This is a genomic window from Actinoplanes campanulatus (assembly GCF_014647795.1).
GTDB classification, from domain to species: domain Bacteria; phylum Actinomycetota; class Actinomycetes; order Mycobacteriales; family Micromonosporaceae; genus Actinoplanes; species Actinoplanes campanulatus.
Window position 1 is genome coordinate 57,672 of sequence record NZ_BMPW01000020.1, and the last position, 48,763, is coordinate 106,434.

Sequence of the window (48,763 nt, forward strand, 5' to 3'; positions counted from 1 at the left end):
CGCCGACCAGGCGGCCGTCGGGCAGGTTCACGATCGGCTGGTAGAGCAGGTGGAACTCGCCCGCGGCCAGGCCCCGGCGCAGGTCGGCGGCGACGGTTGCCCGGCGGCTGAGCTGCCGTTCCAGGGTGGCGTCGTAGCGGACCACCCGGCCGCCGGCGCCGGCCATCGCCTCGCGCAGCGCGAGTTCGGCCCGCCGGTACGAGTCGGCCGCGTCGCCGGTGTCGCCGTCCGTGACCCCGATGGAGACTTCGACGAGCAGTTCGTGACCGGCGGCGGACAGCGGTTCGGCGCCGGACGCGAGCAGCCGGTCGACGGTGTCGGGTGCGGCGGTCAGCAGCAGGCCGAATTCGTCGCCGCCGAGCCGGGCGACCACGGCGTGGCGGCCGGCCAGGGCGGTGAGACGTTCGGCGTACGCGGTGAGCAGCGCGTCCCCGGCGGCCGGCCCGAGGCCGTCGTTGATCGCCCGGAACTCCTTGAGGTCGATCAGCACCACGGTGTGCGGTCCGGTGGTGGACGCTACGGCCGCGGTGAAGTAGCGGCGGCTGAACAGGCCGGTCAGCTCGTCCTGCATGGCCTGCCGGGCGACCGTGTCGAGCAGGCTGTTGTTCTCGGCGAGCGCGATCGCCTGCCGGGCCACCACGAGCAGCAGCAGCATGGTGGTTCCGGCCACCTGGACCGTGGTCAGGTGGCCGGTGCGCAGGAAGACGATGGCGACCAGGAGGCTGACCAGGCCGGTGGCGACCAGTGGCACGGCGCTGCCGCGCCGCCCGGCCGACGGGGGTGCGATCCAGGGGGAGCCACCACCGGCGGCCAGCCGGCGGTGCTGCGCGTGTGCGGCGAGCACGCCGAACAGGCCGACGAACGGTAGTACGGCGGCGCTGCCGTTGAGGTGCGGCCAGGGCCGCAACGCGGTCATCAGCAGGGTGGACAGCGGTCCGGCGAGCCCGATCGGGGCCAGCCACCAGAGCGAGGCCCGGGGGATCGGGCTGCGCCGGGCCGTCATGATCTTGACCACGACCACGGCGCCGGCCACCGCGATCGCGATCATCGCGATGTTCAGCCACCAGGCCGATTCGCTGACCCCGAACCGGTTCATGAACCAGCCGATGTACTGGGACGTGGCGATGCCGCCGGTCACCGCCACCACGGCGACGTCGAGCACCGCGGTGAGCAGTTGACGCCAGGTGCGCCCGCCGCCCGGCAACCGCAGCAGCGCCGTGATCGCCAGGACGGTGCCCGCCACGTACAGGCAGAGGGTGCGCGCGCCGATCGGTGGCATTCCGGACCAGGGCAGGGTGACGACGTCGATGGTCTGGCTGATCCCGGCCAGCAGCACGAAGCCCATGGCGACGGCCACCCGCCGCCAGAAGGCGCGCAGGTCGCCGCCGGTACGGACCGCGGCGCCACGGAAGGCGGTGACCGCGGCCGCGAGCCCGGCCACGGCCGGGACCCAGACCAGCAGCACCGGGTACGCGGTTCGGGTTCCGGCCACGATGAGCACGACCTCGGAGACCGCCATCAGTACGGCGAACCTCGTCAACCATCCCGGTCGAGCCACATGACCTCCCCTCAGCTCTGTTGTGTCCGACGTATCCGCACGATCGGCGCACACCGGCGAGAGTTGAGGGTCGGGGAACTCATCGTGTGAGCAGATCCCGCAGTGTCTGCTCCAGCTCGGTGGTGCAGCGCACCCGGCGATCGCCGCACGGCCGCAGAATGCCGCGGTTGTCGGCGTCGTACAGGGCGGCCAGCTCGGAGGCCAGTTCCGGGGGCAGTCCGGCATCGGCCAGCGCGCCGCGCCACGCGGGCTGCGGGACGGTGACCACGGTGAGCTCCCGGCCGAGCAGTTTGCCCAGGATCTCGGCGACCTGCCGCTCGGTGTAGGCGGGCGCCTCCAGGTCGACGACCTCACTCGCCGCGGGCGGGGTGAGCAGCGCCCGTGCGGCGGCCGCGCCCACGTCGACGGTCGCGGCCATCGGCAACGGCACGTCCGCCGAGTCGGCGAAGACCGGGTAGACGCCGGACTCGACGGCCCCGGTCTCCAGGGCCTTCTCCTGAAAATGCGGCGAGCGGATCGCGGTGAGCCGGGCGCCGGTCGCGTGCAGCGCCTGCTCCAGGTGGTGCAGCCAGCGGATCGGGCCGGTGCCGTCGGGCAGGTCGGCGCCGGTCGACGACAGCATCACCACGTGCGACACGCCACTGTCGGCCACCGCCGCGGCGATCGCCTCGATCATGGTGGGCTCGGCGCCGCCGGTGAACGGCAGCATGACGAACACCCCACGGCACCCGGAGAACGCGGTGCTCAGACCCGTACGATCAGAAAGGTCGGAAACCGCGACCTCTCCGCCGGGGTGGGCCGACGCGGGGTTGCGGACGACGGCTCGGACCGGCGCGCCCGCGGCGAGAAGCGCCTGCGCGGCCGCGCCGCCGACACGGCCGGTGATCCCGGTGACAGCGAACATGTGTGCCTCCCTCGATTGGTGATTACAGTCTTTCGGCGAGGGGTGAGACGATCCATGTTCGCTGGGCTCGTTCGCATGTCTGAGCGTCTACGCTGCGACCTCATGGATCCGCTGGGAGATCTCCTCTACGGGGTACGGGCGCACACCGCCGCCTTCTGCCAGGCCACCCTCGACCCGCCGTGGGGGCTGCGGATCGTCGACCGGGCGCCGCTGGCCCTGGCCGCCCCGCTGCGCGGACAGGCGTGGGTCGTGCCGGACGAGGGCGAACCGACGCTGCTGCGGACCGGGGACGTGGCGATCGTGCAGGGCCCGGAGCCGTACACGGTGGCCGACGATCCCGGCACGCGACCGGAAATCCTCGTCCACCCGGAAAACCGCCTGACGACCGCCGACGGCCTCGACATCACCGCGGACACCAGGACGCGCACCAGGGCGGCCCGGCTCGGCGGCCCCGACGACGGCGCGACGCTGCTGGCCAGCGGCACCTACCAGGTCTCCGGCTCGGTCAGCGGCCGCCTGCTGGCCGCGCTGCCGCGGGTCGTGCACGTGGAGCGCGAGCACGTCCAGTCGTCGATCATGGACCTGCTCTCCGCCGAGGTGGAACGGGACGAACCGGGTCAGCAGGTGGTGCTCGACCGGCTGCTCGACCTGGCGCTGGTCGCCGCGCTGCGGGGCTGGTTCGCGCGCCCGGCCGCCGACCCGCCCGGCTGGTACCGCGCGCACGGCGATCCGCTGGTCGGCGCGGCGCTGCGGATCATGCACGACGATCCGGCCCGGTCGTGGACGGTCGCGTCGCTGGCGGCCGCCACCGGCGCGTCCCGGGCGGCGTTCGCGCGCCGGTTCACCACGCTGGTCGGGCAGCCGCCGATGACCTATCTGACGCAGTGGCGGCTGGATGTGGCGGCCGGGGCGCTGCGGGACACCGACGCGACGATCGCCTCGATCGCCCGGCAGGTGGGGTACGCCAACGCGTTCGCCCTGACCGTCGCGTTCAAGCGGGAGCGCGGTTCTACGCCGCAGCAGTTCCGGCGGTAGCCCGCGGCGCGGCCAGCGTCTCCCGCATCAGCGCCCGCAGGTCGCCCGGCTCGGCATCGGCGACCCACCGCTCGAACGCCACCCGCAGCACCAGCCCGGCCGCCCACATGCCGGCGCCCGGCCCCGCGAGCGGGTATCGGCACGCGCTCGGCCCTCCGTGTGCGGGCGCCGGGGTGGTGGGGTGGTGGGGTCGCGCGGTGGTGCGTTTGTGTGCGCTTGCTGGTCGTGGGGTGGGTGGGTGCAAACGGCCCGCGGTTCGTGGGCGGGCACCCAGGTGGTCGGCCGTTCCGGCGGGCACGGTCGGGCGACCGTGTGCGTCCACTCGCCCTGGCCCGGCAGCGCCGGACGGGTGGATCGAGTGGCCGTTCCGGCCGCCGGGTGCGCCCGCGGGATGATCGAGTCGTGCCGGGGCTACATCGATCCGCTGCCACTGCTCGAGGTGCTGAACGCGACGTAGCCGGTGCCGCCGGCAAACGGCACCGGCCCGCCGGGTCAGTGGGCGACCGGGCAACCGCCGGTCAGCTTGCTCAGGAACTGGTTCGGGTCGTAGTAGTGCTCGACCTCCAGCAGCTTGAGGTCGTCGTTGACCTTGGCGACGCTCAGGCCGTACATCTCGATGGTCTTGCCGTTGGGCTGGTGGCCGTGGTACTCGCCGTCGAACGAGCCCCAGTGCCGCCACTTGAAGGTGACCACCGGCGGCGGGCTGAGGACCTCGAGGACCTCCCAGTAGAAGCCGTTCGGGAACGCGCCGTGGAAGACGTCGTGCTGACCGTCGAACGACTCCGGCTTGTAGAACGGGCTGTCACCGACCAGCACGTTGTAGCTGCCGGTGTCGGCGATGTCCTGTGCGGACGCCCAGGGGCCGCCGTTCACATTCGTGCGGAAGTGCTCGGTCACCATCGAGACCCAGGTGGACGGGTCCGTCTTGTGCGAGACCTCCATCTCGAAGACCTGCACGATGGACTCGACGATCGCCTCCAGGGAGCCGGGGGCGTGCTCGGTGGTCCGCTGGCCGGGCATCACGGTGTGCGACAGGTGGTAGTCCGGGGTGCCGTGGCGCCACTCGGCCTGGTCGGCGGCCTCGATCACGGCGGTGCGGCCCTGCAGCCACAACGGGGTCTCAGACAACGTCTGGTGTCCTTCCAGAATGAGGGCAGGGGGGCTTCGATGTGTCGTGTTTTGATTACCCCCCGTAATTCAAAGCGTTGATCACGATATCTACGTAGGACCGGCGGCAAAAGACCTCATTGGTTAACACCTATTTGCAAAACGACTCATCTATTAACGAACGACAAAGCGTCGATTCAATTGTCAATAATCGCCGGGCGGCTCGCCGGGGGAAAGCCTACTAAGTCAATGGGAGATGTGGTTAGCTGGGAGCAGGTCAGACCCCATCGGGAGGACGTGTTCATGACCAGCACCGTCATCCGCCGAACGGGCGCGGCGAGCGAACCGGCCACCCATGCCGGCACCGTCGTGATCATCGGTGGCGGCGCCAGCGGCGTGCTCGCCGCCTGCGCCCTGATTCGATGTCCCGACTACCGCATCGTCCTGATCGAGCCCGGAGCCACCCCGGGACCCGGTGTCGCCTACGGCACCGCCCGGCCCTGGCACCTGCTCAACTCCCGCGCCGCCGCGATGAGCGCCGACCCCGGCGACCCCCAGCACCTGCTCCGCTGGAGCCACGCCCGCGGCCTGCCCCTGGACCCGGCGGACTTCCTGCCCCGCGCCCACTACGGCGCCTACCTCGCCGACCGGTTCACCCACGCCCTCGGCAGCGGGCGGCTCGACCACCGGAGAGCCACCGCCACCGCGGTACGCCCCTACGGCGACGGGCACCTCGTCCTCGACGACACCGGCGCCGCCACCTACGCCGACCACGTCGTGCTCGCCCTCGGCAACCCGCCGCCGCACCGGCCCGTGGGCATCAGCGACGCCGCGTCCGACAGCGGCGCCTACATCGGCGACCCGTGGGCGCCCGGAGCGCTCGACTCCGTACCCCGCGACCAGCCCGTTCTGCTGCTCGGCGCCGGCCTCACCGCGATCGACGTCGCACTCACCCTGACCGAGCGCGAGCGTTCATCCGAGTTCGAGCGCGCATCCGAACGCGAGCGCGGACGGCGTACCCCGCTGGATCTGATCTCTCGCCGCGGCCTGCTGCCGCTCGCCCACCCGGACCGGCCGCCCGCCCCGATCGACCTGGACCTGCCCGCCTCGCGCGACCTGGCCCCGCTGCTGCGGGCCGTGCGCGCGGCCGTCGCCGCGGGCGCCGACTGGACCGCCGTCGTCGACGCCGTCCGCTGCCGCGCCGACGACCTCTGGACCGGCCTCGACCACGCCGCCCAGGACCGCTTCCTGCGCCACTGCCAGCGCCTCTGGGAGATCCACCGGCATCGCATGGCGCCCGCGGTAGCCGCCCGCGTCGACCGGCTGCGCCGCGCCGGCGACCTGCGCGTCCGCGCCGGCCGGATCAGCTCCGTCGACCCCCATCCCGCCGGCGGCCTCACCGTCACGATCAACGGCGAGACCCCACGGTGGTACGCGACGGTGATCGCCTGCACCGGCCCCGCCCCGGCGCCCGTCACGCCCGGACCCCTGCTCGGCGCCCTGCTCGACGAGGGGCTGTTACGTCCCGGCCCGCACCGGCGCGGCCTCGACATCGACGCGGACGGCCGCGCCGGGCCCGGCCTGTGGCTGATCGGCCCACTGAGCCGCGGGCACCTCTGGGAGACCACCGCGATCCCGGAGATCCGCCGTCAGGCCGAGCGACTGGCCACCGCGGTAAATACGTCGCGGGCCCGTTCGGCGCCCACTACGGTCTGACCGACCGATCCGCCGACGAGGGAGGCCATCATGTACCGCGACGACGAGACCGACTTCTCCTTTTGAGCCGACCAGCAAGCGCCGCCGGGGGTTCCCTCTAGCGAGTCGCAGGTCAAACGGGGGCTGCGAGTCGTGGGGAAGGACACCGAGCTGATCGAGAAGCTCGGTGGCAACGACCCCTGCCCGTGCGGCACCGGGCGGCGGTTTCCGTCGCTGCTGCCGTCGGGGCGGGCGCTTCGACGACAGCAACGGCCACTACTACTGCCGTGACTGACGTCCATCGGTGGAGGCCGGAAAGGGGTCCGCGTTCCCCTTCCGGCCTCCTTCTTGTACGCGTGCGCGCGCACGGAAGGCCACCCGTGTGCGGCTGCCAAGGTCACATGCCGGGTGGGCGACCACGACACGGCGACCGTGCGCATCCACCCGCCGAGACAGCGGCCGGATCCGCGGGACCACCGATCTCAGCCTGGCGGGCGTGGCAAAGGAACCAGTAGGGCGTCGCGTTCGGTTTCGAGCTTGCGGAGGCGGTCGCGGACCTCGGCGGTGCGGGCGGTCAGCGCGGCCCGGATCTCCCGCACCCGCAGGAACGCCTCAACGATCTCCTTCTGGCCGCGGTTGATCCGGCTGCGCACCGCCAGGTCGGTGAAGATGTTGTCGAACATGACGTCGAGGAACTTCGTGGTCCCGTTGATGTCCAGCGAGATCGGCGCCGCCTCCCGGTCGTCACCGAGTTCGTGGCGCATGACGTCGACCTGGTGCTGAGCGGCGGCCACGTAGTCGTCGGCGCTCTCGATGCGCTGGTGCTTGAGGTGGCTGCCGAACCTCCCGCCGCCCATGAACGTGTCGTAGGCCGACCACTTCCCGGCCGATCCGAGCAGTTCGTCGGCGCGCCGGAAGCCCTCGGCGGCCTTGCCTGCGGCGATCTCGGCGCGCTGGAGCCGGGCCAGTTCGGCGACCAGGTCGCCGCGGAGCCCGGCCAGTTCGGAGAGGCGTTCACCGGTGGGGTGGCCGGTGTCGCGCAGGTGCTTCTCCTTGGCGGCGAGCGCGGCGGCGTACGCCGAAGGGGTTGATCGTGCCTCGTCGAGGCGTGCGCTGAGATCATCGAGCTGCGCGCGCAGCGCGGCGAGTTCCTCCCGGGCCGCCGGAAGCCGGACGCCCGCGGCGGCGGCCTCGGCCCGCCCGCCGCGCAGCGACGCGAGCAGCCGCGCCGGACCGGTGGCACGGTCGGCCAGCCGGGTCAGGCTCGCCAGCTCGGCGTCGGCCTTGGTGATGGCGGCCCGGAGGGCGGTCCGCCGCGGCATGAGCTGTTCGCGCTCGGTGAGCAGGGTGGCGAGGCGGGCGATCTCCCGGTCGAGATCGTCGAGCGACGGCATGTTCAACGAGGAACCTCCTGATCATTCGCCGGTGAAGACGGGGGCCCGCCGCTGGAGGCTGGCCAGGATACCCTCGGCGCTGTCCCGGGTCGCCCAATGGATCTTCTGTTCGGCGAGTTCGTGGTCGAGCGCCTTGCGGACGCGTTCGGCCAGGTCGCCGCGGAGGGTGGCGCGAATCGACCGGACCGCGAGCGGCGCCGACGCGGCGATCTCGGCGGCGAGCCGGTGCGCGGTCTCGCGCAGCCGGCCGGGTGCGGCGAGCCGGTCGGCGAGACCGAGCCGGAAGGCCTCCTCGCCGCCGACGCGTCGGCCGGTGAGCAGCATGTCGGTGGCGGCCTGCCGGCCGATCAGCTCGGGCAGCGTGACGCTGACGCCGAAGCCCTGGTGGAAGCCGAGCCGGGCGAAGTTGGCGACGAACCGGGTGTCGGCGTCCGCTACGCGGAAATCGGCGGCGCACGCCAGGCCGAGACCTCCGCCCACCGCCGTGCCCTGCACGGCCGCGACGATGGGGGTACGGACGTCGAACAGTTCCACCGCACGCCGGTAGAGGCGTTCCGCCGCGTCCACGTGGTCCCGGGCGAACTCGCCGCCGCCGAAGTCCGCGCCGGCGCAGAAGTGGCGGCCCTCGGAGGCGAGCACGATGACCCGGCAGCCGGGGGTGTGGTCGAGTTCGAGGGCGGCCTCGACGATCCGCCCGATGAGCGCCTCGTCGAAGTGGTTGGCCGGTGGGCGGCGCATCTCGATCAGGGCGATCCCGTCGTCGACGGTGACGGACAGATCGGTGCTCACCACATGCCTCCCGGTGCGGAACCTTAACGAGCCCTCATGGTCGCACGGCTCTTTTCGCCGGGGCGTGGCCGTCCCCGGTGATCGCCCGCTTCGTCGCAAACGCGACGAGGCACGGAAGAAGTAAACCGGAAATCACAGACGCCGACATCAACTGACCTAGATTGAGGGCTCAGGTCAAGGAGGACCGGCATGCTCTCATCCGCACAGACTCAGGTGTTGCGGCTGCTCTGCGACACCATCGTCCCCTCCCTTCCGCATCCCGGCGACACCGACGGGTTCTGGGCGCGCAGCGCCACCGACGTCGGCGCCGATCAGGGCGTGCTCGCGATGCTCGCGACCATGCCCGACGAGCAGCAGGCGGCCATCGGCGGCCTGCTCGACATCCTCGCGCTCCAGGGCTTCGGCACCGCCTCACCGGAGTCCCGCGAGCAGATCCTCACCACACTCTCGCTGGCCTCCGCCCCGGCGGCGGCCGGCATCGGCTCGCTGACCAGCGTCATTCTGCTGATCACCTACGGCGCGGTCGGCCCGGACGGCCGCAATCCGAACTGGACCCGCCTCGGCTACCCCGGCCCGGTCGCCGCGGCGCCGGCCGACGGGCCGGCCATCACCCCGGTCCGGCCGGACGGCGGCGACCTGGAACTGGACGCCGACGTCGTGGTGGTCGGCTCCGGCGCGGGCGGCGGCCTGATCGCCGGCCGGCTCGCCGCCGCCGGCCGCCGCGTGGTGGTGCTGGAGGCCGGCCGCTACCGCACCGAGGCCGACTTCCACCAGCTCGAACTCGCCGCCTACCAGAACTCGTACTGGCGTGGCGGCCCGCAGCCGACCGGCGACCTCAACGTCACCCTGATGGCCGGGGCCGGCCTGGGCGGCGGCACGGTGATCAATTGGACGAACTGCCTCAAGACCAAGGATTGGGTACGGCGTCAGTGGGCCGACGAGCACGGCCTGACCGACGTGGCGACCGACGCCTTCGACCGGCACCTGGACCGGGTGTGGCGGGAGCTCTCGGTCACCGATCAGTGTTCGGAGCTGAACCGGGTGCACGAGGCCATGCACCGCGGCGCCGAGGCGCTGGGCTGGTCGTTCGCCACCATCTACCGCAACTGGGACGAGAAACGCCACGACGCCGCGATCGCCGGCCACCTCGGTTTCGGCGATCCGTCCGGCGCCAAACGGTCCACGTTGAAGGTCTACCTGGAACCGGCCGTCGCCGAGCACGGCGCCCGGGTCGTGGACGGCTGCCGCGCCGAGCGGGTGCTGGTCGAGCAGGGCCGGGCGGCCGGCGTGGTCGGCCGCTGGAGCAGCGAGGACGGCGCCGGCACCGCGACCGTCACGGTGCGCGCGCCGGTCGTCGTGGTGGCGGCCGGAGCCCTGGAGACGCCGGGTGTGCTGCTGCGGTCCGGGATCGGCGGCCCGGCGGCCGGCGACTACCTGCGGCTGCACCCGTGCACGGTGACCATGGGCGACTACGGCACGGACATGCAGGCGTGGTGGGGCGCGCCGCAGGCCGGGCTGGTCAACGAGTTCGCGAACGTCGAGGACGGCTACGGCTTTCTGATGGAGAGCGTGCAGTACACCACCGGGCTGGGCGCGTCGGCGCTGCCGTTCACCACGGCCGCCGAGCACAAGCAGGCGATGGCCGACTACCGCAACAACGGGTCGTTCATCGGGCTGATCCGGGATCGCGGGCACGGCCGGGTCACCCTCGATCCGGCCGGGAACACGGTGGCCTGGTACTCGCTCACCGACGACCTCGACGTGCGCAACATGCGGCGGGCCGTGGAGGCGGAGATCCGGCTGCACCACGCGGCCGGGGCGCGCGGCATCCGGGTGCTGGGCCGGGGCATGCCGGGCTGGCGGTTCGGCGACGACCTGGAGGCCTACATCGACCGGGCGCGGCGGCTGCCGTTGCGGGCCGGCGGGGCGACCCTCTTCTCCGCGCACCAGATGGGCAGCTGCCGGATGGGCGCCGACCCGGCGACCAGTGTGGCCGACCCGCGCGGCGAACTGCACGACACCGAGGGGGTGTGGATCGGTGACGCGTCGGCGTTCCCGACCCCGTCCGGCACCAACCCGATGATCACCATCATGGCCCTGGCCTCGCGGACCGCCGCGAACATCGAGGAGGTGGCGCGATGAACACTGACGAGTTCGGGCACCGGGCGGTCCGGGTGGCCCGGCGGCTGCGGACCGGGCAGGTCGAGATCAACGGGGCGGCGTTCAACCCGCTCGCCCCGTTCGGCGGCTACAAGCAGTCGGGCCACGGCCGGGAGCTGGGCCCGTACGGCATCCTCGAGTTCACCCGGACCAAGGCGATTCAGCTCTGAGTTCCACCCGCCGGTTCTCGGCGCGGTGGGCCGGGGTGTCGTCGGGTGCGGCGGGGCGGGTCTCGCCGTACCCGGCGACGGTCAGCCGCCCGGCGGCGATCCCGTAGCCGTACAGAGCCTCGCGGACCGCACCGGCCCGCTCCAGGCTGAGGGCCAGGTTGGCGTCCCGGGCGCCGGCCGCGTCGGTGTGCCCCTCGATCCGCAGCCGGGCGCTCGGGTTGGCCGCCAGCACCGTGGCCACCCGGCCCAGCACCGCGCGGGATCCGCCGCTCAGCTCGGCGCCGCCGGCCGGGAAGGTCAGCGCCGGCAGGACATCGAGCCGGTCCTGCGGGTCGGCGACGGTGAGCCGGTCCAGGACGATGGCACCGGTGTCGCGGGCCATCGTGGTGAGCGCGGTACGGGCGGTCTCGTCGCGCGCCGTGCCGGTGAGCGTGAGGGTGCCGTGGCCGAAGCGCATCGACGCGTCCGGCGGCAGCGCCCGGACCAGGGCGGGCAGCCGGTCGAGCATCGGGTCGGCGGAAACCCTGGCGGCCACCGTGATCCGGTCGTCGACGGTCCCGAACGTGCCGGCGGCGGCGTCGTGCAGGGCGGTCCGGGTGGCGGCGGCCGCGACCCGCCCGCTGAGGTGGGCCCGGCCGTCCACCGCGACCAGCAGGAACGCCGGCTCGATCGGGACCGCGGCCGCCACCACCTCGGTGCGCACCGCACGCACCCCGGCCACCGTGGCGAGCACCTCGCGGGCGTGGTCGGCCTGGCCCTGCGATCCGGTCACGACGGTCGCGTCCCGGCCGGAGAACGACACCCGTACGCCGGTGTGCCCGGCCATGGTCAGCGCGGCTTGCGAGCGGGTGGCCAGGTCGTGCTCGATCCGGTGCCGGTTCGGCCCGAGCTGGAATCCGGCGAGCGCGGTCAGCCCGAACAGCAGCGCCAGGCCCGCGAACCAGCGCCGGGTCGCGGCGTCGGTGAACGCCCCGCTGATGGCGCCGGTCACCGGGCCGCCGTCTCGGCGTCGCGGTCGGCGATCAGCCGCGCCTGCCGGCTCCAGGTGGACAGGCTGGGGACGAACCCGAGCCCCGCGGCCCGCATCGCCTCGCGCATGGCGTCGTCATCACTATCAGCCAGCTGTGCGATGGTGCGGATCCCGGCGGTGCGCAGCGCGGCTGCCATGGCCGGATCGATCCCCTCGATCCGCTGCAGTTCGTCGCGGTCGCTTTCCGGCGCATTATCGGTGTGCTGACGAGCATCGGACGACACATTTCCGAAACGTGCGGAGAACCTGCCGACAACGACGCCCAGAATGAACGCGAGCACGATGACGACGAGCGACTGGCCGACGAACCAGGCCACTGTGACCTCCGGAAACAGCTGTCCTGCGATGCGGCACACAGTAGCTGTCCTCGCGCCATTTGCAAAATGGACCGTGACGCCTGTCAGTGAGTGACCACGTGCTCATCGAATGTCATTTCGCACGTTTGCTCACTGTCCACACAGGGCGTGCGTGATTTCCAGGCACACGGTAGGGATTGATGCGGTCGTCCGGCTGGGCAATGATACGGACCGTCGGGCAAGCGGCGGAGGGCGGGGCGTCACGGCTTCTGTCGCGGTGACCCGTGCCACGATCGAAATCGGTCACTTGCGATGGGTGTGCCGGTATGGACTTGAATGACCCGTCATGTTTCGCTGAGGCATACGGCACCTTCCAGGGGAGAGCGATGGACTCGAGTCGGATCGGCGCGGCTCTCCTGCCCCTGATTCCCGTCAAGACCGCCCAGCCACGGGTGGCCCGCGCCGGCGTCAACCGGCAGCGGCTGTTCGACCTGCTCGACACGGCCATGGACACGCCGGTCACGCTGATCAGCGCGGGCGCCGGCTGGGGCAAGACGATGCTCGTCTCGGCCTGGGCGCGGGCCGGTCGCACGCCGGTCGCCTGGCTCAACCTGGATCGCCACGACAACGACCCGCAGACCTTCTGGGCGTACGTGGTGGCCGCCCTGCGCAGCGCCGACCTGCTCACCGACGGCAACCCGCTCACCGCGCTCACCTCCGTCCCGGCCGACCCGCGGGAGCGCATGCGGGTCATCGCCGACGGCCTCGGCCGTCTGCCGGACCGGTCCGTGCTGATCATCGACGATTTCCACGAGATCGACGACACGCGCGTGCTGGCCGAGATGAGCGACCTGCTGCGGTACCCGCCCGAGCCGGTTCGGCTGTTTCTGATCAGCCGGGCCCGGCCCGCCCTCAACCTGCACCGGCTGCGTGCCGCGGGCCTGATCACCGAGATCCGGGCCAGCCACCTGGCGTTCACCGAGCCGGAGGCCGCCGACCTGGTGACCGGGCACGGGGTCACCCTCACCGCCCCGGACCTCGCCACCCTCCTGGACCGGACCGAGGGCTGGGCCATCGGTCTGCATCTCGGCGCCGGCTTCCTGGCCGGGCACCACAGCCGGTCGGTCGCCGAGTTCGCCGGTGACGGCCGCGGCATCGACGAGTACCTCACCGAGGAGGTGCTGGCCAACCGCGCCCGGCGGCAGCGCCGGTTCCTGCTCCAGACCAGCATCTGCGAGCGGATCTGCGCCGGCCTGGCCAACGCCATCACGGCCGGCCGGGACGGCCAGCGCATGCTGGAACGGTTCGAGCACGAGAACGACTTCGTGGTCCGGCTCGGCGACCGGCCGCTGTGGTTCCGCTACCACCACCTGCTCCGCGACGCCCTCGGCCACCGCCTCCAGGTGGAGAGCCCGGCCATGGTCGCCGAACTGCACCGGCGGGCCGCCCGCTGGCACGCCGCCAACGACTCGGTCATGGAAGCGCTCACCCACGCCGTCTCGGCGGGCGACTGGACCTACATCGGACGGCTGGTCACCGGCCAGGCCGCCCCACTCGTGCTCTCCGCACACCGGTCCGCGCTGGTGCGGCTGCTGCGGCAGGTGCCCGCCGACCGGCTCGACTCCACCGCCGAGCTGATGGTCTGCGCCGCCGTGCTGCTCTTCCACGACGGCGACTACGAGGCCATCCCGGCCCGCCTCGACCACGCCCGCCGGCTGCTGCGCCGCCGCCCCGGCGACGAGCACCGTCCGGTCGAGCTGATGCGCCTCACCCTGCGACTGGCCGCCGACCGTGCGGTCGGCGACCTGCCGGCGGTCCGGGCCGGCTGCGACGAGCTGCTCGATCTGCTGGCCACCGACGTCGCCGCGGGCGGAGCCGCCGTCACCCAGCAGCGCGCGATCGCGCTCAACAACCGGGGTCTGGCCAACCTGTGGTCCGGCGACCTGGACGCCGCCGTTCGCGACCTGTGGGCGTCGGCCGGCGCCTCCCGCGCCGCCGGGCTGGAACTCGCCGAGATCAACGCCGACGGCCACCTCGGTCTGCTCGAGGTGATGTGCGGTTCGGTCGCCGCCGCCCGGCAGATCGCCGGCGACGCCCGCGAACGGGCCATCAAGCGCGGCTGGCAGCACACCGTGCAGTCGGTGGCCGCGCATCTCGCCATGGTCCTGGTCCACCTGGAACGCGGCGAGTTCGCCGACGCCGAACAGGCCCTCCAGGACGGGATGCGGGCCCACCACAGCGAGCCGGAGGCCGCGCAGCGCGTCGTCATGCTCGGCGCGCAGGCCAGATTGGCCGCGACCCGCGGTGAGCCGGCCAAGGCACGGGTCTTCCTGGAAGCCGCCCGCGCCGACCGGAGCCCGCGCACCCGGATCCCGTGGCTCGACCGCTGGCTCACCATGATCGAGATCGAGGCCGACCTGGCCGCCGGGGACATCGGCGCGCCCCCGACCGGAATCACGGTGGCCGACGGCGATCTGGCCCAACAGGTCACCCAGGCGCGGCTCGCCTTCGCCCACAAGGACTTCCGGCGGGCCGGGCGCCTGCTCGACCCCCGGCCGACGGTGCTGCCCTACACCGCGGCCACCGTGGAGGCCGGCCTGATCATCGCCCTGATCGCGGACATCCGCGGCCTGGCCGGTCAGGCTGTCGACCTGCTCAGCGACACCCTCCACCTGGCCGAACGCGAACAGATCCGCCGCCCGTTCCTGGTCCACGCCGGCGGGCGTCTCGACGACCTCCTGCACCGCCTCCAGCTCCTGCGCCCCGGCGACGGCCACGTGACCTTCCTCGAGGAGGTGCGCTCCGCGATTCGCGCCACCCGCAGGACCGCGGCCACCGAGGTGCTCAGCGAACGCGAAGCCGAGGTGCTGCTCTTCCTGCCGACCATGCTCAGCTCCGCCGAGATCGCCCGGGAACTCGGCATCTCGGTCAACACCGTCAAGGCGCACATCCGTGCGATCTATCGCAAGCTGGGCGCCGCTAAACGCAGCGAGGCGGTCGCCCGGGCCCGCGACCTCGGCCTCCTTTAACCCCTTTCCGGTACGCCGTTCGCGTACCCCGGGTGGAATTTCGCCGAGGCGCTGCGGCCTCCAGGCCGCTGTGCCCGCGCCGGGCGTGAGTGGTCCGTCGCCCTCGGTGCCCTACGCGCCCCGGTCCCATGTGGCCAGGATCCGGGCTACCGCATCGGAGGCCCCGACCGGATCGGCGGTGCGGTCCAGGTCGCCACGGTCGCGGCCGGCCACCAGGTAGCGGTCGCCGACCGGCCGGATCCAGGCGACCGCCCGGTTCGGGGTGTCCGCGACGCCCGGCCGGAGACCGAAGTCCCAGTGGCTGGTGAACGGGTACAGCGCCCGCAGCCGGGGCTCCTCCGCGGCCGCCCGCAGAAACCCGTCCAGCTCCCGGCCGTGCGGCACCGGCTCCTCGCCGTCCAGGTAACGCCCCCACCGGAACGCGATCGCCTCCGCCTCGCCCCGCTCGAACGCCTCGGCGAACCCGCCGTAGGTCACGAACGCGTGGGTGGCGCTCAGTTCGGCCACCTTCGCACCGGACAGGAACGTGCCGGTCCCGGCGGCGACCTCCCCGAGATCGGCCGTGCGGCCCCGGGCCATCCGGACGCCGCGCATCCAGAACTCGAGCAGGAAGGCGCGGTCGTCGACGGCCATCAGCACGGTCACCTGCCGGTCGCCCGTCTCGATCCGGGCGCCCACCCGGATCCAGCCGGGCGACGACGGGACCTCGGCACGCAACGGCACACCGGACTCCTCGAACCGCGCCTGGAGGGCGGTCCGGAGATCCCCGGCGGCGACGATGTCGGAATAGTGCAGCGGATCGGGCGCGGCGCTCACCGGATCGAGGGTACTGACTGTGGCGCCCCCACGGGGGGACGGATCACCTGTCCGGTATCAATTCGCCGCACCGAACCAACGGGACAGGTGCTCGGCCAGGTCCGCCCGGTCGTCGCCGGCCCACGCCACGTGCCCGTCCGGCCGCAGCAGCACGGCCGGCACGTCCAGTTCCTCGCTCACGTCGACCACATGATCGACACGATCCGTCCAGCCGGTCACGTCCAGCCGGCCGGTCTGGTCCAGCAGCAGGCCACGACCGCCGCGGGTCAGCTCGTACAGCCGGCCGTGCTTCAACCGCACGTCCCGCAGCCGGCGGCCCAGCAGGTCGTGGCCGGGGCCGAAGTCGTAGCGCACGTTCAGCGCGGTGATCTTCTCGATCAGGTGGCGGTTCACCTCCTCGAAGCCGATCAGTTCGGCCAGCAGCCGCCGGACCGCCTGCGGGCCCGGCTCGGTCGACATCAGCTCCATCTGCGCGCGGGTGTTGTTCAGGACGTCGGCGGCGACCGGGTGCCGCTCACTCTGATAGGTGTCGAGCAGGCCGTCCGGAGCCCAGCCCCGCACCGTGGCGGCGAGCTTCCAGCCCAGATTGAAAGCGTCCTGCACGCCCAGGTTCAGCCCCTGCCCACCGGTCGGCGGGTGGACGTGCGCGGCGTCGCCGGCCAGGAACACCCGGCCGTCCCGGTACCGCTCGGCCAGCCGGGTGGCGTCACCGAACCGCGACAGCCAGCGCGGCGAGTGCACCCCGAAATCGGTGCCCGCCACCTCCTGCAACTGCTGCCGCACCTCGTCGAGAGTGGTCGGGGCGGTGCGGTCCTCGGCGACCCCGGCGGCCGGGACCACCACCCGGTACACCCCGTCACCGAGAGGCCCCAGCCCGAACCTCTTCTGGGTACGCCGAACCTCGGCGACCACCTCCGCCACCGTCTCCGGCGACGCGGTCACCCGGACCTCGCCGAGCAGCGTCTCCACCCGCGCCGGCTCACCGGGAAAGCCGATGCCGAGCAGTCTGCGCACGGTGCTGCGGCCGCCGTCGCATCCGGCCAGGTACCGAGCCCTCAGCCGGGCGCCGTCCGCCAGCTCGACGGTCACCCCGTCGCCGTCCTGGCTCAGGCCGGTCAGCTCGGCGCCGCGGCGGATGTCGGCGCCCACCGCGGCGGCGTGCTCGGCCAACAGCCGGTCGGTGATGGTCTGCGGGATGCCGAGCACGTAGCCGTGCGCGGTGTCGAGGCGCTCCGGCGCGGGCGCCTCGATGCCGGCGAAGAAGCCCGCCAGCGGATGTCTGCGCCCGTGCGCGAGGAAACGGTCCAGCAGGCCGCGCTGATCCATGATCTCGATACTGCGCACGTGCAGACCCATCGAGCGTACGAACGGCGGCGGCTCCGGCTCCCGTTCCAGCACGACCACGTGCACCCCGTGCAGCCGAAGCTCGGCCGCCAGCATCATGCCGGTCGGCCCGCCCCCGGCGACGATCACATCGATCATTCTCTGCCCCGTTCTGGATGTGGACCGCGATTCTCGCCCCGTTCCGCCGTCTTGCCGCAAGTCCCCCAGTGCGATATAGGTTGGAAGTGGAAGGCTTTCGCTTCGGGCTTTTTGCCGGCCGGAAGTCGTAGGACACGGCCGTCGATTCCGGACCGTAGGTAGAGGGCCGGATGTGCCGAACAGCGAAGGCTGAGCGGCATGACTACGGCTCAAGACTCGCCGGCCGCGATCGCCCCGTCATCAGGGGACGGACGGATCGCCGCCCTGGACGTGCTCCGCGGATTCGCCCTCGGCGGCATCCTTCTCGCCAACGTGAAGCCGATCGGACACACCGGGGGACCCGCTCGGCCCGGCGGACGGATCGTCTTCCACCGTTCTGCACATGCTGGTCGACCAGCGGTTCTTCCCGATCTTCTCGCTCCTGTTCGGGATCGGGTTCGCGCTGCTCATGGAGAAGGCGCGAGCGCGTACGGCGTACCCGAGACTGATTCTCCTCCGCCGGATGGCGGTGCTTCTGGCGATCGGCCTGCTGCACCTGATGGTCCTGTGGCGCGGCGATGTGCTGACCGCCTACGCCCTGGTGGGCCTGGCGGTGCTGATGCCGTCGACGTGGCTGCCCCGGCGGGTGGTCGCGGTGTCCAGTGGGGTTCTGATCGTCGTGTCGGTGACGCTGCTCGGCGGCTGGTACTCACTGATCCCCGGGCTCTTACTCCTGGGGTCGGCCCTCACCCGCTACGGCGTGACGGCGGGAATCGACCGGTACGGACGTGGTCCCGCCATCCTGGGCGCCCTCTTCGTGGCCGGCGCCGTCCCCGCCGCGGTGGTGCAGTGGCAGGCCGCGGCATCGGACCCGGACGGCCGGGCGTTCCGCATCGCCTACCCGGTGGCCGGGCTGCTGACCGCCGGCGCCTACGTGTGCGCCGTCCTGCTGCTGATGCGGACACCGCTGCGGCGTGCGCTCACCACGGTGTTCACGCCGCTCGGCCGGATGGCGCTGACCAACTACCTGTCCGCCACGCTGCTCGTCCTGGCGGTCGCGCGACTCGCCGGCGGATCGGATCGCTGGAACACCGGGACGGTCGTCCTCATCACGGTGGCCGTCCTGTCCCTCCAATGGATCTGGTCGGTGCTGTGGCTGCGCCGCTTCCGCCAGGGGCCGGCCGAGTGGCTGTGGCGCCGGTTGACCTGGGGCCGCCACGCCCGATCGTCGACCGCTTAGGCTCGATCGGGCCCGCGCCGGCGGTGTCCGGCGCCGGGGTCTGCTCCGTTGTGGCCGTGCCCTTCCGGGGCTCCTTCATCCGGTCGGCGGCATTCCAACCGGCAGTCTTCCAGTCGGCAGCCTTCGGGCTGGTGTCTTCGGGCTGGTGGCCTTCCGGTCGGCGGCCTTCCAACTGGCGGCCCTTTGACTGGCGGCCTTCCGGCTGGCGGCCCGAATTCGGTTGCGCCGCACGGCTGCCGGGTCCGAGGGTGGCCGGATGCAGTTGCGTGCGCTCGACCCGCATGGTCCCGAAACCGGCCCGTGGTTCACGGCGTTTCACGCCGGCAACGTTGCCGGCCGCGACCATCCGACCGTGGCCGGCGCCGACTCCACGCTGACCTCGCTGCGCACCACCGCGAGCAACGCCCACCTCGAACGCCTGGCCTACGGGGCCTGGGACGGCGGCGAGTGCCTCGGCGGGATCATCGTGAACCTGCCGAGGGTGGCGAATTCGCACACCGTCGACGTGGAACTCGCCGTGGCACCACGGCATCGGCGGCGCGGCGCCGGCGCCGCCCTGTTCGAGACGGCGATCACGCTCGCCGGCGAGCGGGGACGCCGCATCGTCTCCACCGAGGTCAACGTGCCGCTGACGGACACCCTCACGGAGCACGCCGGTGGCCGGTTCGCGCTGGCACGCGGCTTCGAGAGCAAACTCACCGAGCGCCGCTACCTGGTCGGCCTACCGGCCCCGGTCGTGCCAGCCGAGCCTCCGGCGGGATACCGGCCGTACACCTGGACCGGCCCGGTGCCGCCCGCGACGGCGGCCGACTTCGCGGCGATGCGCACCCTGATGGAACAGGACGTGCCGGTCGGCGACCGCGACCACGAGCCGGCCACCTTCGCCGCGGCCGACGTGCTGCACGGCGACGAGCGGCTGGCCGCCGCCGGCTGGGGCATCGTCACCACGCTGCTGCGTGCCCCGGACGGCACTCCAGCGGGGTACACGCGGATCTTCGTCAACTCCGACGGCCAGCACGCTCAGCAGGACGACACGTTCGTGCTGCGCGCTGACCGCGGCCGCCGCCTCGGTGCGGCCCTGAAGGCGGCGAACCTGGCCGAACTGGCCGCGCGCTTCCCCGGCGTGGGCCATCTGCACTCGTGGACCGCCGACGGGAACGCCGCCATGATCGCCACGAACCGGCGATTCGGGTTCCGGCCGGTGGAGAGCATGCACGTCATGGAAGCGCTGGTGCGGCCTTCGCCACCGGCGTGATCCGCGGTGCTCTCCGCTTCCCTGTCGTAGGTGGGCCTTTCGTCCCGAGACCTGCGGTGTCCGGGTCGTTCGTCCCTGGGACCTCCGGACTTCGGCCGCCGCCACCGGCGGGCCCGGTGCCCGGAGCCCGATCAACCGATATAGGCGATGGCGAATCCGGTGGTCGGCACCGCGAACAGCACCGACAACGCCGCGAGGCGGGGAATCGTCGGCCGCCGGGTCAGCGCCGCATAACCCGCCACCAGCATCGGCGCGACGATCAGTTGCGGCACCAGGGTCGACCGGGGCACGACCACGTCGAGACTCGCGCAGATCAGCGCCACGGCCATGGCGAGAATCCAGAGAACCACCCCGATCCGGTATGCCGTACGCGCCCCGAAACGAGTCGCGAACGTCTTGTAGCCGGCCGTTGCGTCGGCGGCCAGATCGGTGACCGTCGTCGGCACGTAGAAGGCGGCCGCGAACAGCACCCCGATCAGCGCGAACTGCCACGGGAACGCCCACGGCTCCCGGGTGATCGCCCAGCCGGCACCCGGCGCCACGGCACCCACCACGAGCGCGTTGACCGCCACGTCCCAGCCGGGCCGGGTCTTCAGCCGCAGCGGCGGCACGCTGTACGCCCATCCCAGCCCGAGCACCGCCGCCACACCGATCACGAACAGCGGCCCGACGATCAGCGCGAACCCGAGCGCCGCCACCACGAAGCCTCGGTACCACCAGCGCAACCGCCCGGCGGTGACCACGCCGGTGACCAGCGGCGCGTCCGCCTTGCGCGGGTTGGCCCGGTCACTGTCCAGGTCGTACAGGTCGTTCTGGGCCAGGACCGCACCCCACACCAGCGGCCCGAGGATCAGCAACGCCACCGCCGCGCGTGGCGGGTCAGCGGGCATCCACGCGTTCCCGGCCAGGACTGTGCCGAGATAGGCGGGCACCCAGGAGACCGGCCAGAACCACGGCCGGGACACGGCGACCAGGACGACAGCGGATCGTTCCGACAGGCGAACCATCCCCGCATCCTCGGCCCCCGCCGCTGTGCCCGCCCTGAGAGGTCCATCTTCACAGGAATCGGGCTTTCACCGAGTCGGGGCATTGCCGCCGGTCGACGCGTGCGGGGTGGCAGAGAGTTGTGCCAAGGTGTCGCGATGGTGCGATACGTCTTGAACGACCGGTATGAACTGCGGTCGATGCTGGGAAGCGGGGGAATGGCCGCGGTCTGGCAGGCAACCGACCGGTGGCTCGGGCGCAAGGTGGCGGTCAAGGTGCTGCACGAAAGGGTGCTGGACGACCCGACCGTCGCGGGCCGGTTCGAGCGGGAAGCCCGGATGGTGGCCGGACTCGCGCACCCGAACATCGTGGCGCTGCACGACGTCGGTGTCGACGGCGGCATCCCCTATCTGGTGATGGAACTGGTGCCGGGGCGCAGCCTCGCGGCACTACTGTCGACCGGCCCTCTCGACATCGCCGCCGCGGTCGGGATCGCGGCCCAGGTGTGCGCCGCACTCGAGGCTGCGTCCGAGGCCGGCATCGTGCACCGTGACATCAAACCGGCCAACATTCTGATCACCGACGACGGCCGGGCCAAGGTCTGCGACTTCGGCATCGCTCGCGCGGCCGGGGCCACGCGAAGCGAACTGACCGGTTCGGCGCAGATGCTCGGAACGAGCACCTACATGGCGCCCGAACAGGTCGTCGGCGGGGCGGTCGACGTCCGCACCGACCTGTACGGGCTCGGCTGCGTCCTGTACGCCATGCTGACCGGAAACCCGCCCTTCACCGGCGACAGCCCGATGCGGATCGCCTGGGACCACGTCGAACGCGTCCCCGTTCCCGCCTCCACTCACCGTCCCGTGCCGGACGAACTCGACCTCCTGCTCCAGTCCATGCTGGCGAAATACCCCGCCGACCGGCCGTCGGACCCGGCAACCGTGCGCGCCGCCCTGGAGAAGCTGAGCCCGGATCCGAAGATGGCTGACCGGGAGGTGCCCGGCCGCTCCGGGCGCGACCGTCGTGGACTACTTCTCACCGGGCTCGGCACTGTCGTCGGTGCCGGGGTGCTCGCGATGATCGCGGCCACCGGGGACGGTAGTCCGGGCCCGCAGACGGCACCCGCGCGAAGCGGCCCACCGAGCACCGCCGCGACCTCGCCGCCCGCCGCCACACCGGACGGTGTGGCGGCGCCTGAGGAGACCGCGCCGGCCGGGGTTGCCGGCTTCGACGAGAAGGCGGCCCGCGACCTCATCAAAAAGCTCGAGAAGGAGAACGGTGGCAAGACCACGAGAGGCAACTCCGAGGCGCGGCGACGGCTCAACGAACTACGCCGGGCCGGGAAGCTTAACGAGTCCGCTTACCGGGCCGTCCTCGCTGAACTCGACCCGCCGGCGATGTGATCAGACGCCACCATCCACGGTGATGACCTGGCCGGTGATGCCGGTGTTGGCCGTCGAGGCGAGGAACACCACCGGGGCGGCGATCTCTTCGGCCGTCAGCAGCCTGACCAATGGGATGGTGTCCAGGTAGGCCTCTGGCAGCGTGTCGGTGATGTGCGTGTTGTTGCGGGTCCGGGTGAGGCCGGGTGACACCACATTCGTCAGGATGTCGCCGGAGCGGCCCAGCGAGAAGGCCGCCGATCGGTTGAAGCCGTGAAGACCCGCCTTAGCTGTGCGTGACATCAGGGATTCAGGGTTCCGCAGTCGTACAGGCACATCATTTGCCTGCTGACCAGCGGAGTTGCCACCTATCGCCCGGGTAGATGGCCGAGCCGCCATCGGGGTCGATCACCCAGAAGACGGGCACACCGTCCGGGATGTCGTGGGTGGCCCGTTCCTCCGCGGTCGGCATCCGCGTGGTCACGGTCGCGCCGGCGGCCGGTATCAGGTCTTGGCGTTCGGGTTGTTCACGCACCACTACACCATGGCCCCGCTGCACGGCGACGAGGCCTTCTTGGCGTAACAGGGCGACGGCTCGGCGGGCGGATTCGCGGCTGATGCCGTACTCCTGCTGCAGTGTGAGTTCCGACGGCAGGCGTTGGCCGGGTTTGAGCCGGGCGGCGAGGATGTCTGCGCGTAGCCGGGCGGCGAGTTGCTCGTAGATGGTGGCGCCGGGCTGCGGGCTGATCACTCGGTGACCATATGGCCCGCGTTGATCTAGTCCGCCCGCCCGGATGTCCGGATGTCCGGACGTGTCTTGCGACTAGTCTTCCTTGGGGTCGATGCCGAGAACGCTGGCCGCCACCCTGGCGCCTCGGGCAAGCCCGTCCGCGTAGCCCGGAACCGCTTCGACGGCGGTTTCGAGCGCATGGAGCCGCTTCTCAATGCCGGTGAGGGTGATGATGGCTTCGGCAACGAGTTTGGTGTTCTCCATGATGGCGGCCCGGTTGGCGTCAATGGCGGCCCGGTTGGCGTCACCGAGGTCGGCGTTGGTGTCGGCGCGGGCCATGGCACGGCGGATGAGGGTGCGGGTTTGCCGTCCTTGGCGTTCGAGTAGCCCGACGGTGAGTAGGGCGGTGGCGGTGAAGCCTGTCAATAGGACGGCGAGGAGGATGAGTTGCCGGTGGGTGGGGTTGTTCCAGATGGCGTTTTCGGGGAGTGCCATGAGGGTGAGGATGGCGAGGGCGTCGGCGGTGATGAGGGTGATGCCGGTTCGCCGGTAGAGGGCGCCGTTGCGGCGGAGTTGTTGTTCGCGTTCGCTGTGGGGGAGTTGGTGGGTGGTCTCGGTGGGGTGGGGGATGCCGAGGTCGTGGAGATCGCTGGTGGTTTCCCCGAATTCGTACATGTTGTGAGTGCCTCCCCTTGGATCGATTCACTCACTCTTTGACGTATGTAACCGATGATCTATCAGAGGGTTACGGGCTGTGTGCCGGTGTGGGCTGATCGCATCTGGACAGTTGTGGTGTGTCGATCCATGCGGCTCGAAGATCGCGCCCGTTCGTTGGTTGCGGTCGATACGTCACCCGCACTCATGTACATATTCGGACGCTGCGATGCCTGGGCCGGGGGATGATCGCAGGACTGTGCCGTGGTGCCCGGCGCGCCGGGCCGAGTGAAGGCTAGCCTAAATTTCGGTCAGCGTCTGTGGCAGGTTCCTTCAAGAACGCTTCGATGCGGTCCAGGTGTTCGGGCTGTAGCCCACGATCGGATGCGGGCGTGACCAGCAGTGCCCGGCCGAGGCGTTCGGCCCGCGCGATCGCCGGGGACAGCCGTCTGGCTGCGGCGGCTTCTTCGTCGTCGACCCAGACGAGCGGTCGGTCTTCGTCGAGGACGGTGAGTGCGGCTTCGAGCTTGAGGTCGCCCCACGTCTTGCTCACAGGCCGGTCCCCGAACGCCGACGGCAGGTCGAGTTCGAGCAGCCGGCCGAGGCGGGCGAGTTGCTTGGGGTAGCCGCACCAGGTGGTGCACCAGCGGGCTGCACGCGGACCTTGGCTGCGGTGAAGATCGGTTTGCGTTGGAGGACGAAGAACAGCAGCAGGTCGTGGACCTGCTCGCCGCTGTCGGGGTTGTTGTAGTCGTCGTGGGTGTCCCAGTCCCAGCGGATGAGCAGGTTCTGGTCGCGGTCACCGTCGTAGAAGGCGCTGTCGGTGAAGTCGGCCCAGGAGGTGAATCGCGGGTTGCCTTGGTGCTCGCACCAGCGGGATGTCTCGCAGTAGTGGGGGTGCTCGATCTCCCACAGCCGGTAGGGCGTGATCGTGGCGTTCATGCGGCGGCCGTCTCGTCGACGAACGTGATCGTCATGCTGGTGTCGTCGACGACGACAGCGACCGCGTACTCGCCGGCGCCAAGCTGCTGCTTCTCAGCAAACTCCTCAGCTTCCGCGTCGCCGTGGTTTTCGGCCCAGCAATGCCCGGTCCGGACCGCCCAGTAGTCGTCGGCGGCCTGTTCGTCGAAGCGGCGGTGTTCCTGGCCGTGAGCGTAGGGGCTGACGTCGTAGAGCGTGTCGTCTTGGCCGGTGTTGCCGGGGCATTCGGCGATCTTGCATTCGGTCCATTCGGCGCAGTTGTCGGTGACGCCGTGGCAGGTGATGTCGGCGGTGGGCCCGAACTCGGGGTCCGGATCGCGGGTGACGGTGAGCGTGTGGTGTGGGGCGTCGGTCATGGCGGGTCCTTTCGGTCAGGCGGTTCCGTTGCCGCAGCGCGAGCAGCGATCGAGGATCAGATCCCCGGTGTGGATGGCTTCCCAGCCCTCTTCGGCGAGACGCGCCCGCAGCGATTCGGCCCCGTGTGTGCTGCTGTCGGCTGCCCAGTCGGGGCATGCCTGGAGTCCAGGCGGCCCGTCACAGCGGATCTCGGTGAGGTTGGTGGTTGCGGTCATGGCTGGTCCTTTAGCGGTTGATGTTGGGTCAGCCGTAGGACGGAAAGACCAGCCAGCACGGGCCTTCCTGGAACGGGGTGACGCCGAGCGCGGTCAGAGCCTCGGCAAGGTCCGTGTTCCAGTCGGCAACTGAAGGTCGTCCGTCCATCTCGTTGAGGTCGAGCGTCATAACTTCGTCCCAGTCGACTGAGCGTTGCGAGTCATCAACGATGAGCACCAGGCCGTAGCTGCCTTCGGATCCGGAGGTGCGCGCTACGACCCCAGCGGCCGGGAATTGCCTGTCGACGTGTTCGAGGAAGGACCAAACTGAGGGGTAGGGCGCCAGTCCGGGCAGGTTCGGGCTGCCGTCCTCGGTGCGTTCAGCGGCCTTGAAGTCATCCGGGCTGCCGAGGTCATAGCCGTAGGCGAGGTGCGCGCGGGGCGTCGATCCCATAGTGGGGTCCTTTCGGGTCAGCGGTATTCGATGTCGCCGTCGGTGTTCCACCAGGTGCCGTCACCATCGGTGTGCGCGTAGTCGTCCGGGTCGGCGTGTGGGTCGTGGGCGTCCTCGAGGACGCAGTCGACCTGGTACGGCTCGTCGACACCGTGGGGCATGTCGACGGTGGTGGTGGCCTCGCAGCGCTGGTCCGGGTCGCACCGGGGCTCGGTCGACTTGAACAGGTTCGGGCTGGCGCCGCCGGCCATCTGGTCGAGTTGGTCGGCGGTGAGCGCGAACCCGTGACGTTGCAGGTGGTCCTTGACCCGCGCCAGGCGGGCGTGGACGTCGCGGTTCGAAGCAGTCACAGCTACTCCTTCGTGTCGGCGTCGTTAACCACACGGGCCGCGTCGATCAGCGTGAGGACGTGTTCGGACGGCGGGTCCCACTCCGAGCGGGCGCGGCAGTGGCAGGCCCGATGCCGGTAGGTGATCCCGGTCGCGTGGGTGTTGTCGGTCCAGTCGCCGACCTGGTGGCCGAGGCTTTCGCATCCGGCCTTGTCGGCGCAGTGAGTGCACAGCATGGTGTCGCCGACGATCAGCCATGAGTCCTTGACGTAGTCGAGGGCTTCTTGTCGGCTGTCGAAGTGGGGGATTCCGTCGTCCCAGTAGTCGGTGTCGCAGCGGTCGCAGTGCAGCGACCAGCAGGTGTGCTCGCGGAGGGCCATCAGTTGGCGTCCGGGCTGTCGAGGATGGTGGCGACGGTGGTCACGTCGGTGGGCGGCATGCCGGCGAGCGCTGTTGTCAGGTAGTTCTCGACGGCTCGCGCCCAGAATGGCTGCCGTAGATGCTCGGGCAGGTGTTCGGCGATCTCCCCGTTGCTGATTCCGGGGTTCGCGGCCTTGGTGGGGGTGAGGATGCTGTCGATCTCGATGTAGACGGCGTCCTTGTGTTCGGGCAGTGGGTTGCAGTCGTAGCAGTTCGCCGTGCCGGTCTCACCGGCCAGGTCGTCGACGAAGCCCACGTCGGAGCAGGTGGGGCAGGCGGGTGGGATGTCGGTCATGGCTGGTTCCCTTTCAGCGGTAGAGCTCACCGTGGCAGGCGGCCACGTCGGCGGAGTCTTCGGCGGCAGCCGCCCAAATCTCGACTTCGGTGGGGTCGATGATGATCCGGTTGAGGGGCAGCAGGACGGGTTCGGAGTAGCGAAACCGCTGGTCAGTGCCGCCGATGATGTCTCCGAGGACATGGGTGGGCTGGCGCTGCGGGTCCGGGTTCGGGTCGGTGATGCGGATGCGGACGGTGCCGTGGCTGGTGGTCATGGTGGCGGTAGCGCCGATCGCGGGCAGGGTCATGGCGGGTCCTTTCAAGATCGCATCGAGAGTCAGTCACCGAACAGAACGGGCCCGTGCTCGGAGTGCACGTCCAGCACGATGACGGCGATGTCGGCGAGGTTGCCGGTGATCTGGTCGGTTTGGCCGTCGAATTCGATGTTGGGTTGGGTGGCGAGCCGGTCGGCGACCAGGTTGAGGAACTGCTCCTCGGTGATGAACTCGCTCATGAACTGGGCTCCCGGTGGTCGACGATGCGCTGGGCGAGCGTGGTGGCATCGCCGGCGCCGCGGTAGTAGCCGCCCTTGAGGCGGTCACCGACGTAGCCGGCCTGCCCGCTGCCGTGGGTTTCGATGCGGCCGAGGACGTTGCCGTCACGGAGGACGTAGGTGGTGGCAAGGCCAAGGACTTCGGCGGTGATCAGGGTGCACCCGGGCGGCGTGGTGGAGTCGACGCCCTGCCAGAAGATGCGCTCGTGGCGGAGGATGTCGGGGATCTCGGTGGTCATCGCGGGTCCTTTCGTCAGAGCGGTTCGCTGTAGTCGCGGTTCGGTGCCCGCGAATCGGTCAGGTGATGGCGGGTGCCGCCTTTACGGAAGCCGTTGCCGTATTCGTCGAGGCCATCGGTGTGGCTTGACCGGGTCTGGCCGACATAGCCGCCGTCGCGGTTACCGACCCGGTGCCGGTCGTTGGCCTCAGGTAGTTCGCACTCGTTCCAGCCGCACACCTTGGAGCCGTCCGTCTTCGGCTGGAAGACGTGCGCGTTGGGATGCAGCGGCTTGATCGGACCGGTGTCGGGCATGGCGTCGGCGCGGGCAACGAGCAACGCCAGGCCGACCCTTTGAAGATGGGGGTTTCCGGATGCGGTCAGCCGGGATGGTTGTGCGGTGCTGCGGTCCTTGGCGGTGTTCACGGCGAGCGTGGTGAGGGCTTCGAAGTTCTCATCGACGAGACGGAGTGCTGCGTCGAGGTGCCGGCGGATCTCGGCTGGGTTCCAGTTGGGGCGGATGGCCCGGATCTGGTCGGTGAGGTTTTGAAGTTGGGTTTCTGGCGAAGCATCAATCTCCTCCGCCTCCTCCACGATTTCGGCGTCGATCACGACGTGGTCGGTGCCGAACAACGAGGGGGTAGGGGGAGGTGAGGAGTTAGAACTTTGAGGAGAGAAGTTCTTTGAGGAGAAGGGTCCCTGAAAATCAGGGGCCTTCGGGCCGTCAGCACCCTGATTTTCAGGGACCTTAGGCCCCTGATTTTCAGGGACTTTGCAGGCGTCAAGTCCCTGAATTTTGGGGACCTTCCGTTCGCCGTGCCGGGCCACCAACTCATCCCGAGTCGGGAACCGGTACCGCGTCTGAATCTTCGGCATGGCGTACAGCGCGTTGCCGTTCTTGTCCTTGCCGACCTCGACGCGGATCTCGAACCACTTCGCGGCGATCGATGCCAGATGCTCCCCAGCGCGCTTCTTGCTCGGAATGTCGCATGCGGCGAGGATCCAGCCCATGCCGGGGTATGCCACGCGGGTGTCGTCGTTGGCGTTGTCGGCGAGCTCAAGAAGCAGAACCCGTTCGGAGGCGGTGAGAGCTCCGGCCCAGAGCAAGTCGCGCACTTCTCGGCGCAGCTTGTAACCCATCAGCGCGCCGCCGGGGCGGGCGTGACGGTGCTCGACGACGCCGGGGCGTCGTACTCTGGGGCCACGAGGTTGCGCCTTTCGAGGGTGTCGGCGCCGGGGTCTGCAAACCCCGGCGTTCGTCGTTTCAGGCGGCGATGGCCCGGTCGTAGATGGCACCTTGGGCCTGGAGTTGGGCGAGGATGCCGGCCCAACGGACAGCGGTCTTCGACCAGGGTTTGCGGTTGCCGGCTTCGAGGCGGCTCATGGCGGAGGCGCTGACACCGACGAGTACAGCCATCTCTGCCTGAGTGAGATCGGCGTCTTCACGGATCTGTCGCGGGTTGCAGGTGGCGAGCATGCGGCGGGCCATGAGGACCTGCAGTGGGCTCGGAGAAGTCATGGACCCATCCTCACTGACACTTGCGTGACAGTCAAGACTCACACGTAACAGTACTCGAACGTGAAGATCCGCCCTATGGGCTTCGGTATGCGACGGTGTCACGTCAGACTGATACGGTGCTACAGATTCGCAGCCAGGAGCCGATATGACCATGACCGCCGATGGGCTGGCCGCGCTGTACCGCGAGCGCATCCACGCCGAACAGTTGAAACCCGGAGACAGGCTCCCGTCGCTGGCCGAACTGCAGCAACTGCACGGCGTCGGCGCCGGCGCTGCGGGCCGGGCGATCGGCAAGCTGCGGTCGGAGGGCCTCATCGAGTCGCAGCACGGCCGCGGGAACTTCGTCAAAGCGCCACCGCCGAAGGTGAACGTCACCGACAACTGGGCTGACGCCGTCCAGCGCGGCACCGACCCTGACCGGATTGCCACGGTGCTGCGTGTGGCGAAGGTGCTGCCGCCGCCGCCCGTGCAGGAGATCCTCGGCGTCGCCGCCGATGAGCAGGTGGTGGAGCGGCATGCTCGCGTCGACTTCCGCGGCGCGCCGGGGCATCTGGAGTGGACCTACTATCCGGCCGACCTGGCGTTCGGTACCGACATCCTCCTGCATGACGTGGGGGAGGGCGGCGTGTACGAGCGGCTGGCGGAGCGGGGGGCTCGGGTGGACCGGTTCGTCGAGGAGATTGTCGCCCGGCTTCCGTCGCCGGCGGAGGCGGAGTTGCTCGCGGTTCGGCAGGAGGTTCCGGTGCTGGAGGTGACCAGGACGACGTGGGCGGGCCGACGGGCGGTGGAGGCGGGTCGGGCGATCCTGAACGCGGAGTTGTATCAGGTCACGCACGAGACGGTGCTGCGGAAGAAGGCCGCGAAAGGCTGACTGTCACGTAAGACTATTGCCTCTTACGTGACAGTCTGGCAAAGTGGTGGGTGCGACAAGCCCCGCCGGGTTCTCCGTATCGGCGGAATCCGGCGGGGCTTTCTCCATCCCAGACCACGAACGGAGCCCGCCGCGATGCGCCTCAAGACCGCCACCACCCGCCAGCTCAAGCCCGGCATGGTCATCCGCAGCCAGTTCGCCCTCGGCGGCGCCCCGTTCCGGCAGGTCGCCACCATCACCAAGCCGACGCCGTGGGCCGAGCGGCTCATCACCTTCACCGACGGCACCGAATACCTCGCCTCGGTCCTCAGCAGCTTCGACATCGCCACCAGCAAGCACGCCCGCCACACCGCGATCCGTTGCGCCACCTACCGGCCGACCGCGTTCGACGTGCTCACCGCGATGTTCCGGGCGTACGCCGCCGCCTAGCAGAACGGCCCCGCCTCCGCGCCAACGGAGAACGGGGCCAGAGCAGGGCTGCGCCAACAGCCCCACCCGACCGACCACCTGAACCACCAGGGAGCCGATCCACATGCAGGTTACCGACCAGACCGGCCAGCAGTTCGGGGCACTCATCATCACCACCTGGACCGACCACCAGGGCATCAGCATCCAGGTGTTCGCCGGCCCCACCCGCCAGTCCGCGCTGTCCGCCACCTACCCGCACGCCCAACGCGCCGAGGCGATCGCCTGGTACCGGACCATCCGCGACGCCGCCCTCGCCCGCACCCCGATCTGGCAGATCGAAGCCCAGGTGGCTTGCCTCATCGCCGCCGCGCAGGCCGCCGGGGGAGCGGACGCCGAGCTGGCAGCCGACATCAACGCCGTCCTCGACCAGGCCACCGCCACCATGCGCGCCGAGCTCGCCGCCGACCAGGCCGCGGTCGCCGACATCATGGCCGACAGCAAGCGCACGGGCGGCTGGACCGGTGCCCGCACCAACGCGAAGAACGCCGCCCTGCACCCCGAGCGCCGGATCCGGCCCACCCGCACTAACGTGCACGTCAAGCCGCTCACCCCCGCGATGCTCGACCTGATCTGCCACCACCGCAACGGCGTCGTCACCACCCGCCCCGGCCAGTCGTGGACCGTGTTGCGTGGCATCTACGAGCGTGTCGGCGGCACCCCCACCTACCGGCCCGGCACCCGCATCATCGCCAGCCTCCGGCTCAACGAGCGTGGCCTGAGCGCTGCCGACCAAGGGCCGGTGGCGGCGTGATCTGGAAGAACCCTCCCGCCGATCAGCTCACCACCTACGAGCGGCAGCACAACGCCTGGATCGTCTCCGGCGACGAAGTCCAAACCGGAGACGTTCTGGTCCTCCTCGGCCGCTGCTTCCGCATCGACCGGTTCACCCCCTACGAGGGCACCGTTCTCGACGACCCAGAAGCGCGGGACGCCTGGACCGAGGGCTACGTACTGCTCCCCGTGCAGCCCGGCCAGCGCTATCGAATCCTGCCCCGCCCCGACAACACCAAGGACACGCCATGACCGACAAGCCGACCGAGCACCTCGAACACGCCATCGCCGAGCAGCAGGTCCGCACCGTCATGGCCGAATACCCGCACCTGCCGATCGTCGCCGAGTTCTACCGCGGCAGGGGCAACGACCGCGACGTGGCCTACACCGCGAACGCCGGCTCCTGGTTCGTGCTGGTGCTGCCGAGCAGCCTGTACGTGGCGGTTTCCGCGCAAGGCCCGACACCGCTCGGCACCGACATCATCGGCAGGGCCGTGTCGGTGGACTACCCGCGGCGTGCCGACCAGCCCACCCAAGTCGATTTGGAGGCGCTCGGTGCTTCGCGGTTCTACGTGGAGTTGGTGGCGGCGATTCGGGAGAAGGCCGCCGTGGTCGAGGCTGCGGGGACGGCGGCATGAGCGCCGCCTTGTGGCAGGTAGTCGGCACCGGCCTGGACGGGGTCACCCGCCACGGCACCTACCCCACCCAGCGTGAAGCCGAAGACGCCGCCGCCGAGCTCGCGAACCTGCTCGACGACAACGACCTGACCGAGTACTACGCCGAACCCGCCGAGGAGACGCTGTGACCGCCACCCGCGACTACGCGATCCGCCGGCTCGGCGCCGACATCCTCACCATCGACGGCGATCGGCCGCGACCACGCACGCACACACTGATTCGCGACCCGAAGGAGCGCGCCATGCACCGTGACCGCAGCAAGGACACCAACTACCGGCCGGAACCGTGTCAGCCGTGTGCCCCCATGTTCGGAGAGGATGCCGCACATGCAGACCTGGAATACCCCGCACCGGACCCGACCCCGGAACAGTTGGCCGCCGACGGGCAAGCCGTACTCGACCGCATTCGCTCCATCGCCGCCAACTGACCGCCTGCCGGGCGGCTCCGGTCGCCCGGCCCCACCCGAGGAGAACCCGCATGAACGACAACCCGCAGCTGCTCATCTCCGACGAAACCCTCGCCGAAGTCGCCGCCATGGAAGAACGCGACCGCCTCGCCGGCGGCCCACCGTGGGAGATCGCCGACCATCCCGACAACTTCCAGCCCGGCGGCTGGCACCGCGGCCAACTGTGGGGGATGAGCATCGACGAGGAGATTCCCTGATGCGCGTCGACCGCTCAGACGATCCCAGCCTGGACCTGTGGGAGCAGCACTACGCCGCCGAGGACGACTCGGTCACCTGTACCAACCAGCGCTGCGGGCACCCCGTGTGGCGGCACTACGGCAGCGTGCCCGGACTGGACCGGGTGTGCTCGTGCGGTTGTACCGCGTGGGGCAAGACGCCCGACGCCGTTCTTGCCTGGATCGAGGGTAAGAACGGCGAGGAGAACGTCTGATGGGCTACCTGCCGCTGAGGGACACGTTCGACCTGGAGCATGCCGCCGCCGACATCGACGCCCTGGTCGAGCGGATGGCCGTCGAGTACCGGGCCGGGATCCACGAGGACCAGTGCGCGTGTCCCGGCTATCCGGTCACCTGCAAGATCGGTGCCGGGATGGAGCCGGAGAACGACTTCGTGATCGGCTGGCTGCTGCGGGAAGGCTGGATCAGCCTCGACCAGATCCGCAGCGCGACAGCGTAGGTGCCCGCCCCGGCACGGGGAACGGGGCGGACCACACCAGCATCGAGCCACCCAGCCCGCCGTGACGCGTAGGCACACGGCGGGTTTCTGCTGCCCGAACGGCCCCGATCGGCGGTTCGATCGGGTGGCGGTAATCCCCGGAACGGCGTTGTTACCCGACGGGATCCTCCGACCGGCCACACCACATCACCCAGAATGATCGATCGCGGTCAGAAAGGCCCATGGAGGCACCCCTTACGCGGGCGTAACGTTCCGTCCCACCACGATCACCTGACGCTACAGGAGGCAACGATGCCGACATCAGCCGAGGTCATCCAGATGGCAGTCACTGCCGTCACCGAATCCGCCGCACGCTACGGCGTCACCGACACCACCGTCGCCGAACTCCGCAACCGCATCCACGGCAAACCCGGCTACGCCGAAGGCTATTTGAACGGCAACCTCACCGCGCTGCTGGTCCGGATCGCCGACGACCACCACACCGACTGCGACGAGCCGATCTGCCGCACCTGCGACAACCTACGAGACGCCCTCACCATCCGGCTCGCCGACATGACCACCGACCCCCGCATGCGTCGGCCCCGCCCTGCACGATGGCCGCTCCAGGGCTGACCTAACTCAGCCGCCGGCCCGTGACGGGGACACGCATGCCCGCCCACAGGTCGGCAGGCGGCGGTAACGGTTCCACACGCTCCCACAGGGCGTTGCCCGCCGCTGGCGGCGGCCCGGCATCGACGGGCGACGCCGGAATCTGGATCGGCGGGCGGGTGTCACCGACAGCAAGGGTGGCCGTTTTCGGCCGGACAGCCCTACCGCGCCCGGCCGCCCGCACGTCGATCTGGCTGTCGCGGAGGCGGCCGCCGCCGTCACGGAGTCCGTGCCAGCGGCGGCCGGTCACCTCGAGGACGACTTCGGCGCCCGTCCAAGCGCGAGTGGGGATGAGGACGGCGCCTTTCTGTCGGGCCCGCGCCGACAGAGCCTTCATGACCGTGTCGCTGGTGCCGGGCGGAGGTTGAACGGCGACCAGGTCGATGCCGTCGAGCAGGGAGGCGACGATGGTCGGCCAGTCCGGGCCGGGCTCCGGCACGAGGGCGAGCCGGTCGAGGGGCACGCCGGCCTCTGCGGCGGCGAGGCACCCGAACTCGGGTTTCCCGACAACCGCAGCCCAACTGCCGGTGTCGCGCATGGCGGCGGCGAGCAGGGTGATGAGCAGGCTGGTCGAACCGACCGCCGCGATCGTGGTGCCGCGGCGCAGGCCGGTCCACGGCAGCAGCGGCAGGATCTGCGGATCGCACGGCAGCAGTTGGGTGGTGGCGGGGGTGATGTCGTCGCCGGTGGTGACCGGCTGGGTCAGCAGGGCGGTGGTGCCGCGAGTCTGGGCCTGCTGGTTGACGCGTGCGAGAGCGGCGTGGACGTCGTCTACGTCGCCGATGAGACCGCCGTTCCATGGCGCCATGCTGTGCTCCCCGTGCCAGTGCTGGCCGCCGGGGAAGAGGCGACACGTCGTTGACCAGCCGGTTCGCGGGCCGACTCGAACGGATGTTCTAGACGTGACTGTAGCGCATGATCATGGAATGGGCAGCAGAGAGCCCCGGACCGAAACCCAGGGCCTACTGCGCTCAGGCCAGCTTCGCCGCCAGCTCGGCCACCATCTCCGGCGGAAGGCGCCGCTTCAAGGTCTCAGCCACCTGTTCCGCCGAGTCCGCACGGACCGTAAATGTTGGTGGGCGGAAGCCGGCCTGAACCATGGCAGCATGCGCTGTCATCTTCTTTTGCACCACCTGCTGATACAACTCCGGCGCGTCGCGCTCAAGGCGATTCAAGGCGTATCGGCGACTGGTGCCGCGGTGCACAGTCACTCATCACCACCGAGAATTGCGGCCAACCGCTTGATGTCGTCCGGATCCATGGTGCGGCGCAGCGCCTCAGCCACCCGCTCAGGGGAAGACACGACGATGCGTGGGCGACGCCAACCCAACTGATGCGCGGCGGCATTGGCGGTCAATTCGCCCGAGATTACGCGAGCGGCCATCTCAGGAGCGGATGACTTGAGTCTGGAAAGAATGTGATCAGCTGTTTCTCGTTTCAAAACAGTGGCACTGTTTTGAAGGTAGTCAGAGCGTCGATCTCCTCCCCTGGACGAGGCAATGGGAATCTCCGACAGGAGCAACGTCTTCACCTGATCTCGCATTGCAGCTATGCGGTAGGCAACCTTTGGAACCGCCTCGTGGGGATGACGCAGGCCAAGGACCTTCGGCAGCTGGTCCGGATCGAAGCCCAGACCAAACGGCTTTCGCGCTTCAACGAAGTCCCGGAACCGGCCCGCGAACGACACCCCCTTCGCGTCACACATCCGCTCCCACGTGCGGTCTTCGACAATCGCCGCAAGGAGATCCAGCGCCCCGGCCGGCGACGCTCCATCGCGATGCAGCGCCTCCCCTGCCCGGTGCACCCGGCGCTGCTCATCGGTCAGTTCAGGCATCGACACCTCACGCATACCGGTCACACGATCGCCTCCTCAGGCAGCGAGCGGGCCGTGTTCAACCTCTTCAACGCCTGCTCAACGGTCCACACGTCATCGGCATAGCAGCCCGCCGCCGCGTTCACGGACGCCGTCACCCGCTTCACGTTCGCCCGGAACTGCGGGTGCTTCGGGTCCATGCCCCGCCGCGCCAGATACGACGTGATGGCCTTACTGGTCTCCCGGTTGATTGCCTTGATCTGCTCCTGCTCGGTCAGTGGTGCCGCCGTCGACACCGGCAGAGCCTGTTCAGGAACATCGGCGCGTGTGGCGGCCATCTCCGACAGTCGCAGCCCCAACTTCTCGGCGAACTCCTTCAGCTTCGTCACGTCCTCCACCGAGTCGATGTCGTGCTTGATCGCCCGAATCAGCATCAACTCATCGGCGTCCACCTCCGAATCGTTACCGACAGCCCTGACCTGGGTAGCGTGCGCCGACTCGACCCAGCCGAGTTCGTCCTCTCGGGTGCGGCTTGCGCCCGCTTCCCGGTCCGCGTCGGCCTCACGGCGCGCACGCTCCCGCAGCCCCTGCTCCGACTCGCCACGCATGAACTCGATGAACCTCGTCATCTCAGGGTCGTCGGGGCAGATCACACGACACGACTGGCCCCGCCGTTCGGCGCCCTTCCACATGCGCAACCCTCGGCCCACCAACTGCGACAAGTGCCCCCAGTCGCGGTAGTTGGTGAGCACCCCCACCACCGTGATCTCGGGGCAGTCATAGCCGATGAACGCCTTACGGACCGTGACCAGCACGTCGGCGGCCTGGGACTTGAAGTTGCGCAGCGACCGTTCGGCCTCCTCGCCATCACCGGAAACGGAGATCATCACCTTGAGGTCTGGGTACTGGCGACGCAGGTACGCCTCCACCGCCTTGGCCTCGCTCTGCTGCATGCACGAGATCAGACCGCGATACGAGCGGTGCAAGCGCTGCTTCTCCCGCACCGCGGCAACAACCTCGTCCGCGATCGGCTTCCACACGTCGGGCTTACACATGACTTCCCGCAGGTCTGCGCCACTGAGAGACAGGTCGTACTCGTTGACGGTGTTGTCGACGTACTTGTACCGCACCCGGGCGTCGATCATCGTCGCTTCGAAGCGCCGCAGATAGCCCTCCGCGATGCCCGTGGCATAGCCGGCCTCGGCATGGTGAACGAGTTTGCGTTTCCCTTCCTCGTCCTCCGGTTCGTAGTCGGCGAGGATCAGCGGCTGGCCGTCGGAACGGTACGGCGTTCCGGTCAGCAGCAGCGTGTGGGCGGCGTACTCGTGCATCTCCCGCATCCACCGGCCGGCCGCGGTTCCACCGGTCTCGTCGTCGTCGCCGGACGTTCCACAGAACTGGGCTTCGTCGGCGACCAGCAGGAACCGGCCTTTGTTCTTGGCGGCCCAATGGTCGATGTAGATGTCGGGAGACTTCACCAACGCCGAATAGGTGGTGACCATGCCGACGCCGCGTTCACCCGGCGGGATAAGCGGCAGCCGGTTCGGGACGTGCCGGAACGCAGACAGACGGCTTCGGGAGTCGAACAGCCGATGGTCGCCGCCGAAGATGTTGCCGTTCGGTTCGGGCTGGTCGAGGCGGTGCAGCCATGACACTTCGCACTGGCGGGCAAGAACGAGGCGGGGTACGAACACGGCGGCGTAGTCGATGAGGCCTTCCCGGTACAGGTAGGTGGCGACGGCCTGGTAGGTGAGGGTTTTGCCGGAGCCGGGGCTGGCGAGGACGACGGTGGTTTTCCGGTCAGAGGAGAAACCGTCGAGGACGCTTTTGACGACCTCGCCTTGGAACGGGCGGGGTTTGAATGTGTCGGCGTAGGCCATGGGCTGGGCTCCTTTGCGCAGGTTGCAGCCAGCGCAGAGCGCTTGGCCGTTGACGAGTTCGGTGGCCCCGCCGTGGGTGTGGGCCTTTTTGTGGTCGGCATGCCATCCGGGCGGCAGCGGGTTGCCGCATTCTTCGCAGGTGCCGTCGGAGGAGATGTAGAGCAGGTTGCGTTGCCGGTTACTGAAGCGTCGACGTGGGTCGCGGTCGCTGCTCAAACGGCGCTCGGGGTGATCGTTTCCATGAGGCGAAGCTAGATCGCTTCCTGTTGGCGCTGACGGACCCGATGTGCGTTATATTCGGCGTCACATTCGCTGCTGAGCAGCGGAAAAGGCCCCGTGCCGTAACAGCACAGGGCCTTTTTGTCAGGTCAGATGGCCAGTGCTTCCGGCACCCGCCACTCCGGGTGCGGATCCTCGGCAGGGTCACCGGTCTGCGAACCACCATGCGTCGCCCGCAACAGGAACCGGCTGCCGTCCGCGGCGACCAGGCCGACCCCGGCCGGCGCGACACCACGAGCATCCGTCGGGCCGAGATCCGGCAGCGCGACCAAACGCCACGCCTTCAACTCGGCCGGGCGGGCAGCATCGAGCAGCTTGACCGCCAGCACGGCGATCCGCTGGGCGCCGAGCTTCGGCGGCGGCAGCACCTCCGGCAGGTCGACCGGGGTTTCGCCCCGCCAGGTGGTGCCCCACAGGTAGGTGGAACCGCCCCGCGTGTCCTTCACCGCAACCCCGGCCGGCGACTGCGGGGTGCCTTCCCCGTAGAGGCGCACGTCGGCAACGTCCGGATGCTGCGCGGCAACGAACAGCCGTTGGAGCAGGTCCAGTACGTCGACCAACTGCATGACGCCTCCAAGATCACACGGGTGGGGTGAGCCTACGCCGGAGCCCGGAACTCCGCAGAAACCCGGGCCAGCACCGGCGTCGACTCCAACTCGTGCCGCTCCGCATGCTGGACGTCCGCCGCGGCACGCATCTGCCGGTGCGTGAACCCGCCGTGAGCCTCCGCCAGATCGATCTCGACCTTGCAGTACTTCCCACACGGATACTCGACGTAGTACGTCTCCTGCGGCTCGCCGGTCACTGCTCACCCTCAACTCTCGTGTGCCCGCTACTCCGCTGCTCGATCTCCGCCACTTGGCGGAGAAGCTCCCGAGCCTCCGCAACCGCCCGCTGACGCCGCTTCTTCTCACCCGGCAGCGGGAACAGACCCATGCCGACCACCGTCAGAGCAGGCGTCTCGTCGCCCATCAGGCACCTAGCCCGTGGCGGACGTGCCGGCCGATCCGCTGCTCCAGGTCCTCCAGCGCGAGATGGGCGGCCTCGTGCCAGCCGGACAGGTTCGGGTCGTCCAGGATCTCCCGCAACACCCGCGGATCCTGCGACTGCGGCATCGTGGTGGACGCGGGCGGCGTCATCGTGGCGGTCACTGCGCACCCGCCTCGGCGAGCGCCTTGTTGGCCTCGGCCCGAATGTTCTCCAGCGCGGTGTGCGGCGCCTCGGCCCCACCATCCGCCACCAGAATGATCTGCACCAGTGCGGCCCGGAACCGGTCGTGGTCCGCCGCCATTAGTTCCAGTCGATCGTCATGTCCCATGGTTCAGTTCTCCTCGTCCAGGAATGCGAGCCGCGCGACCCGATACGTGTCACGGGGCCGGCCGTACAGGTTGTTGGCATCGGACTGCAGTTCGGCCGCGTGTTCGACGGCCTGCGCCCGGTCGGTTTCGGGCCACACGCTGAACAGTTGCTCAGTAGCCTCGCTGCCGCGATCCCGACGGTGCAGGATCACGTACTGCGGAACAGAGGTCATCAGATCTCCTCGAAGGTGTCGTTGCAGGTACACACGAACTCGCCTGGCGTCAGGTCGGGCGCATCCCACGGCCTTAAGCCGCACGTCGGGCACGGAAGGGCAGGCGCAGACAGCCGGCCGTGCGCGTCCTCGACCACACCCAGCTCGGCGAGCGCATCCGTCAGGAACCGGGACGTCGACAGCACCTGAAACCGGGCGGCCAGATCTGTGCGGGTGGAAGCGCCGGCCGCGATCGCGGCGAGCACCGTGTCAGCGGTGATGTCACGGGCGCTCACGGCCGCTGCACCTTGACGTCGGCGCCCAAAGCGCGGGCCACATCCTCCGCCACGACCGCGGCAACCAGCGGCGTCGACAGCGGCGGCTCGTCGGGAAAATCGGAGTCGTCGGACGCTGACCCGATCGGCTTACCGTCGGCGTAGATCGTCAATGCCGACGGGGTGTGCCAGCGGATCAGGACCGTGGGCACGACGGCTCCCGGTAGCGGGCCAGCGCCTGCTCGAACACGGGATCGTCGTCCAGGAAGCTGTGGCCGGGGAAGTCGGCGTCCGGGATGGCCGGCTCCGGCAGGGCATCGATGGCCTGCACGGACACGCCAGCGTGCCCGCACGCCATGCGCACGACCGACACCGGCGCCGCCAGCCGCGGCAGGTGCGAGTCGAACGTGAACGTCTTCGGCTCGCCGCCGGCTAATTCCTCGGTGCAGACCAGCGCCCAGCCGCGGTCCTCGTTCCAGCCCAGCCACACCTCATCCCAGTTCGCAAACCAGTCCGCCGCAGCCGGCGACCGGGGGTCGAGCTGGATGCCACCGCCGCGCGGATCCTCGTCCTCGGCGTGCTCGTTCAGGGTCTCGAACCCGGCATGAATCAGCGCCTCCTGAACGGCGGCAATGTACGGGCCGTGGTCGGTGCTCACTGCTGGTCCTCCTCGGCAGAAACCCTGAGGACCGACACCCGGTCCTCAGGTATGGAACCCAGCAGCGTCATCCGCGCATCGTCGGCGTCAACCGCGGTGACAGTGCTGGTGTGGATCTGGCGCGGGGTGGACTCGTCGAGGAACACCCACTCGACAGCGAAGGGCACCGCAGTCACGCCGCCACCTCGAACACCCGGCCGGCGAGCGCCTCCAACTCGGCGTACACCGCCCGGTCGGTGACACCGCCGTCACGCAGCCGCTCCCAGATCGGCCAGGCCAGATCGGTGACGATCGCGTCCTCATCACAGGTATCGCCGTGCACCGAGCACGACCAGCCTGACTCGGGCCCGTTCGGGCGGTGCTCGCCAATCACGTTGAACACCCAGTGCCCGGACTCAGTGGGCGCCAGGTTGCCGGCCAGGGCAGGGCTCATTCGGGCCAGCGACGTGAACCCGGCGGCCCGGGAATGCAGCAGCGACAGGGAGACGGCGCCGTACGGGCCGCGAACCTCCCAGTAGTGGTAGGTGCCGTTGTCGGCGGGTCTGGTGGTGTGGCTTTCAGTCAACATTGCGGGCTCCTCAACGGTTGAGCAGGTCGGCGGCGGTCAGACCATTCACGTCGACCGTCTTAGACACCATGTCGGCGGCGATCAGGGCCTCGTCCTCGTCGTACTCGACCGCCCGAGACATGGACGGATACCAGTCGCCGTCGGCGGTCAAGTAGTAGGCGCCCCAGGTCACCAGCCACCGATCGGTGGCGCCCCGACGCTGGACCCGGATGACCAGGTGTCGCCAATCCCGGTGGTCGCCGGGCAGGGCACACACGGCGTGTTCGGTGACCATGTGTTGAGCAGCCATCAGGCGTCGCCGTCCAGCGGAACCACCCGGATCGACCCAGGTCCGTCCACGTCCAAATCGGAGTAGTAGTCGGTGGCCGGTTTCCAGCCGGCAGCCTGCAGCCCTTCCAGGATGCGGCGTGGGGCCAGGAAACCACCCACCTGTGCCTTCATCGGAAGTAGGTAGTCCTGGCCGTCGACCCTGATGGTGCCGTCCTGGCGGGGCAGGCGGCCGTCGCTGTCGACGGTGAAGTAGGCGATCATCGGGTCTTGATCCAAACCCGGTCGCGGTCAGCCTGGTCGTAAATCTCGTCGAACCAGCCGTCGAACTCGTCCGGCCCGGAAGCGACCGCTAGGTTCTCGACGGCCTCCCCGAACTCGTCGAAACCGTCCGCGTCCCGGTTCTGGTACCAGCGCGAACGCTTGATCCGGTCGGCGATGCGGGCGTACCGCTCGGCCTGGGACAGGTCGGTGTTGTGGAACAGGTCGGCCAGGTCGACGGTCTCGTCCCAGACGGGCTGGCCGTTGTTACGGCGCTCGGTGGCCACGCGGTGCGCGGCGAGCATCGAATCGATGGTGCGGGGCATAGTGGCCTCCAAGTCAGCGGGGGAGCGGGTAGCCGGCGCAGTAGTCCACCGGGTGCGTCTCACAGACGCCCGGCTGCGGATGGTCGGTGGAGTGATGCCGGTCGTCGGCGCCGTACCCGCAGGTGGGGCAGATCGGCCAGGCAATCCAGCGGCCGTCGCCGAGACGGGACACGATGCCGCGGCGGGCACCGGATTCCAGCGCCTGCTCGGCGTCCTCAACGGCGAGGTTGGTCATCGCGGCGATCGAGTCGACCGTTAGACCGGTGTCACCGCCCAGGTCGGCAGCCGCGTGCACGGCGAGCACCAGGTCCAGGGTGATGGCAGTCATTGGCCGATACCTGCCTCGCGGCGTACGGCGCGGTAGTAGTCGATGTGTCCGCATGGGTTCTTCCATCCGTGCACGTTGAGCCGACGTGATCCGTCGTAGGAGAGGGTGTCGAAGACCTCGCCTCTCGGCCCGCCGCAGGTTGGGCATTCCCAGATCAGGGTGACGTCAACGGAGTGGAAGCCAGCGTGGTGTTCGCTGGCCGGGATCCGGACGGTCTTGGTGATGATGTCCACGATCATCAGACGCCCTCCGATCCGTCCGGCCACACGATCCGAGGCTGGACCTCCACTGCCCGGCCGTCACGGATGACGATTCGGAACACGTCGCCGGGTTCCTCACCCCAGCCCTGCAGATAGCCGGTAAACGTACGGCCCTCACCCCAACGGGACACGATCTCCTGCACATGCTCGACAGCCTTGTAGGCGGTGTACGAACCCATACAAGCGGCAATCGCAGTCACCTGCCGCCGGTAGGCGCCGGGCACCCCGTCGATCGGCGTTTCGATGACCGTTACGGCCACGTCCTTGTCACCGAATCGGCCAGGGGCGTGGAACCCGGCGGCGATGACATCGTCGGCGGGGATGGGCGGATGGATGCCGATCTCGCCGGTGAAACGAACGTCGTAGCTCACCGGAACTCGGCCAGCTTCTCGCCCAGCGCGTACACGGCGTCGGCGTACTTGACGTGCTGGTGCAGTGCCATCGGGTCCGAGTCGCCGATCGCTTCGGTGGTGACATCGAACCAGTGGTCCTGTGGGTCGTAGTCGCGGGAGAGTGCGTCGTCGCGCTCAATGACCTTCCATTCATCGCCGCTGCGCACGAGAAGGACGGTGCCGTCCTTCGGCTCGTTCGCGGTGAGGACGGCGGTGGCCTGCTCGCTGTGAGGCATGTGGTTCCTTTCAGATCAGGCGGGTTCGCAGTCGAGGCAGTCGACTGCGGAGAACGCCGGGTGTAGGTGGCAGGGCAGCAGGAGTTCGGTGTCGTCCGGGCTCAGCCAATGGAGCGCGGCGACCCGAGTGATGTGCTCCCACAACGCGGGCGCTGGGCGCGCATCGGCTCCGAAGTCGTTGACGAGGTGCGCAGGTACCAAAGCGAGGACCCGGCCGTTGTGACAGATCGACAGCGGCATGGAGCCTGATGCGTCCTGTCGGTCAAGTGAGTCGCTCATGGTCGCCTCTGGCTCGTTACTGAGTACATGTAAACACTAACAGGCGAGGTTACTGGGTCAAGGGGAACAGGAACCGATAGCCTGATCGTGTGCCGCGTCCACCCTTCGAGCCCGACGACGAACAGCAAAAGGTGCTGCTCGCCTTGGTCAACCTCGCCGCTCAACGGCAAGCCATCGAGGAGCAGATCGACAGACTGATCGTCGAGGCTGGGCGGCTAAGGGTTCCAATCAACCGAATTGCTGAGGCCGCCGACCTGGCTCGAAAGACGATCTACCGACACCTCGGCAAGCCGATGAAATAGCGAGCGCCCCGCCAACATCTCGGCGGGGCGCTGTCAGTGCTGCTCGTCCAGATGGATCTCGCACGCCTGCACGGTGTCCTCGAAATGCCCGCGGTCGGAGATGACTTCACCGCACGGGCACACGCCTTCCGCCCACGGTTCACCGTCCGGGCGGTCCGCGTCACGAACCTGGATCACGGTCGCGCCGTCATCCGACACCACCAGCACCCGCGCCATCAGCCGGCCACCTGCTCGCCGCGCATCTCCCGCACGGCGGCGATCCGGTCGAGGAGCCGCTGTTTCGCCGTCTCCGCCACCCAGCCAACAGCGGGCTCAGCCTGGACCCGCTGCTCCAGCAAGTCCAGCTCGGCCGCGTCCATGCCGAGGTAGTAGTCGAGCGTCCCGACGCGTGCGCTCACGCCGGCACCGCCGCCCGCTCGGCCCGCACCTCGACAACATCGCCGTGGTGAATCTCCTCGCCATGCTGGTAGACGGTCACGCCGTCACGCCACAGGCAGTAGCGCACGTCCTCGTAGGTGGTGGTCGTGTCGTCGGCGTGCCGCACGATCAACAGGTCAGCGGGCAGGTCAGCCACGGAACGGCTCCCGATCATCGTGCTTGCGTGCGGACTCGGCCAGCAGTTCGGCCAGCGCCTGGGCGGCGGTGTCGAGCACCGGAACCGGCTGCCGCCGCCAGCGTCGTTTACCGTTGAACATGGTTCCTCCGATAGGAATCGTTGGGCGGCCCGGCGTCTCACTGCTGCGGGCCGCCCGTCTCGTCTGTTACGACCCGCCGGGCACTACTCGGATACGGCCCGCCGCACCAGCGCGATCGTCTCCGCCGTCAACTCCGGGCTTGCCGGGGTGAGCGGCGCGAAGTCGTACTCGACTTGATCCCAGGACCGAGGCTGGCCGATACCGTCATGGACCTGCGGATCGAAGCCGGGGCCATCGGTGCGGGGATACCACGAACTGCCAGCAAAGATGGCGTACGACGGCGCCGGGCAGTCGTCGACCCGAACCCATGTGCCGCCGAGCCGATCGACCCAGCCGGTCAGGTTGTCGGGCTCGTTCACCGCGCCGTCCATCCGGCCCGCCAGTGGGCGATCTCGTCGACCGGAATCGGCATCTCGCCGGAGCCGGGAACACTGTTCCACGCCCGGCACATACGGGCGTGGATCTGCTCGTCGGACTCGTTCGGATGCTGGGCGAGGAACGACTCGACCATCGTCTTGCCGATCGGATCCCGCCCGGCCACGCCACCGGTGTAGTCGATGCTCACGCGTAGAACTCCTCACGGTCGGCGGCCGGGCCGCGGCCTGCCTTCTTCCACACGGCGGCCAGTCGGAGGCGCGACTCGTAGGTGAAGCCGTCTTCGGTGGGAAGGGCCTTCCATACGGACACGCCGGCGGCTTCGGCGGCGTCCACGACGCCCAGCGCGAGCTTCTTGTCGTAGTCGTACTTGTCGCCGAACTGTTGGTAGTAGGCGTTAACGTCTTCGCGGCAGTGCTGGTAGTGCAGGGGCGGCACCGCCGGGCCGGCGGGTTGGGGGCTGTTGTCGCGGGTGATGCCGAACATCGGTCCTCGTTTCTCGGCGTCCAGGGGGTCTGACCGGCCGCCGGACCACCAGCACCAACCGATCCAGGGGGCTAGATCGGTTGGTGCTGGTGGCCGGGTGGCCGGTCAGACCGTGCTGGCAGTGACGGCCGGGTAGACGGCTCGGACAGTTGCCAGGCACCACCGCATGCGGGCCGCTGTCTCGGTGGGGTGGTCGCCGTACCGCTGGGCAAGCCGTGCCGCGCAGCCGTCGACCCCGTACGCAGTGACGGCGCCAACGACGGCCTGGTGGATCAGGCCGGGCGTCGGATCGTCGGACGGCTGAACAGTGGAAGCGTGCAGCGCCTCGGCGGCGACGATCAGTTCAGCGCCGGTCACCACTGAACCTCCTGCCGCACGGAGGCGTCGGCGGCGCGCAGGCCGCACTCGTCGCAGCGCAGCTCACCGGACGAGGTCACCGACATCAGTCCGCCGCACGGGGGAGGGCAGGTGGCGTGCTCGTCGTCCGGCCAGGACGACCGCGGTGTCGGCTCGGGCAGCGGCGCCATCACAGGCTCCGGCCGGTGAGGGCGGGCGCACATGCGGGGCAGACCGGTACGGGCCGGCGATGCCCGAACGGGGCGTCGGGGCACGACGAATCACCCCACGAGTCGCAGCCGTCGAAGAACGGCTCCTGCTCCACGATGCTGGCACCACCACGGGTGACGACCCGGTAGTCGTCATACACCGGCCACCGGCAGTCCAGGTCGTGATGCAGGTAGGGCACGTCGATGTGGATGCGGGTGGCGGGGTCGAACACGTCGTCGACCCGGTACCAGGCGCGCTGTCCGGGAATGTCAGCGAACGTCAATGCGGGAGCGGTCGTGACGGTCATCGGGCGCCGCCGCGGGAGTCCAGACAGACCAACTCGACCCCAGCGGGTACCGCCATGGGCTCCGGGTCGGACATGTCCCGCGAGTAGCCGAACCCGTCATGCGCGGTCGGCAGGCGGCGGGCACGACGCGCCCGCATCAGGCGGGCGGCCTGGGCGGTCACGACACCGCTCCGGCCAGGGCCCGGCGCCGCGGGTGCCGGCGTACCCGAACCGGCTCACCGGCCGGCACGTCACCCGCCCAGACGTGAACCTCGTCCACCGGGAACGGCCGCGGCCGGGCGGCCTGGAAACGCCCGTACTCCTCCGGCGTCTCGAACCCGCTGTGAAACTCGGTACCGTCGGCGACCGGCTGGCCGTCACGGATCAGCGCCCACGAATAGGTAGCCATCACGCCCCCTTGCTGTGGGTGCGCAGCCAGTCAGCGACACCCTCCGCGATCTGCGAGTCGGCGTCGCGGCGCAGTGCGGCGCGGGACGGGTGATGGGGGAGCCGGGGCTCGGACAGCGCCGGCCGACTGGTGTCCAGCTCGATCTGCCACTGCCGGAAGTCGTCGAAGCCGCCGGTGGGCGGGGCGTACACGGTGGTGGACATGTGGTCCTCCTCGGATACGGGTCGTGCGTCAGTGGGAAAGGTCAGTGGGGGAGTCCGGCGGCAGCCCGGCCAGTAGTGGTGGGCTGGACGTCCGTGCGGTTCACGGCCAGCAGGCCGGCGAACACGAGCGCACGCGCCTGCTGGGCGTCCGGCTCGGGCAGCAGCACGCCGTCGAGCCGGAACACACCGTCCTGGTAGGTGAGCGTGTCGCGGACGGCGCCGTCGATCAGGTAACGCTGGGTGCTGGCGAGCGCGATCATCGGCCACCGGCCAGGGCGAGCAGGACACTGCTGTCAGGGTTGCCGTCCCACGACACGGCGAGCCCGGCGGCTGCCAGCGCGTCGACCAGCAGCCGGGCAACCTCCGGATGGCTGTGGTGCAGCCACACCTCCGTCACCGGCTTGTTGGTGTGTCCGTACCGGAGGGTGCCGTCGGCGTCCCAGTAGGCCCCGCGATGCTCGTCGCAGCCAACATGCGTGCCGACCCACCGGCCGGTACCCGCCGTAGCGGCGGCTTTCAGATAGTCGGCGTGGTCCCAGTCGCGGACCCCCGACGAGCCGGACAGGTCGACGACAACGGCGACACCCTGGCCGCGGAGGTTCGCGAGCGCGGTGTCGAGCCGCTCGCGGTCGGTGCCGGTCATCAGGCGACCGTCAGGCTGGCGTGGAGACGCGCCTGCGCCTCCCGCATGATCGTGACCTTCATATGCAGTTCGGCGAGAAGCCGCTCAGCGTTGTAGAGGTCCAGGTCGTAACTGCCGACGTGCAGCCGTGGCGCCGGGTCGCAGTCGGCCTGTGACATCTGCAGTCGCAGCGGGCGGCTGCCGAGGGCGGGGATGCCAACGACGGGGGTTTCGTGGGCGACGACCTCGTCGGGCTGTTCGTCGTGGATGCGTGCGCAGTAGGCGGGGCAGGTGCGGGTGAGAGTCGCACTAGGCACGGGATCCTCCAGGAGGTATTCCGGCCGGGGCAGGGGAGTCTCTGTCACGCCAACCCCGGCCGGGAGAAGGCGGCTGAATGCCTACCTCCACCGTGCACCCTGCGAGCAACTCAGTCAAGCAACTCAAGCAACATTTGCTAGCATCAGTGATGCCAGGTTGGAATCCCAGCACCAACAACCCCGGACTCTCCGTAAAGAGGGCCGGGGTCGTTGTGTTTCGGCCCAACCTGATGCGACCATCAAGCAAAGTTGCTCAAGCCGTAAGCAACCCAGCGGAAGGCGAGACCATGCAACTCACCCACCTGTTCACGTGGAAGAACTCCGGCGGCGGCAACTGCCCCGCCGTCTATGCCACCGACCGCGACAGCCTCGTCGTGCAGGGCTACACCCTCGGCACCGACGCCGCCGCCCAGATGGTCAACGTCGCCGCCAATGAAAGCGGCATCGAGATCCCCTACACACTCGCTGAGCAGATCGCCGACATGGTGAACGCCCGGCGAGGCCAGTAACACCCGAACAACACCGAAGCCCCGGACCCGAGCGAACGGGGTCCGGGGCTTAGCTCATGTAGCAGCAACCGTCCGAAAGGTCGGCGCACCATGCACACCATGATCTTTTCCCTGGGATTCGACCTGGCAGTCCACCGCCCGGAGAGAAGAGAGAACACATGACCACCGAAGAACGTGACCCCATCGGCGGCAGGCTCAAAGCCGCCCGCGAAAACGCACGATTCACCGGCACCGAACTCGCCGAGATGCTCGGCTGGGCAGCCAGCACCGGCAAGTTCAAGGTCTCCAAGATCGAACGCGGCCGACAGATCCCCACCGCCGACGAAATCACCGCCTGGGCGCAGGCCACCGGCATGAACGAACGCCTCCGCGACCAACTCATCCACATGGCCGCCGAAGCCGAAGCCAGCCGCGACACCTACAGCAAACGCGCAGCCCATGGCCAGGAGCCCATCCAGGACGACTACACCAAACGCGCAGCCCGCACCAAGCGGTTCACGTTCTTCGAGATGACGTTCATCCCGCGCTACCTGCAAACCCCCGACTACATGCGGGCCATCCTGCAGGAGCACCACGACAAACATGGCAGCGTCAACGACGTGGCCGCCGCCGTCCGCAAACGGCAGGAGTCGGTTCGCTTCCTCACCGACCCCGACAAGCAGTTCACGTTCCTCATCGACGAGCCCGTGCTCCGGCGACGCCGATTCCCGACCTCAATCATGCGAGCCCAACTGTTCCACCTCAGCTCCGCCATCGGCCTCGACAACGTCACCCTCGCCATCTACCCGTCCCTGTCCCGGCCGGTAAACAGCAACACCGAATCATCGTTCGAAATCTTCGACGACGAGGCATGTATCGAAACCGCCGTCACCGACGAGGAACATTTGGCGGACAAGGTGGAGATCCTCGAAGCCCTGTTCGCTCGCTACTGGCAGGACGCCGTCACCGGCGAAGACGCCCGCCACCTCATCCTCGACGCCATCAATCACCTTCCCGCCTAGGAGATCGCTGTGCGCCGCACTATCACCAACGACGAATTCTGGGCCCAACTCGCCGGCTACCAACGGTCTGCCTGGCGGTGGGAACAGCAGGCCGCGTACGACGTGACCTACGAGC

88 protein-coding genes (2 of these 88 only partly in view) are annotated in these 48,763 nt (G+C 69.5%); 25 read left to right on the forward strand and 63 right to left on the reverse strand.

Going from position 1 to position 48,763, the window contains the following annotated elements:
* On the reverse strand, positions 1 to 1,519 hold the 5' portion of the coding sequence (locus IEZ13_RS32710; RefSeq protein WP_183225257.1) for a putative bifunctional diguanylate cyclase/phosphodiesterase. 668 nt of this gene lie to the left of the window's left edge; 1,519 of the gene's 2,187 nt are visible here — the first part of the coding sequence; it begins with the start codon at positions 1,517 to 1,519; its stop codon lies beyond the left edge, outside the window.
* A 118-nt stretch (positions 1,520 to 1,637) separates the two neighbouring features.
* A complete protein-coding gene (locus IEZ13_RS32715; protein ID WP_183225210.1) occupies positions 1,638 to 2,462 on the reverse strand; it encodes an NmrA family NAD(P)-binding protein in 825 nt (274 codons plus the stop codon).
* A gap of 102 nt (positions 2,463 to 2,564) precedes the next feature.
* On the opposite strand from IEZ13_RS32715, the gene IEZ13_RS32720 reads away from it, so the two are divergent.
* Positions 2,565 to 3,497, forward strand: a complete 933-nt coding sequence (locus IEZ13_RS32720) for an AraC family transcriptional regulator (protein ID WP_183225209.1) — start codon at positions 2,565 to 2,567, stop codon at positions 3,495 to 3,497.
* Here the strand turns inward: IEZ13_RS32720 and IEZ13_RS47635 are convergent.
* Positions 3,472 to 3,606, reverse strand: coding sequence for a hypothetical protein (locus tag IEZ13_RS47635; protein WP_260179526.1), 135 nt, complete (start codon positions 3,604 to 3,606; stop codon positions 3,472 to 3,474). The genes IEZ13_RS32720 and IEZ13_RS47635 overlap by 26 nt on opposite strands.
* 129 nt (positions 3,607 to 3,735) lie before the next feature.
* On the opposite strand from IEZ13_RS47635, the gene IEZ13_RS32725 reads away from it, so the two are divergent.
* Entirely contained in the window at positions 3,736 to 3,954 is a 219-nt protein-coding gene (locus tag IEZ13_RS32725; RefSeq protein ID WP_183225208.1) for a hypothetical protein, read from the forward strand.
* 35 nt (positions 3,955 to 3,989) lie between these two features.
* Here the strand turns inward: IEZ13_RS32725 and IEZ13_RS32730 are convergent, their stop codons facing one another.
* Entirely contained in the window at positions 3,990 to 4,625 is a 636-nt protein-coding gene (locus tag IEZ13_RS32730) for a nuclear transport factor 2 family protein (RefSeq protein WP_183225207.1), read from the reverse strand.
* A 282-nt stretch (positions 4,626 to 4,907) separates the two neighbouring features.
* On the opposite strand from IEZ13_RS32730, the gene IEZ13_RS32735 reads away from it, so the two are divergent.
* Positions 4,908 to 6,320, forward strand: coding sequence for an FAD/NAD(P)-binding protein (locus IEZ13_RS32735; protein ID WP_183225206.1), 1,413 nt, complete (start codon positions 4,908 to 4,910; stop codon positions 6,318 to 6,320).
* 132 nt (positions 6,321 to 6,452) lie between these two features.
* Complete coding sequence (locus IEZ13_RS47020) at positions 6,453 to 6,590, forward strand: SEC-C metal-binding domain-containing protein (RefSeq protein ID WP_203834023.1); 138 nt, start codon at positions 6,453 to 6,455, stop codon at positions 6,588 to 6,590.
* 191 nt (positions 6,591 to 6,781) lie between these two features.
* On the opposite strand, the gene IEZ13_RS32745 is transcribed toward IEZ13_RS47020, so the two are convergent.
* Positions 6,782 to 7,699 carry a coiled-coil domain-containing protein gene (locus IEZ13_RS32745; RefSeq protein ID WP_183225205.1) on the reverse strand — a complete coding sequence of 306 codons (918 nt, stop codon included), beginning with the start codon at positions 7,697 to 7,699 and terminating at the stop codon, positions 6,782 to 6,784.
* A 15-nt stretch (positions 7,700 to 7,714) separates the two neighbouring features.
* On the reverse strand, positions 7,715 to 8,482 hold the full coding sequence (locus IEZ13_RS32750; protein WP_183225204.1) for an enoyl-CoA hydratase/isomerase family protein: 768 nt from the start codon (positions 8,480 to 8,482) through the stop codon (positions 7,715 to 7,717).
* Between the two features lie 189 nt (positions 8,483 to 8,671).
* Here IEZ13_RS32750 and IEZ13_RS32755 point away from each other — a divergent pair, with 189 nt between their 5' ends.
* The gene (locus tag IEZ13_RS32755) at positions 8,672 to 10,624 is read left to right on the forward strand and encodes a GMC family oxidoreductase N-terminal domain-containing protein (RefSeq protein ID WP_183225203.1); all 1,953 of its coding nucleotides are present in this window, start codon (positions 8,672 to 8,674) and stop codon (positions 10,622 to 10,624) included.
* Complete coding sequence (locus IEZ13_RS32760) at positions 10,621 to 10,812, forward strand: aldehyde dehydrogenase family protein (protein ID WP_183225202.1); 192 nt, start codon at positions 10,621 to 10,623, stop codon at positions 10,810 to 10,812. Before IEZ13_RS32755 ends, IEZ13_RS32760 begins: the two co-directional genes overlap by 4 nt.
* On the opposite strand, the gene IEZ13_RS32765 is transcribed toward IEZ13_RS32760, so the two are convergent.
* Entirely contained in the window at positions 10,784 to 11,803 is a 1,020-nt protein-coding gene (locus IEZ13_RS32765) for an OmpA family protein (RefSeq protein WP_183225201.1), read from the reverse strand. The genes IEZ13_RS32760 and IEZ13_RS32765 overlap by 29 nt on opposite strands.
* The gene (locus IEZ13_RS32770; RefSeq protein WP_183225200.1) at positions 11,800 to 12,159 is read right to left on the reverse strand and encodes a helix-hairpin-helix domain-containing protein; all 360 of its coding nucleotides are present in this window, start codon (positions 12,157 to 12,159) and stop codon (positions 11,800 to 11,802) included. Before IEZ13_RS32770 ends, IEZ13_RS32765 begins: the two co-directional genes overlap by 4 nt.
* A gap of 365 nt (positions 12,160 to 12,524) precedes the next feature.
* Here IEZ13_RS32770 and IEZ13_RS32775 point away from each other — a divergent pair, with 365 nt between their 5' ends.
* Positions 12,525 to 15,167: a winged helix-turn-helix domain-containing protein gene (locus IEZ13_RS32775; RefSeq protein ID WP_183225199.1), complete on the forward strand. Its 2,643-nt coding sequence runs from the start codon at positions 12,525 to 12,527 to the stop codon at positions 15,165 to 15,167.
* A 111-nt stretch (positions 15,168 to 15,278) separates the two neighbouring features.
* On the opposite strand, the gene IEZ13_RS32780 is transcribed toward IEZ13_RS32775, so the two are convergent.
* Together IEZ13_RS32780 and rox are read right to left on the reverse strand one after the other, a co-directional pair.
* A complete protein-coding gene (locus IEZ13_RS32780) occupies positions 15,279 to 15,983 on the reverse strand; it encodes a DUF6193 family natural product biosynthesis protein (RefSeq protein ID WP_183225198.1) in 705 nt (234 codons plus the stop codon).
* 57 nt (positions 15,984 to 16,040) lie between these two features.
* Positions 16,041 to 17,465, reverse strand: coding sequence for a rifampin monooxygenase (rox, locus tag IEZ13_RS32785; RefSeq protein ID WP_183225197.1), 1,425 nt, complete (start codon positions 17,463 to 17,465; stop codon positions 16,041 to 16,043).
* 382 nt (positions 17,466 to 17,847) lie between these two features.
* On the opposite strand from rox, the gene IEZ13_RS32790 reads away from it, so the two are divergent.
* A complete protein-coding gene (locus IEZ13_RS32790; RefSeq protein WP_203834022.1) occupies positions 17,848 to 18,684 on the forward strand; it encodes a DUF418 domain-containing protein in 837 nt (278 codons plus the stop codon).
* A gap of 256 nt (positions 18,685 to 18,940) precedes the next feature.
* Positions 18,941 to 19,939: a GNAT family N-acetyltransferase gene (locus tag IEZ13_RS32795; RefSeq protein WP_183225196.1), complete on the forward strand. Its 999-nt coding sequence runs from the start codon at positions 18,941 to 18,943 to the stop codon at positions 19,937 to 19,939.
* Between the two features lie 131 nt (positions 19,940 to 20,070).
* On the opposite strand, the gene IEZ13_RS32800 is transcribed toward IEZ13_RS32795, so the two are convergent.
* The gene (locus IEZ13_RS32800) at positions 20,071 to 20,946 is read right to left on the reverse strand and encodes a UbiA prenyltransferase family protein (RefSeq protein ID WP_183225195.1); all 876 of its coding nucleotides are present in this window, start codon (positions 20,944 to 20,946) and stop codon (positions 20,071 to 20,073) included.
* Between the two features lie 135 nt (positions 20,947 to 21,081).
* Here IEZ13_RS32800 and IEZ13_RS32805 point away from each other — a divergent pair, with 135 nt between their 5' ends.
* Entirely contained in the window at positions 21,082 to 22,326 is a 1,245-nt protein-coding gene (locus IEZ13_RS32805) for a serine/threonine-protein kinase (protein ID WP_183225194.1), read from the forward strand.
* Here the strand turns inward: IEZ13_RS32805 and IEZ13_RS32810 are convergent, their stop codons facing one another.
* From IEZ13_RS32810 to IEZ13_RS32885, 16 genes are all read right to left on the reverse strand, one after another.
* On the reverse strand, positions 22,327 to 22,608 hold the full coding sequence (locus IEZ13_RS32810) for an SDR family oxidoreductase (RefSeq protein ID WP_183225193.1): 282 nt from the start codon (positions 22,606 to 22,608) through the stop codon (positions 22,327 to 22,329).
* A 34-nt stretch (positions 22,609 to 22,642) separates the two neighbouring features.
* Positions 22,643 to 23,056 (reverse strand): GntR family transcriptional regulator, encoded by a 414-nt coding sequence (locus tag IEZ13_RS32815; protein WP_183225192.1) that lies wholly within the window; start codon positions 23,054 to 23,056, stop codon positions 22,643 to 22,645.
* A 72-nt stretch (positions 23,057 to 23,128) separates the two neighbouring features.
* Entirely contained in the window at positions 23,129 to 23,710 is a 582-nt protein-coding gene (locus IEZ13_RS32820; RefSeq protein WP_183225191.1) for a hypothetical protein, read from the reverse strand.
* A gap of 274 nt (positions 23,711 to 23,984) precedes the next feature.
* Positions 23,985 to 24,242 carry a hypothetical protein gene (locus IEZ13_RS32825; RefSeq protein WP_183225190.1) on the reverse strand — a complete coding sequence of 86 codons (258 nt, stop codon included), beginning with the start codon at positions 24,240 to 24,242 and terminating at the stop codon, positions 23,985 to 23,987.
* Positions 24,239 to 24,631 carry a hypothetical protein gene (locus IEZ13_RS32830; protein WP_183225189.1) on the reverse strand — a complete coding sequence of 131 codons (393 nt, stop codon included), beginning with the start codon at positions 24,629 to 24,631 and terminating at the stop codon, positions 24,239 to 24,241. Before IEZ13_RS32830 ends, IEZ13_RS32825 begins: the two co-directional genes overlap by 4 nt.
* On the reverse strand, positions 24,628 to 25,026 hold the full coding sequence (locus IEZ13_RS32835) for a hypothetical protein (RefSeq protein WP_183225188.1): 399 nt from the start codon (positions 25,024 to 25,026) through the stop codon (positions 24,628 to 24,630). Before IEZ13_RS32835 ends, IEZ13_RS32830 begins: the two co-directional genes overlap by 4 nt.
* Positions 25,027 to 25,041: 15 nt before the next feature.
* Complete coding sequence (locus IEZ13_RS32840) at positions 25,042 to 25,242, reverse strand: hypothetical protein (protein WP_183225187.1); 201 nt, start codon at positions 25,240 to 25,242, stop codon at positions 25,042 to 25,044.
* Positions 25,243 to 25,270: 28 nt separating this feature from the next.
* Positions 25,271 to 25,675 carry a hypothetical protein gene (locus IEZ13_RS32845; protein ID WP_183225186.1) on the reverse strand — a complete coding sequence of 135 codons (405 nt, stop codon included), beginning with the start codon at positions 25,673 to 25,675 and terminating at the stop codon, positions 25,271 to 25,273.
* Positions 25,676 to 25,692: 17 nt separating this feature from the next.
* Positions 25,693 to 26,025: a hypothetical protein gene (locus tag IEZ13_RS32850; protein WP_183225185.1), complete on the reverse strand. Its 333-nt coding sequence runs from the start codon at positions 26,023 to 26,025 to the stop codon at positions 25,693 to 25,695.
* A 2-nt stretch (positions 26,026 to 26,027) separates the two neighbouring features.
* On the reverse strand, positions 26,028 to 26,384 hold the full coding sequence (locus tag IEZ13_RS32855) for a hypothetical protein (RefSeq protein WP_183225184.1): 357 nt from the start codon (positions 26,382 to 26,384) through the stop codon (positions 26,028 to 26,030).
* On the reverse strand, positions 26,384 to 26,719 hold the full coding sequence (locus IEZ13_RS32860) for a hypothetical protein (RefSeq protein ID WP_183225183.1): 336 nt from the start codon (positions 26,717 to 26,719) through the stop codon (positions 26,384 to 26,386). Before IEZ13_RS32860 ends, IEZ13_RS32855 begins: the two co-directional genes overlap by 1 nt.
* Positions 26,720 to 26,732: 13 nt before the next feature.
* Positions 26,733 to 27,008, reverse strand: a complete 276-nt coding sequence (locus IEZ13_RS32865) for a hypothetical protein (protein WP_183225182.1) — start codon at positions 27,006 to 27,008, stop codon at positions 26,733 to 26,735.
* Positions 27,009 to 27,037: 29 nt separating this feature from the next.
* A complete protein-coding gene (locus IEZ13_RS32870) occupies positions 27,038 to 27,214 on the reverse strand; it encodes a hypothetical protein (RefSeq protein WP_183225181.1) in 177 nt (58 codons plus the stop codon).
* Positions 27,211 to 27,492 (reverse strand): hypothetical protein, encoded by a 282-nt coding sequence (locus IEZ13_RS32875; RefSeq protein WP_183225180.1) that lies wholly within the window; start codon positions 27,490 to 27,492, stop codon positions 27,211 to 27,213. The genes IEZ13_RS32870 and IEZ13_RS32875 overlap by 4 nt, the downstream gene beginning before the upstream one ends.
* A gap of 14 nt (positions 27,493 to 27,506) precedes the next feature.
* The gene (locus IEZ13_RS32880) at positions 27,507 to 28,610 is read right to left on the reverse strand and encodes a hypothetical protein (protein WP_183225179.1); all 1,104 of its coding nucleotides are present in this window, start codon (positions 28,608 to 28,610) and stop codon (positions 27,507 to 27,509) included.
* Positions 28,611 to 28,734: 124 nt separating this feature from the next.
* Positions 28,735 to 28,989: a helix-turn-helix transcriptional regulator gene (locus IEZ13_RS32885; protein ID WP_183225178.1), complete on the reverse strand. Its 255-nt coding sequence runs from the start codon at positions 28,987 to 28,989 to the stop codon at positions 28,735 to 28,737.
* A 145-nt stretch (positions 28,990 to 29,134) separates the two neighbouring features.
* On the opposite strand from IEZ13_RS32885, the gene IEZ13_RS32890 reads away from it, so the two are divergent.
* The 11 genes from IEZ13_RS32890 (at position 29,135) to IEZ13_RS32940 (ending at position 33,529) form a co-directional block, all read left to right on the forward strand.
* Entirely contained in the window at positions 29,135 to 29,860 is a 726-nt protein-coding gene (locus tag IEZ13_RS32890; protein ID WP_183225177.1) for a GntR family transcriptional regulator, read from the forward strand.
* A gap of 135 nt (positions 29,861 to 29,995) precedes the next feature.
* Positions 29,996 to 30,289 carry a hypothetical protein gene (locus IEZ13_RS32895; protein WP_183225176.1) on the forward strand — a complete coding sequence of 98 codons (294 nt, stop codon included), beginning with the start codon at positions 29,996 to 29,998 and terminating at the stop codon, positions 30,287 to 30,289.
* Between the two features lie 103 nt (positions 30,290 to 30,392).
* Positions 30,393 to 31,079 carry a hypothetical protein gene (locus IEZ13_RS32900; protein WP_183225175.1) on the forward strand — a complete coding sequence of 229 codons (687 nt, stop codon included), beginning with the start codon at positions 30,393 to 30,395 and terminating at the stop codon, positions 31,077 to 31,079.
* A complete protein-coding gene (locus IEZ13_RS32905; protein ID WP_183225174.1) occupies positions 31,076 to 31,351 on the forward strand; it encodes a hypothetical protein in 276 nt (91 codons plus the stop codon). Before IEZ13_RS32900 ends, IEZ13_RS32905 begins: the two co-directional genes overlap by 4 nt.
* Positions 31,348 to 31,737, forward strand: a complete 390-nt coding sequence (locus IEZ13_RS32910; RefSeq protein ID WP_183225173.1) for a hypothetical protein — start codon at positions 31,348 to 31,350, stop codon at positions 31,735 to 31,737. The genes IEZ13_RS32905 and IEZ13_RS32910 overlap by 4 nt, the downstream gene beginning before the upstream one ends.
* Positions 31,734 to 31,904, forward strand: a complete 171-nt coding sequence (locus IEZ13_RS32915; RefSeq protein WP_183225172.1) for a hypothetical protein — start codon at positions 31,734 to 31,736, stop codon at positions 31,902 to 31,904. The genes IEZ13_RS32910 and IEZ13_RS32915 overlap by 4 nt, the downstream gene beginning before the upstream one ends.
* A complete protein-coding gene (locus IEZ13_RS32920) occupies positions 31,901 to 32,203 on the forward strand; it encodes a hypothetical protein (protein WP_183225171.1) in 303 nt (100 codons plus the stop codon). Before IEZ13_RS32915 ends, IEZ13_RS32920 begins: the two co-directional genes overlap by 4 nt.
* Before the next feature lie 50 nt (positions 32,204 to 32,253).
* Complete coding sequence (locus IEZ13_RS32925; RefSeq protein ID WP_183225170.1) at positions 32,254 to 32,439, forward strand: hypothetical protein; 186 nt, start codon at positions 32,254 to 32,256, stop codon at positions 32,437 to 32,439.
* The gene (locus IEZ13_RS32930) at positions 32,439 to 32,672 is read left to right on the forward strand and encodes a hypothetical protein (protein ID WP_183225169.1); all 234 of its coding nucleotides are present in this window, start codon (positions 32,439 to 32,441) and stop codon (positions 32,670 to 32,672) included. Before IEZ13_RS32925 ends, IEZ13_RS32930 begins: the two co-directional genes overlap by 1 nt.
* Positions 32,672 to 32,917 carry a hypothetical protein gene (locus tag IEZ13_RS32935; protein WP_183225168.1) on the forward strand — a complete coding sequence of 82 codons (246 nt, stop codon included), beginning with the start codon at positions 32,672 to 32,674 and terminating at the stop codon, positions 32,915 to 32,917. The genes IEZ13_RS32930 and IEZ13_RS32935 overlap by 1 nt, the downstream gene beginning before the upstream one ends.
* 291 nt (positions 32,918 to 33,208) lie before the next feature.
* On the forward strand, positions 33,209 to 33,529 hold the full coding sequence (locus tag IEZ13_RS32940; protein ID WP_183225167.1) for a hypothetical protein: 321 nt from the start codon (positions 33,209 to 33,211) through the stop codon (positions 33,527 to 33,529).
* 1 nt (position 33,530) lies between these two features.
* On the opposite strand, the gene IEZ13_RS32945 is transcribed toward IEZ13_RS32940, so the two are convergent.
* The 21 genes from IEZ13_RS32945 to IEZ13_RS33045 all read right to left on the reverse strand — a co-directional run bounded on the left by IEZ13_RS32945 (position 33,531) and on the right by IEZ13_RS33045 (position 42,618).
* Complete coding sequence (locus tag IEZ13_RS32945; protein ID WP_183225166.1) at positions 33,531 to 34,373, reverse strand: hypothetical protein; 843 nt, start codon at positions 34,371 to 34,373, stop codon at positions 33,531 to 33,533.
* Between the two features lie 163 nt (positions 34,374 to 34,536).
* Positions 34,537 to 34,776, reverse strand: coding sequence for a hypothetical protein (locus tag IEZ13_RS32950; protein ID WP_183225165.1), 240 nt, complete (start codon positions 34,774 to 34,776; stop codon positions 34,537 to 34,539).
* On the reverse strand, positions 34,773 to 35,423 hold the full coding sequence (locus IEZ13_RS32955) for a hypothetical protein (RefSeq protein ID WP_183225164.1): 651 nt from the start codon (positions 35,421 to 35,423) through the stop codon (positions 34,773 to 34,775). Before IEZ13_RS32955 ends, IEZ13_RS32950 begins: the two co-directional genes overlap by 4 nt.
* Complete coding sequence (locus IEZ13_RS32960) at positions 35,420 to 37,474, reverse strand: DEAD/DEAH box helicase family protein (protein WP_183225163.1); 2,055 nt, start codon at positions 37,472 to 37,474, stop codon at positions 35,420 to 35,422. The genes IEZ13_RS32955 and IEZ13_RS32960 overlap by 4 nt, the downstream gene beginning before the upstream one ends.
* A 152-nt stretch (positions 37,475 to 37,626) precedes the next feature.
* Positions 37,627 to 38,103, reverse strand: a complete 477-nt coding sequence (locus IEZ13_RS32965) for a hypothetical protein (RefSeq protein WP_183225162.1) — start codon at positions 38,101 to 38,103, stop codon at positions 37,627 to 37,629.
* 32 nt (positions 38,104 to 38,135) lie between these two features.
* On the reverse strand, positions 38,136 to 38,342 hold the full coding sequence (locus IEZ13_RS32970; protein ID WP_183225161.1) for a hypothetical protein: 207 nt from the start codon (positions 38,340 to 38,342) through the stop codon (positions 38,136 to 38,138).
* A 166-nt stretch (positions 38,343 to 38,508) separates the two neighbouring features.
* Complete coding sequence (locus tag IEZ13_RS32975; protein ID WP_183225160.1) at positions 38,509 to 38,688, reverse strand: hypothetical protein; 180 nt, start codon at positions 38,686 to 38,688, stop codon at positions 38,509 to 38,511.
* Positions 38,685 to 38,828, reverse strand: a complete 144-nt coding sequence (locus IEZ13_RS32980; RefSeq protein WP_183225159.1) for a hypothetical protein — start codon at positions 38,826 to 38,828, stop codon at positions 38,685 to 38,687. Before IEZ13_RS32980 ends, IEZ13_RS32975 begins: the two co-directional genes overlap by 4 nt.
* Before the next feature lie 30 nt (positions 38,829 to 38,858).
* Complete coding sequence (locus IEZ13_RS32985) at positions 38,859 to 39,068, reverse strand: hypothetical protein (RefSeq protein WP_183225158.1); 210 nt, start codon at positions 39,066 to 39,068, stop codon at positions 38,859 to 38,861.
* Positions 39,068 to 39,343: a hypothetical protein gene (locus IEZ13_RS32990; protein WP_183225157.1), complete on the reverse strand. Its 276-nt coding sequence runs from the start codon at positions 39,341 to 39,343 to the stop codon at positions 39,068 to 39,070. Before IEZ13_RS32990 ends, IEZ13_RS32985 begins: the two co-directional genes overlap by 1 nt.
* Positions 39,340 to 39,534, reverse strand: a complete 195-nt coding sequence (locus IEZ13_RS32995; protein ID WP_183225156.1) for a hypothetical protein — start codon at positions 39,532 to 39,534, stop codon at positions 39,340 to 39,342. The genes IEZ13_RS32990 and IEZ13_RS32995 overlap by 4 nt, the downstream gene beginning before the upstream one ends.
* A complete protein-coding gene (locus IEZ13_RS33000) occupies positions 39,519 to 39,980 on the reverse strand; it encodes a DUF6292 family protein (protein WP_183225155.1) in 462 nt (153 codons plus the stop codon). Before IEZ13_RS33000 ends, IEZ13_RS32995 begins: the two co-directional genes overlap by 16 nt.
* The gene (locus IEZ13_RS33005) at positions 39,977 to 40,156 is read right to left on the reverse strand and encodes a hypothetical protein (protein WP_183225154.1); all 180 of its coding nucleotides are present in this window, start codon (positions 40,154 to 40,156) and stop codon (positions 39,977 to 39,979) included. The genes IEZ13_RS33000 and IEZ13_RS33005 overlap by 4 nt, the downstream gene beginning before the upstream one ends.
* Positions 40,153 to 40,548: a hypothetical protein gene (locus IEZ13_RS33010; protein WP_183225153.1), complete on the reverse strand. Its 396-nt coding sequence runs from the start codon at positions 40,546 to 40,548 to the stop codon at positions 40,153 to 40,155. The genes IEZ13_RS33005 and IEZ13_RS33010 overlap by 4 nt, the downstream gene beginning before the upstream one ends.
* 10 nt (positions 40,549 to 40,558) lie before the next feature.
* On the reverse strand, positions 40,559 to 40,837 hold the full coding sequence (locus IEZ13_RS33015) for a hypothetical protein (protein WP_183225152.1): 279 nt from the start codon (positions 40,835 to 40,837) through the stop codon (positions 40,559 to 40,561).
* Positions 40,837 to 41,079 (reverse strand): hypothetical protein, encoded by a 243-nt coding sequence (locus IEZ13_RS33020; protein WP_183225151.1) that lies wholly within the window; start codon positions 41,077 to 41,079, stop codon positions 40,837 to 40,839. Before IEZ13_RS33020 ends, IEZ13_RS33015 begins: the two co-directional genes overlap by 1 nt.
* Positions 41,076 to 41,402 (reverse strand): hypothetical protein, encoded by a 327-nt coding sequence (locus IEZ13_RS33025; protein ID WP_183225150.1) that lies wholly within the window; start codon positions 41,400 to 41,402, stop codon positions 41,076 to 41,078. The genes IEZ13_RS33020 and IEZ13_RS33025 overlap by 4 nt, the downstream gene beginning before the upstream one ends.
* 13 nt (positions 41,403 to 41,415) lie before the next feature.
* On the reverse strand, positions 41,416 to 41,730 hold the full coding sequence (locus tag IEZ13_RS33030; RefSeq protein WP_183225149.1) for a hypothetical protein: 315 nt from the start codon (positions 41,728 to 41,730) through the stop codon (positions 41,416 to 41,418).
* Positions 41,727 to 41,969, reverse strand: a complete 243-nt coding sequence (locus IEZ13_RS33035) for a hypothetical protein (RefSeq protein ID WP_183225148.1) — start codon at positions 41,967 to 41,969, stop codon at positions 41,727 to 41,729. Before IEZ13_RS33035 ends, IEZ13_RS33030 begins: the two co-directional genes overlap by 4 nt.
* Entirely contained in the window at positions 41,969 to 42,361 is a 393-nt protein-coding gene (locus tag IEZ13_RS33040; RefSeq protein ID WP_183225147.1) for a DUF6205 family protein, read from the reverse strand. The genes IEZ13_RS33035 and IEZ13_RS33040 overlap by 1 nt, the downstream gene beginning before the upstream one ends.
* A complete protein-coding gene (locus IEZ13_RS33045) occupies positions 42,358 to 42,618 on the reverse strand; it encodes a hypothetical protein (protein WP_183225146.1) in 261 nt (86 codons plus the stop codon). Before IEZ13_RS33045 ends, IEZ13_RS33040 begins: the two co-directional genes overlap by 4 nt.
* Positions 42,619 to 42,986: 368 nt before the next feature.
* On the opposite strand from IEZ13_RS33045, the gene IEZ13_RS33050 reads away from it, so the two are divergent.
* Positions 42,987 to 43,199, forward strand: coding sequence for a hypothetical protein (locus IEZ13_RS33050; RefSeq protein ID WP_183225145.1), 213 nt, complete (start codon positions 42,987 to 42,989; stop codon positions 43,197 to 43,199).
* Positions 43,200 to 43,232: 33 nt separating this feature from the next.
* Here IEZ13_RS33050 and IEZ13_RS33055 read toward each other — a convergent pair whose 3' ends face one another.
* The 15 genes from IEZ13_RS33055 to IEZ13_RS33120 form a co-directional block, all read right to left on the reverse strand.
* Positions 43,233 to 43,415 carry a hypothetical protein gene (locus tag IEZ13_RS33055; protein ID WP_183225144.1) on the reverse strand — a complete coding sequence of 61 codons (183 nt, stop codon included), beginning with the start codon at positions 43,413 to 43,415 and terminating at the stop codon, positions 43,233 to 43,235.
* Entirely contained in the window at positions 43,415 to 43,597 is a 183-nt protein-coding gene (locus tag IEZ13_RS33060) for a hypothetical protein (RefSeq protein WP_183225143.1), read from the reverse strand. Before IEZ13_RS33060 ends, IEZ13_RS33055 begins: the two co-directional genes overlap by 1 nt.
* Positions 43,594 to 43,773, reverse strand: a complete 180-nt coding sequence (locus IEZ13_RS33065) for a hypothetical protein (RefSeq protein WP_183225142.1) — start codon at positions 43,771 to 43,773, stop codon at positions 43,594 to 43,596. Before IEZ13_RS33065 ends, IEZ13_RS33060 begins: the two co-directional genes overlap by 4 nt.
* A complete protein-coding gene (locus IEZ13_RS47640; protein WP_260179525.1) occupies positions 43,766 to 43,894 on the reverse strand; it encodes a hypothetical protein in 129 nt (42 codons plus the stop codon). The genes IEZ13_RS33065 and IEZ13_RS47640 overlap by 8 nt, the downstream gene beginning before the upstream one ends.
* Positions 43,895 to 43,977: 83 nt before the next feature.
* Positions 43,978 to 44,253: a hypothetical protein gene (locus IEZ13_RS33070; protein ID WP_183225141.1), complete on the reverse strand. Its 276-nt coding sequence runs from the start codon at positions 44,251 to 44,253 to the stop codon at positions 43,978 to 43,980.
* Positions 44,250 to 44,459 (reverse strand): hypothetical protein, encoded by a 210-nt coding sequence (locus IEZ13_RS33075; protein ID WP_183225140.1) that lies wholly within the window; start codon positions 44,457 to 44,459, stop codon positions 44,250 to 44,252. Before IEZ13_RS33075 ends, IEZ13_RS33070 begins: the two co-directional genes overlap by 4 nt.
* The gene (locus IEZ13_RS33080; protein ID WP_183225139.1) at positions 44,456 to 44,755 is read right to left on the reverse strand and encodes a hypothetical protein; all 300 of its coding nucleotides are present in this window, start codon (positions 44,753 to 44,755) and stop codon (positions 44,456 to 44,458) included. Before IEZ13_RS33080 ends, IEZ13_RS33075 begins: the two co-directional genes overlap by 4 nt.
* 105 nt (positions 44,756 to 44,860) lie before the next feature.
* A complete protein-coding gene (locus IEZ13_RS33085) occupies positions 44,861 to 45,112 on the reverse strand; it encodes a hypothetical protein (RefSeq protein WP_183225138.1) in 252 nt (83 codons plus the stop codon).
* Positions 45,109 to 45,282 (reverse strand): hypothetical protein, encoded by a 174-nt coding sequence (locus IEZ13_RS33090; RefSeq protein WP_183225137.1) that lies wholly within the window; start codon positions 45,280 to 45,282, stop codon positions 45,109 to 45,111. The genes IEZ13_RS33085 and IEZ13_RS33090 overlap by 4 nt, the downstream gene beginning before the upstream one ends.
* Entirely contained in the window at positions 45,282 to 45,608 is a 327-nt protein-coding gene (locus IEZ13_RS33095; RefSeq protein WP_183225136.1) for a hypothetical protein, read from the reverse strand. The genes IEZ13_RS33090 and IEZ13_RS33095 overlap by 1 nt, the downstream gene beginning before the upstream one ends.
* 157 nt (positions 45,609 to 45,765) lie before the next feature.
* Positions 45,766 to 45,996 carry a hypothetical protein gene (locus IEZ13_RS33100; protein WP_183225135.1) on the reverse strand — a complete coding sequence of 77 codons (231 nt, stop codon included), beginning with the start codon at positions 45,994 to 45,996 and terminating at the stop codon, positions 45,766 to 45,768.
* Positions 45,996 to 46,199 (reverse strand): hypothetical protein, encoded by a 204-nt coding sequence (locus tag IEZ13_RS33105; protein WP_183225134.1) that lies wholly within the window; start codon positions 46,197 to 46,199, stop codon positions 45,996 to 45,998. The genes IEZ13_RS33100 and IEZ13_RS33105 overlap by 1 nt, the downstream gene beginning before the upstream one ends.
* A gap of 41 nt (positions 46,200 to 46,240) precedes the next feature.
* Positions 46,241 to 46,459 (reverse strand): hypothetical protein, encoded by a 219-nt coding sequence (locus IEZ13_RS33110; protein WP_183225133.1) that lies wholly within the window; start codon positions 46,457 to 46,459, stop codon positions 46,241 to 46,243.
* Positions 46,456 to 46,842: a DUF6891 domain-containing protein gene (locus IEZ13_RS33115; protein WP_183225132.1), complete on the reverse strand. Its 387-nt coding sequence runs from the start codon at positions 46,840 to 46,842 to the stop codon at positions 46,456 to 46,458. Before IEZ13_RS33115 ends, IEZ13_RS33110 begins: the two co-directional genes overlap by 4 nt.
* Positions 46,842 to 47,138 (reverse strand): DUF6907 domain-containing protein, encoded by a 297-nt coding sequence (locus tag IEZ13_RS33120; RefSeq protein WP_183225131.1) that lies wholly within the window; start codon positions 47,136 to 47,138, stop codon positions 46,842 to 46,844. The genes IEZ13_RS33115 and IEZ13_RS33120 overlap by 1 nt, the downstream gene beginning before the upstream one ends.
* Before the next feature lie 287 nt (positions 47,139 to 47,425).
* On the opposite strand from IEZ13_RS33120, the gene IEZ13_RS33125 reads away from it, so the two are divergent.
* The 3 genes from IEZ13_RS33125 to IEZ13_RS33135 all read left to right on the forward strand — a co-directional run.
* Positions 47,426 to 47,647: a hypothetical protein gene (locus tag IEZ13_RS33125; protein ID WP_183225130.1), complete on the forward strand. Its 222-nt coding sequence runs from the start codon at positions 47,426 to 47,428 to the stop codon at positions 47,645 to 47,647.
* Between the two features lie 158 nt (positions 47,648 to 47,805).
* Positions 47,806 to 48,648, forward strand: coding sequence for a Scr1 family TA system antitoxin-like transcriptional regulator (locus tag IEZ13_RS33130; protein ID WP_183225129.1), 843 nt, complete (start codon positions 47,806 to 47,808; stop codon positions 48,646 to 48,648).
* A 9-nt stretch (positions 48,649 to 48,657) separates the two neighbouring features.
* Positions 48,658 to 48,763: the beginning of a DUF6879 family protein gene (locus IEZ13_RS33135; RefSeq protein ID WP_183225128.1), read on the forward strand. It continues 437 nt past the right edge of the window; only the first 106 of its 543 coding nucleotides appear in the window; it begins with the start codon at positions 48,658 to 48,660; the stop codon falls past the right edge of the window.

Excerpts from the sequence above, each read along its gene's own strand:
- IEZ13_RS32715 (WP_183225210.1), bottom strand. The coding sequence starts at position 2,462 with ATGTTCGCTGTCACCGGGATCACCGGCCGTGTCGGCGGCGCGGCCGCG.
- IEZ13_RS32720 (WP_183225209.1), top strand. The coding sequence starts at position 2,565 with ATGGATCCGCTGGGAGATCTCCTCTACGGGGTACGGGCGCACACCGCC.
- IEZ13_RS47635 (WP_260179526.1), bottom strand. The coding sequence starts at position 3,606 with ATGTGGGCGGCCGGGCTGGTGCTGCGGGTGGCGTTCGAGCGGTGGGTC.
- IEZ13_RS32735 (WP_183225206.1), top strand. The coding sequence starts at position 4,908 with ATGACCAGCACCGTCATCCGCCGAACGGGCGCGGCGAGCGAACCGGCC.
- IEZ13_RS32755 (WP_183225203.1), top strand. The coding sequence starts at position 8,672 with ATGCTCTCATCCGCACAGACTCAGGTGTTGCGGCTGCTCTGCGACACC.
- IEZ13_RS32760 (WP_183225202.1), top strand. The coding sequence starts at position 10,621 with ATGAACACTGACGAGTTCGGGCACCGGGCGGTCCGGGTGGCCCGGCGG.
- IEZ13_RS32775 (WP_183225199.1), top strand. The coding sequence starts at position 12,525 with ATGGACTCGAGTCGGATCGGCGCGGCTCTCCTGCCCCTGATTCCCGTC.
- rox (WP_183225197.1), bottom strand. The coding sequence starts at position 17,465 with ATGATCGATGTGATCGTCGCCGGGGGCGGGCCGACCGGCATGATGCTG.
- IEZ13_RS32790 (WP_203834022.1), top strand. The coding sequence starts at position 17,848 with ATGCTGGTCGACCAGCGGTTCTTCCCGATCTTCTCGCTCCTGTTCGGG.
- IEZ13_RS32795 (WP_183225196.1), top strand. The coding sequence starts at position 18,941 with ATGCAGTTGCGTGCGCTCGACCCGCATGGTCCCGAAACCGGCCCGTGG.
- IEZ13_RS32800 (WP_183225195.1), bottom strand. The coding sequence starts at position 20,946 with ATGGTTCGCCTGTCGGAACGATCCGCTGTCGTCCTGGTCGCCGTGTCC.
- IEZ13_RS32805 (WP_183225194.1), top strand. The coding sequence starts at position 21,082 with ATGGTGCGATACGTCTTGAACGACCGGTATGAACTGCGGTCGATGCTG.
- IEZ13_RS32810 (WP_183225193.1), bottom strand. The coding sequence starts at position 22,608 with ATGTCACGCACAGCTAAGGCGGGTCTTCACGGCTTCAACCGATCGGCG.
- IEZ13_RS32820 (WP_183225191.1), bottom strand. The coding sequence starts at position 23,710 with ATGTACGAATTCGGGGAAACCACCAGCGATCTCCACGACCTCGGCATC.
- IEZ13_RS32830 (WP_183225189.1), bottom strand. The coding sequence starts at position 24,631 with ATGAACGCCACGATCACGCCCTACCGGCTGTGGGAGATCGAGCACCCC.
- IEZ13_RS32835 (WP_183225188.1), bottom strand. The coding sequence starts at position 25,026 with ATGACCGACGCCCCACACCACACGCTCACCGTCACCCGCGATCCGGAC.
- IEZ13_RS32840 (WP_183225187.1), bottom strand. The coding sequence starts at position 25,242 with ATGACCGCAACCACCAACCTCACCGAGATCCGCTGTGACGGGCCGCCT.
- IEZ13_RS32845 (WP_183225186.1), bottom strand. The coding sequence starts at position 25,675 with ATGGGATCGACGCCCCGCGCGCACCTCGCCTACGGCTATGACCTCGGC.
- IEZ13_RS32855 (WP_183225184.1), bottom strand. The coding sequence starts at position 26,384 with ATGGCCCTCCGCGAGCACACCTGCTGGTCGCTGCACTGCGACCGCTGC.
- IEZ13_RS32860 (WP_183225183.1), bottom strand. The coding sequence starts at position 26,719 with ATGACCGACATCCCACCCGCCTGCCCCACCTGCTCCGACGTGGGCTTC.
- IEZ13_RS32865 (WP_183225182.1), bottom strand. The coding sequence starts at position 27,008 with ATGACCCTGCCCGCGATCGGCGCTACCGCCACCATGACCACCAGCCAC.
- IEZ13_RS32870 (WP_183225181.1), bottom strand. The coding sequence starts at position 27,214 with ATGAGCGAGTTCATCACCGAGGAGCAGTTCCTCAACCTGGTCGCCGAC.
- IEZ13_RS32875 (WP_183225180.1), bottom strand. The coding sequence starts at position 27,492 with ATGACCACCGAGATCCCCGACATCCTCCGCCACGAGCGCATCTTCTGG.
- IEZ13_RS32880 (WP_183225179.1), bottom strand. The coding sequence starts at position 28,610 with ATGGGTTACAAGCTGCGCCGAGAAGTGCGCGACTTGCTCTGGGCCGGA.
- IEZ13_RS32885 (WP_183225178.1), bottom strand. The coding sequence starts at position 28,989 with ATGACTTCTCCGAGCCCACTGCAGGTCCTCATGGCCCGCCGCATGCTC.
- IEZ13_RS32890 (WP_183225177.1), top strand. The coding sequence starts at position 29,135 with ATGACCATGACCGCCGATGGGCTGGCCGCGCTGTACCGCGAGCGCATC.
- IEZ13_RS32895 (WP_183225176.1), top strand. The coding sequence starts at position 29,996 with ATGCGCCTCAAGACCGCCACCACCCGCCAGCTCAAGCCCGGCATGGTC.
- IEZ13_RS32900 (WP_183225175.1), top strand. The coding sequence starts at position 30,393 with ATGCAGGTTACCGACCAGACCGGCCAGCAGTTCGGGGCACTCATCATC.
- IEZ13_RS32910 (WP_183225173.1), top strand. The coding sequence starts at position 31,348 with ATGACCGACAAGCCGACCGAGCACCTCGAACACGCCATCGCCGAGCAG.
- IEZ13_RS32915 (WP_183225172.1), top strand. The coding sequence starts at position 31,734 with ATGAGCGCCGCCTTGTGGCAGGTAGTCGGCACCGGCCTGGACGGGGTC.
- IEZ13_RS32925 (WP_183225170.1), top strand. The coding sequence starts at position 32,254 with ATGAACGACAACCCGCAGCTGCTCATCTCCGACGAAACCCTCGCCGAA.
- IEZ13_RS32930 (WP_183225169.1), top strand. The coding sequence starts at position 32,439 with ATGCGCGTCGACCGCTCAGACGATCCCAGCCTGGACCTGTGGGAGCAG.
- IEZ13_RS32935 (WP_183225168.1), top strand. The coding sequence starts at position 32,672 with ATGGGCTACCTGCCGCTGAGGGACACGTTCGACCTGGAGCATGCCGCC.
- IEZ13_RS32940 (WP_183225167.1), top strand. The coding sequence starts at position 33,209 with ATGCCGACATCAGCCGAGGTCATCCAGATGGCAGTCACTGCCGTCACC.
- IEZ13_RS32945 (WP_183225166.1), bottom strand. The coding sequence starts at position 34,373 with ATGGCGCCATGGAACGGCGGTCTCATCGGCGACGTAGACGACGTCCAC.
- IEZ13_RS32965 (WP_183225162.1), bottom strand. The coding sequence starts at position 38,103 with ATGCAGTTGGTCGACGTACTGGACCTGCTCCAACGGCTGTTCGTTGCC.
- IEZ13_RS32980 (WP_183225159.1), bottom strand. The coding sequence starts at position 38,828 with ATGGCGGCGGACCACGACCGGTTCCGGGCCGCACTGGTGCAGATCATT.
- IEZ13_RS32985 (WP_183225158.1), bottom strand. The coding sequence starts at position 39,068 with ATGACCTCTGTTCCGCAGTACGTGATCCTGCACCGTCGGGATCGCGGC.
- IEZ13_RS33010 (WP_183225153.1), bottom strand. The coding sequence starts at position 40,548 with ATGTTGACTGAAAGCCACACCACCAGACCCGCCGACAACGGCACCTAC.
- IEZ13_RS33015 (WP_183225152.1), bottom strand. The coding sequence starts at position 40,837 with ATGGCTGCTCAACACATGGTCACCGAACACGCCGTGTGTGCCCTGCCC.
- IEZ13_RS33020 (WP_183225151.1), bottom strand. The coding sequence starts at position 41,079 with ATGATCGCCTACTTCACCGTCGACAGCGACGGCCGCCTGCCCCGCCAG.
- IEZ13_RS33025 (WP_183225150.1), bottom strand. The coding sequence starts at position 41,402 with ATGCCCCGCACCATCGATTCGATGCTCGCCGCGCACCGCGTGGCCACC.
- IEZ13_RS33030 (WP_183225149.1), bottom strand. The coding sequence starts at position 41,730 with ATGACTGCCATCACCCTGGACCTGGTGCTCGCCGTGCACGCGGCTGCC.
- IEZ13_RS33035 (WP_183225148.1), bottom strand. The coding sequence starts at position 41,969 with ATGATCGTGGACATCATCACCAAGACCGTCCGGATCCCGGCCAGCGAA.
- IEZ13_RS33045 (WP_183225146.1), bottom strand. The coding sequence starts at position 42,618 with ATGCCTCACAGCGAGCAGGCCACCGCCGTCCTCACCGCGAACGAGCCG.
- IEZ13_RS33055 (WP_183225144.1), bottom strand. The coding sequence starts at position 43,415 with ATGGCGCGGGTGCTGGTGGTGTCGGATGACGGCGCGACCGTGATCCAG.
- IEZ13_RS47640 (WP_260179525.1), bottom strand. The coding sequence starts at position 43,894 with ATGTTCAACGGTAAACGACGCTGGCGGCGGCAGCCGGTTCCGGTGCTC.
- IEZ13_RS33080 (WP_183225139.1), bottom strand. The coding sequence starts at position 44,755 with ATGTTCGGCATCACCCGCGACAACAGCCCCCAACCCGCCGGCCCGGCG.
- IEZ13_RS33090 (WP_183225137.1), bottom strand. The coding sequence starts at position 45,282 with ATGGCGCCGCTGCCCGAGCCGACACCGCGGTCGTCCTGGCCGGACGAC.
- IEZ13_RS33095 (WP_183225136.1), bottom strand. The coding sequence starts at position 45,608 with ATGACCGTCACGACCGCTCCCGCATTGACGTTCGCTGACATTCCCGGA.
- IEZ13_RS33100 (WP_183225135.1), bottom strand. The coding sequence starts at position 45,996 with ATGGCTACCTATTCGTGGGCGCTGATCCGTGACGGCCAGCCGGTCGCC.
- IEZ13_RS33105 (WP_183225134.1), bottom strand. The coding sequence starts at position 46,199 with ATGTCCACCACCGTGTACGCCCCGCCCACCGGCGGCTTCGACGACTTC.
- IEZ13_RS33110 (WP_183225133.1), bottom strand. The coding sequence starts at position 46,459 with ATGATCGCGCTCGCCAGCACCCAGCGTTACCTGATCGACGGCGCCGTC.
- IEZ13_RS33115 (WP_183225132.1), bottom strand. The coding sequence starts at position 46,842 with ATGACCGGCACCGACCGCGAGCGGCTCGACACCGCGCTCGCGAACCTC.
- IEZ13_RS33125 (WP_183225130.1), top strand. The coding sequence starts at position 47,426 with ATGCAACTCACCCACCTGTTCACGTGGAAGAACTCCGGCGGCGGCAAC.
- IEZ13_RS33130 (WP_183225129.1), top strand. The coding sequence starts at position 47,806 with ATGACCACCGAAGAACGTGACCCCATCGGCGGCAGGCTCAAAGCCGCC.